This window comes from Halomonas sp. HG01 (assembly GCF_000968715.2).
Lineage (GTDB): Bacteria > Pseudomonadota > Gammaproteobacteria > Pseudomonadales > Halomonadaceae > Halomonas > Halomonas halophila.
Window position 1 is genome coordinate 1,964,765 of sequence record NZ_CP022134.1, and the last position, 54,714, is coordinate 2,019,478.

General features: G+C 67.3%; 60 protein-coding genes and 5 tRNA genes (1 of these 65 running past the window's edge). 41 read left to right on the forward strand and 24 right to left on the reverse strand.

The genetic code is table 11. The annotated features are described in order from the left end of the window. Window positions 1-24: 24 nt before the first annotated feature. From UN84_RS09270 to ltnD, 9 genes are all read right to left on the reverse strand, one after another. Window positions 25-1,485 (reverse strand): aldehyde dehydrogenase family protein, encoded by a 1,461-nt coding sequence (locus UN84_RS09270; RefSeq protein ID WP_046078046.1) that lies wholly within the window; start codon window positions 1,483-1,485, stop codon window positions 25-27. 20 nt (window positions 1,486-1,505) lie between these two features. After that, window positions 1,506-2,780, reverse strand: coding sequence for a TRAP transporter large permease (locus UN84_RS09275; RefSeq protein WP_046078045.1), 1,275 nt, complete (start codon window positions 2,778-2,780; stop codon window positions 1,506-1,508). Continuing rightward, on the reverse strand, window positions 2,777-3,430 hold the full coding sequence (locus UN84_RS09280; protein ID WP_046078044.1) for a TRAP transporter small permease: 654 nt from the start codon (window positions 3,428-3,430) through the stop codon (window positions 2,777-2,779). Before UN84_RS09280 ends, UN84_RS09275 begins: the two co-directional genes overlap by 4 nt. A gap of 60 nt (window positions 3,431-3,490) precedes the next feature. Then, on the reverse strand, window positions 3,491-4,492 hold the full coding sequence (locus UN84_RS09285; protein WP_046078043.1) for a TRAP transporter substrate-binding protein: 1,002 nt from the start codon (window positions 4,490-4,492) through the stop codon (window positions 3,491-3,493). A gap of 129 nt (window positions 4,493-4,621) precedes the next feature. Beyond that, on the reverse strand, window positions 4,622-5,611 hold the full coding sequence (denD, locus tag UN84_RS09290; protein ID WP_046078042.1) for a D-erythronate dehydrogenase: 990 nt from the start codon (window positions 5,609-5,611) through the stop codon (window positions 4,622-4,624). Between the two features lie 53 nt (window positions 5,612-5,664). Beyond that, window positions 5,665-6,471: a 2-oxo-tetronate isomerase gene (gene otnI / locus UN84_RS09295; protein WP_046078041.1), complete on the reverse strand. Its 807-nt coding sequence runs from the start codon at window positions 6,469-6,471 to the stop codon at window positions 5,665-5,667. A gap of 20 nt (window positions 6,472-6,491) precedes the next feature. Further along, window positions 6,492-7,139, reverse strand: a complete 648-nt coding sequence (gene otnC, locus UN84_RS09300; RefSeq protein ID WP_046078040.1) for a 3-oxo-tetronate 4-phosphate decarboxylase — start codon at window positions 7,137-7,139, stop codon at window positions 6,492-6,494. Continuing rightward, entirely contained in the window at window positions 7,136-8,416 is a 1,281-nt protein-coding gene (otnK, locus tag UN84_RS09305; RefSeq protein ID WP_046078039.1) for a 3-oxo-tetronate kinase, read from the reverse strand. The genes otnC and otnK overlap by 4 nt, the downstream gene beginning before the upstream one ends. A 2-nt stretch (window positions 8,417-8,418) precedes the next feature. Next, on the reverse strand, window positions 8,419-9,426 hold the full coding sequence (gene ltnD / locus UN84_RS09310) for an L-threonate dehydrogenase (protein ID WP_082090811.1): 1,008 nt from the start codon (window positions 9,424-9,426) through the stop codon (window positions 8,419-8,421). Between the two features lie 68 nt (window positions 9,427-9,494). On the opposite strand from ltnD, the gene UN84_RS09315 reads away from it, so the two are divergent. Further along, window positions 9,495-10,529 carry a LacI family DNA-binding transcriptional regulator gene (locus UN84_RS09315; RefSeq protein WP_046078038.1) on the forward strand — a complete coding sequence of 345 codons (1,035 nt, stop codon included), beginning with the start codon at window positions 9,495-9,497 and terminating at the stop codon, window positions 10,527-10,529. A gap of 24 nt (window positions 10,530-10,553) precedes the next feature. Here the strand turns inward: UN84_RS09315 and UN84_RS09320 are convergent, their stop codons facing one another. After that, on the reverse strand, window positions 10,554-11,447 hold the full coding sequence (locus UN84_RS09320) for a LysR family transcriptional regulator (protein WP_046078037.1): 894 nt from the start codon (window positions 11,445-11,447) through the stop codon (window positions 10,554-10,556). A 148-nt stretch (window positions 11,448-11,595) separates the two neighbouring features. Here UN84_RS09320 and UN84_RS09325 point away from each other — a divergent pair, with 148 nt between their 5' ends. The 4 genes from UN84_RS09325 (at window position 11,596) to UN84_RS09340 (ending at window position 14,707) form a co-directional block, all read left to right on the forward strand. Then, complete coding sequence (locus UN84_RS09325) at window positions 11,596-12,189, forward strand: NAD(P)H-dependent oxidoreductase (RefSeq protein WP_046078036.1); 594 nt, start codon at window positions 11,596-11,598, stop codon at window positions 12,187-12,189. A 20-nt stretch (window positions 12,190-12,209) separates the two neighbouring features. Next, complete coding sequence (gene dkgB / locus UN84_RS09330; RefSeq protein WP_046078035.1) at window positions 12,210-13,019, forward strand: 2,5-didehydrogluconate reductase DkgB; 810 nt, start codon at window positions 12,210-12,212, stop codon at window positions 13,017-13,019. 102 nt (window positions 13,020-13,121) lie between these two features. Next, on the forward strand, window positions 13,122-13,808 hold the full coding sequence (locus UN84_RS09335) for a type 1 glutamine amidotransferase domain-containing protein (RefSeq protein ID WP_046078034.1): 687 nt from the start codon (window positions 13,122-13,124) through the stop codon (window positions 13,806-13,808). A gap of 140 nt (window positions 13,809-13,948) precedes the next feature. Beyond that, entirely contained in the window at window positions 13,949-14,707 is a 759-nt protein-coding gene (locus tag UN84_RS09340; protein WP_046078033.1) for an SDR family NAD(P)-dependent oxidoreductase, read from the forward strand. Between the two features lie 190 nt (window positions 14,708-14,897). Here UN84_RS09340 and UN84_RS09345 read toward each other — a convergent pair. The 5 genes from UN84_RS09345 to UN84_RS09365 all read right to left on the reverse strand — a co-directional run bounded on the left by UN84_RS09345 (window position 14,898) and on the right by UN84_RS09365 (window position 19,360). Further along, window positions 14,898-14,973, reverse strand: a tRNA-Ala gene (locus UN84_RS09345). A gap of 302 nt (window positions 14,974-15,275) precedes the next feature. Further along, complete coding sequence (locus UN84_RS17405; RefSeq protein ID WP_046078032.1) at window positions 15,276-15,461, reverse strand: hypothetical protein; 186 nt, start codon at window positions 15,459-15,461, stop codon at window positions 15,276-15,278. 135 nt (window positions 15,462-15,596) lie between these two features. Then, entirely contained in the window at window positions 15,597-16,880 is a 1,284-nt protein-coding gene (locus UN84_RS09355) for an NAD(P)/FAD-dependent oxidoreductase (RefSeq protein ID WP_173834990.1), read from the reverse strand. Beyond that, complete coding sequence (gene nhaC, locus UN84_RS09360; RefSeq protein ID WP_046078030.1) at window positions 16,877-18,325, reverse strand: Na+/H+ antiporter NhaC; 1,449 nt, start codon at window positions 18,323-18,325, stop codon at window positions 16,877-16,879. Before nhaC ends, UN84_RS09355 begins: the two co-directional genes overlap by 4 nt. A 78-nt stretch (window positions 18,326-18,403) precedes the next feature. After that, window positions 18,404-19,360, reverse strand: coding sequence for an ornithine cyclodeaminase family protein (locus tag UN84_RS09365; RefSeq protein ID WP_046078029.1), 957 nt, complete (start codon window positions 19,358-19,360; stop codon window positions 18,404-18,406). Window positions 19,361-19,478: 118 nt separating this feature from the next. Here UN84_RS09365 and UN84_RS17465 point away from each other — a divergent pair, with 118 nt between their 5' ends. Next, window positions 19,479-20,288 carry a helix-turn-helix transcriptional regulator gene (locus UN84_RS17465; RefSeq protein ID WP_046078028.1) on the forward strand — a complete coding sequence of 270 codons (810 nt, stop codon included), beginning with the start codon at window positions 19,479-19,481 and terminating at the stop codon, window positions 20,286-20,288. A 370-nt stretch (window positions 20,289-20,658) separates the two neighbouring features. On the opposite strand, the gene UN84_RS09375 is transcribed toward UN84_RS17465, so the two are convergent. Further along, window positions 20,659-20,734, reverse strand: a tRNA-Ala gene (locus UN84_RS09375). Window positions 20,735-20,934: 200 nt separating this feature from the next. Between UN84_RS09375 and uvrY the strand changes: the two genes are divergently transcribed. The 8 genes from uvrY to nadB all read left to right on the forward strand — a co-directional run bounded on the left by uvrY (window position 20,935) and on the right by nadB (window position 27,505). Next, window positions 20,935-21,582, forward strand: a complete 648-nt coding sequence (uvrY, locus tag UN84_RS09380; RefSeq protein ID WP_035595545.1) for a UvrY/SirA/GacA family response regulator transcription factor — start codon at window positions 20,935-20,937, stop codon at window positions 21,580-21,582. A gap of 83 nt (window positions 21,583-21,665) precedes the next feature. Then, window positions 21,666-23,480, forward strand: coding sequence for an excinuclease ABC subunit UvrC (gene uvrC / locus UN84_RS09385; protein ID WP_046078027.1), 1,815 nt, complete (start codon window positions 21,666-21,668; stop codon window positions 23,478-23,480). 265 nt (window positions 23,481-23,745) lie between these two features. Continuing rightward, window positions 23,746-24,294 (forward strand): CDP-diacylglycerol--glycerol-3-phosphate 3-phosphatidyltransferase, encoded by a 549-nt coding sequence (pgsA, locus tag UN84_RS09390; protein WP_035595551.1) that lies wholly within the window; start codon window positions 23,746-23,748, stop codon window positions 24,292-24,294. Between the two features lie 62 nt (window positions 24,295-24,356). Then, window positions 24,357-24,431, forward strand: a tRNA-Gly gene (locus UN84_RS09395). Between the two features lie 94 nt (window positions 24,432-24,525). After that, window positions 24,526-24,599 (forward strand) — tRNA-Cys (locus tag UN84_RS09400). Between the two features lie 30 nt (window positions 24,600-24,629). After that, window positions 24,630-24,716: transfer RNA gene (locus UN84_RS09405), tRNA-Leu, on the forward strand. 50 nt (window positions 24,717-24,766) lie between these two features. Further along, window positions 24,767-25,894 (forward strand): FUSC family protein, encoded by a 1,128-nt coding sequence (locus UN84_RS09410; RefSeq protein WP_046078026.1) that lies wholly within the window; start codon window positions 24,767-24,769, stop codon window positions 25,892-25,894. 24 nt (window positions 25,895-25,918) lie between these two features. Beyond that, the gene (gene nadB, locus UN84_RS09415) at window positions 25,919-27,505 is read left to right on the forward strand and encodes an L-aspartate oxidase (protein WP_046078025.1); all 1,587 of its coding nucleotides are present in this window, start codon (window positions 25,919-25,921) and stop codon (window positions 27,503-27,505) included. 126 nt (window positions 27,506-27,631) lie between these two features. Here the strand turns inward: nadB and UN84_RS09420 are convergent, their stop codons facing one another. After that, on the reverse strand, window positions 27,632-27,982 hold the full coding sequence (locus UN84_RS09420; protein WP_052719258.1) for a hypothetical protein: 351 nt from the start codon (window positions 27,980-27,982) through the stop codon (window positions 27,632-27,634). A gap of 7 nt (window positions 27,983-27,989) precedes the next feature. Further along, window positions 27,990-28,283: an FAD assembly factor SdhE gene (locus UN84_RS09425; protein ID WP_035595558.1), complete on the reverse strand. Its 294-nt coding sequence runs from the start codon at window positions 28,281-28,283 to the stop codon at window positions 27,990-27,992. A gap of 224 nt (window positions 28,284-28,507) precedes the next feature. Between UN84_RS09425 and UN84_RS09430 the strand changes: the two genes are divergently transcribed. From UN84_RS09430 to lapB, 3 genes are read left to right on the forward strand one after another with little or no spacing between them, the layout of a single operon-like run. Then, window positions 28,508-28,828, forward strand: a complete 321-nt coding sequence (locus UN84_RS09430) for an integration host factor subunit beta (protein ID WP_258393819.1) — start codon at window positions 28,508-28,510, stop codon at window positions 28,826-28,828. Between the two features lie 55 nt (window positions 28,829-28,883). Continuing rightward, window positions 28,884-29,189 (forward strand): lipopolysaccharide assembly protein LapA domain-containing protein, encoded by a 306-nt coding sequence (locus tag UN84_RS09435; protein ID WP_035595562.1) that lies wholly within the window; start codon window positions 28,884-28,886, stop codon window positions 29,187-29,189. A 2-nt stretch (window positions 29,190-29,191) separates the two neighbouring features. Then, complete coding sequence (gene lapB / locus UN84_RS09440; RefSeq protein WP_046078024.1) at window positions 29,192-30,376, forward strand: lipopolysaccharide assembly protein LapB; 1,185 nt, start codon at window positions 29,192-29,194, stop codon at window positions 30,374-30,376. Window positions 30,377-30,383: 7 nt separating this feature from the next. Here the strand turns inward: lapB and pyrF are convergent, their stop codons facing one another. After that, window positions 30,384-31,085: an orotidine-5'-phosphate decarboxylase gene (pyrF, locus tag UN84_RS09445; protein WP_046078023.1), complete on the reverse strand. Its 702-nt coding sequence runs from the start codon at window positions 31,083-31,085 to the stop codon at window positions 30,384-30,386. Window positions 31,086-31,304: 219 nt separating this feature from the next. On the opposite strand from pyrF, the gene UN84_RS09450 reads away from it, so the two are divergent. Then, window positions 31,305-31,583, forward strand: a complete 279-nt coding sequence (locus tag UN84_RS09450; protein WP_046078022.1) for a ComEA family DNA-binding protein — start codon at window positions 31,305-31,307, stop codon at window positions 31,581-31,583. Between the two features lie 209 nt (window positions 31,584-31,792). Here UN84_RS09450 and UN84_RS09455 read toward each other — a convergent pair whose 3' ends face one another. Beyond that, entirely contained in the window at window positions 31,793-32,554 is a 762-nt protein-coding gene (locus UN84_RS09455; protein ID WP_046078021.1) for an SDR family NAD(P)-dependent oxidoreductase, read from the reverse strand. 180 nt (window positions 32,555-32,734) lie between these two features. Between UN84_RS09455 and UN84_RS09460 the strand changes: the two genes are divergently transcribed. The 6 genes from UN84_RS09460 to UN84_RS09485 all read left to right on the forward strand — a co-directional run bounded on the left by UN84_RS09460 (window position 32,735) and on the right by UN84_RS09485 (window position 38,381). Then, a complete protein-coding gene (locus tag UN84_RS09460; protein ID WP_046078020.1) occupies window positions 32,735-33,253 on the forward strand; it encodes an FxsA family protein in 519 nt (172 codons plus the stop codon). Window positions 33,254-33,457: 204 nt separating this feature from the next. Further along, window positions 33,458-33,751 carry a co-chaperone GroES gene (locus UN84_RS09465; protein WP_035595572.1) on the forward strand — a complete coding sequence of 98 codons (294 nt, stop codon included), beginning with the start codon at window positions 33,458-33,460 and terminating at the stop codon, window positions 33,749-33,751. Between the two features lie 58 nt (window positions 33,752-33,809). Next, window positions 33,810-35,459 carry a chaperonin GroEL gene (gene groL, locus UN84_RS09470; RefSeq protein ID WP_046078019.1) on the forward strand — a complete coding sequence of 550 codons (1,650 nt, stop codon included), beginning with the start codon at window positions 33,810-33,812 and terminating at the stop codon, window positions 35,457-35,459. Between the two features lie 156 nt (window positions 35,460-35,615). After that, entirely contained in the window at window positions 35,616-36,347 is a 732-nt protein-coding gene (locus tag UN84_RS09475) for an RNA methyltransferase (RefSeq protein WP_046078018.1), read from the forward strand. Between the two features lie 302 nt (window positions 36,348-36,649). Then, the gene (locus UN84_RS09480) at window positions 36,650-37,138 is read left to right on the forward strand and encodes a phosphate-starvation-inducible PsiE family protein (protein ID WP_046078017.1); all 489 of its coding nucleotides are present in this window, start codon (window positions 36,650-36,652) and stop codon (window positions 37,136-37,138) included. A gap of 127 nt (window positions 37,139-37,265) precedes the next feature. Further along, a complete protein-coding gene (locus UN84_RS09485) occupies window positions 37,266-38,381 on the forward strand; it encodes a pyridoxal phosphate-dependent aminotransferase (protein ID WP_046078016.1) in 1,116 nt (371 codons plus the stop codon). 17 nt (window positions 38,382-38,398) lie between these two features. On the opposite strand, the gene UN84_RS09490 is transcribed toward UN84_RS09485, so the two are convergent. Further along, a complete protein-coding gene (locus UN84_RS09490) occupies window positions 38,399-38,689 on the reverse strand; it encodes a hypothetical protein (RefSeq protein ID WP_052719257.1) in 291 nt (96 codons plus the stop codon). Window position 38,690: 1 nt separating this feature from the next. Then, entirely contained in the window at window positions 38,691-38,879 is a 189-nt protein-coding gene (locus UN84_RS09495) for a hypothetical protein (protein WP_046078015.1), read from the reverse strand. A 231-nt stretch (window positions 38,880-39,110) separates the two neighbouring features. Between UN84_RS09495 and UN84_RS09500 the strand changes: the two genes are divergently transcribed. The 10 genes from UN84_RS09500 to UN84_RS09545 all read left to right on the forward strand — a co-directional run bounded on the left by UN84_RS09500 (window position 39,111) and on the right by UN84_RS09545 (window position 47,750). Beyond that, complete coding sequence (locus tag UN84_RS09500) at window positions 39,111-39,362, forward strand: hypothetical protein (protein WP_046078014.1); 252 nt, start codon at window positions 39,111-39,113, stop codon at window positions 39,360-39,362. A 58-nt stretch (window positions 39,363-39,420) separates the two neighbouring features. Next, a complete protein-coding gene (locus UN84_RS09505) occupies window positions 39,421-40,086 on the forward strand; it encodes a YoaK family protein (RefSeq protein WP_046078013.1) in 666 nt (221 codons plus the stop codon). A 128-nt stretch (window positions 40,087-40,214) separates the two neighbouring features. Further along, a complete protein-coding gene (locus UN84_RS09510; protein ID WP_046078012.1) occupies window positions 40,215-41,390 on the forward strand; it encodes a zinc-binding dehydrogenase in 1,176 nt (391 codons plus the stop codon). Next, window positions 41,387-42,439 carry a proline racemase family protein gene (locus UN84_RS09515; RefSeq protein ID WP_046078011.1) on the forward strand — a complete coding sequence of 351 codons (1,053 nt, stop codon included), beginning with the start codon at window positions 41,387-41,389 and terminating at the stop codon, window positions 42,437-42,439. Before UN84_RS09510 ends, UN84_RS09515 begins: the two co-directional genes overlap by 4 nt. Window positions 42,440-42,499: 60 nt before the next feature. Beyond that, a complete protein-coding gene (locus UN84_RS09520) occupies window positions 42,500-42,988 on the forward strand; it encodes a LabA-like NYN domain-containing protein (protein WP_046078010.1) in 489 nt (162 codons plus the stop codon). Between the two features lie 119 nt (window positions 42,989-43,107). Then, window positions 43,108-44,850 (forward strand): sodium:solute symporter family protein, encoded by a 1,743-nt coding sequence (locus tag UN84_RS09525; protein WP_046078009.1) that lies wholly within the window; start codon window positions 43,108-43,110, stop codon window positions 44,848-44,850. A gap of 192 nt (window positions 44,851-45,042) precedes the next feature. Further along, entirely contained in the window at window positions 45,043-46,179 is a 1,137-nt protein-coding gene (locus UN84_RS09530) for a patatin-like phospholipase family protein (protein WP_082090809.1), read from the forward strand. A gap of 103 nt (window positions 46,180-46,282) precedes the next feature. Then, on the forward strand, window positions 46,283-46,621 hold the full coding sequence (locus UN84_RS09535; protein WP_046078008.1) for a hypothetical protein: 339 nt from the start codon (window positions 46,283-46,285) through the stop codon (window positions 46,619-46,621). A gap of 35 nt (window positions 46,622-46,656) precedes the next feature. Then, on the forward strand, window positions 46,657-47,115 hold the full coding sequence (locus UN84_RS09540; RefSeq protein WP_046078007.1) for a copper chaperone PCu(A)C: 459 nt from the start codon (window positions 46,657-46,659) through the stop codon (window positions 47,113-47,115). Window positions 47,116-47,144: 29 nt separating this feature from the next. After that, window positions 47,145-47,750, forward strand: coding sequence for an SCO family protein (locus UN84_RS09545; RefSeq protein WP_046078006.1), 606 nt, complete (start codon window positions 47,145-47,147; stop codon window positions 47,748-47,750). A 65-nt stretch (window positions 47,751-47,815) separates the two neighbouring features. On the opposite strand, the gene UN84_RS09550 is transcribed toward UN84_RS09545, so the two are convergent. Next, the gene (locus UN84_RS09550) at window positions 47,816-48,142 is read right to left on the reverse strand and encodes a TfoX/Sxy family protein (protein WP_046078005.1); all 327 of its coding nucleotides are present in this window, start codon (window positions 48,140-48,142) and stop codon (window positions 47,816-47,818) included. A gap of 399 nt (window positions 48,143-48,541) precedes the next feature. Here UN84_RS09550 and UN84_RS09555 point away from each other — a divergent pair, with 399 nt between their 5' ends. Together UN84_RS09555 and UN84_RS09560 are read left to right on the forward strand one after the other, a co-directional pair. Continuing rightward, window positions 48,542-49,111: a nucleotidyltransferase family protein gene (locus UN84_RS09555; protein ID WP_082090808.1), complete on the forward strand. Its 570-nt coding sequence runs from the start codon at window positions 48,542-48,544 to the stop codon at window positions 49,109-49,111. A gap of 88 nt (window positions 49,112-49,199) precedes the next feature. Continuing rightward, on the forward strand, window positions 49,200-49,529 hold the full coding sequence (locus UN84_RS09560) for a hypothetical protein (protein ID WP_035595600.1): 330 nt from the start codon (window positions 49,200-49,202) through the stop codon (window positions 49,527-49,529). 147 nt (window positions 49,530-49,676) lie between these two features. Here the strand turns inward: UN84_RS09560 and UN84_RS09565 are convergent, their stop codons facing one another. Further along, complete coding sequence (locus UN84_RS09565) at window positions 49,677-50,561, reverse strand: AraC family transcriptional regulator (RefSeq protein WP_046078004.1); 885 nt, start codon at window positions 50,559-50,561, stop codon at window positions 49,677-49,679. 210 nt (window positions 50,562-50,771) lie between these two features. Here UN84_RS09565 and UN84_RS09570 point away from each other — a divergent pair, with 210 nt between their 5' ends. From UN84_RS09570 to UN84_RS09590, 5 genes are all read left to right on the forward strand, one after another. Next, window positions 50,772-51,824, forward strand: a complete 1,053-nt coding sequence (locus UN84_RS09570; protein ID WP_046078003.1) for an NAD(P)-dependent alcohol dehydrogenase — start codon at window positions 50,772-50,774, stop codon at window positions 51,822-51,824. A 140-nt stretch (window positions 51,825-51,964) separates the two neighbouring features. Beyond that, the gene (locus UN84_RS09575) at window positions 51,965-52,963 is read left to right on the forward strand and encodes an NADP-dependent oxidoreductase (protein WP_046078002.1); all 999 of its coding nucleotides are present in this window, start codon (window positions 51,965-51,967) and stop codon (window positions 52,961-52,963) included. Next, window positions 52,960-53,568 carry a nucleotidyltransferase family protein gene (locus UN84_RS09580; RefSeq protein ID WP_046078001.1) on the forward strand — a complete coding sequence of 203 codons (609 nt, stop codon included), beginning with the start codon at window positions 52,960-52,962 and terminating at the stop codon, window positions 53,566-53,568. Before UN84_RS09575 ends, UN84_RS09580 begins: the two co-directional genes overlap by 4 nt. 51 nt (window positions 53,569-53,619) lie before the next feature. Continuing rightward, on the forward strand, window positions 53,620-54,090 hold the full coding sequence (locus tag UN84_RS09585; protein ID WP_035595611.1) for a (2Fe-2S)-binding protein: 471 nt from the start codon (window positions 53,620-53,622) through the stop codon (window positions 54,088-54,090). After that, window positions 54,090-54,714, forward strand: partial view of a xanthine dehydrogenase family protein molybdopterin-binding subunit gene (locus UN84_RS09590; protein ID WP_046078000.1) — the beginning only. The gene runs 1,640 nt beyond the window's last position; 625 of the gene's 2,265 nt are visible here — the first part of the coding sequence; the start codon lies at window positions 54,090-54,092; the stop codon falls past the right edge of the window. Before UN84_RS09585 ends, UN84_RS09590 begins: the two co-directional genes overlap by 1 nt.

Here is a 54,714-nt window from a genome sequence, read left to right on the forward strand (position 1 = left end):
GGTCGATCTGGATGCAGGCGAGGCTCAACCGTGGCGGATCGCCACCGTCTTGAGCTGGGTGTAGCTCTTCAGCCCCTCGAAGCCCTTCTCGCGGCCGTGGCCGGAGCGGCCCATGCCGCCGAACGGCAGCTCGATGCCACCGGCGGCACCGTAGTTGTTGACGAAGACCTGGCCGCTGCGGATGCGCTTGGCCAGGCGCAGCTGACGCCCGCCGTCGCGGGTCCAGACGCCGGCACACAGGCCGAAGTCGGTGGCATTGGCCAGGCGCACAGCGTCCTCCTCGTCCTCGAAGCGCTGCACCGCCAGCACCGGGCCGAACAGCTCCTCGCGGGTCACCTCATGGCCCTCGGGGATGTCGACCAGCAGCTGCGGCACCACGAAATGCCCCTCGGCGGGCGCCCCCTCGGCCAGCTGACCGGCCGCCGCGACGCGAATGCCGTCCTCTTGTGCCGCCGCCAGCCGGGCCTCGAGCTTCTCGCGCTGGCGGGCGTTGATCAGCGGGCCGCAGTCGGCATCGCGCTCGCCGGCATCGCAGCGCAGGTCGCCGAAACGTGCGGCGAGTCGCGAGACCACCTCGTCGTAGCAGGATGCCTCGACCAGCAGTCGACTCCCCGCCGAGCAGGTCTGGCCGGCATTCTGAATGATGCCCCGCACCACCGCCGTCAGGGCGGCCTCGAGGTCGGCATCGGCGAACACGATCTGCGGCGACTTGCCGCCGAGCTCCATGGTCACCGGCACGTGATTGACCGCCGCGGCCTGAGTGACCAGGGTCCCGGTCTCCGGCGAGCCGGTGAACGACAGGTGATCGATGCCCGGATGTGCGGCCAGCGCCGAGCCCGACTCGCGCCCCAGGCCCGGCACCACGTTGAGGCCCCCGGCCGGCAGCCCGGCTTCGACGGCCAGCTCGGCCAGGCGCAGCACGCTCAGGCAGGCATCCTCGGCGGGCTTGAGCACCACACTGTTGCCGGCCGCCAGCGCCGCCGCTACGCAGCGGCCGAAGATCTGCGAGGGGTAGTTCCAGGGAATGATCTGGCCGCAGACGCCATAGGGCTCGCGCAGCGTGAACACGGCGAAGTCGTTGTCGAAGGGGATGGTCTCGCCATGGAGCTTGTCCGCCGCGCCGGCGTAGAAGCGGAAGTAACGGGCGCACACGGCGATGTCGCCCCGGGCCTGAGTCATCGGCTTGCCGGTATCGGCGCACTCCAGGGCGGACAGGGTCTCGGCGTCGGCATCGATGGCGTCGGCAAAGGCGTACAGCCATTCGCCGCGCCGGCGGGCCGACCACTGGTGCCAGTCGCCGAGCTCGCCGTCGAAGGCACGCCGTGCCGCCGCGACCGCAGCGTCGACCTGCTCTGCCTCGCAGCGGGCGATCTCGGCCAGCGGCGTGGCCGTGGCCGGTGCCTCGACGCTCAGGGAACTGGGCGTGGGCACCCACTCCCCGCCGATCAGTGCCGCGCAGCGCGGCGTTACGGGTAACGCACTCATCGATGTCTCCTTGATTGTTATCAGTACAGCAGGTCGACCAGCCCCAGCGAGATCCAGGGCAGATAGGTGATCGCCATCAGACAGGCCAGCACCACCAGCACGAAACGCAGCAGCCAGGGAATGAGTTGATCGATGGACAGCTTGGCCACCGCGCAGGCGGCAAACAGGTTGACGCCGAGCGGCGGGGTGAACATGCCCAGCGCCAGGTTGACCACGATGATCAGCCCGAAATGCACCGGATCGATGCCGTACTGCACGGCGATCGGAGTGAAGATCGGTGCCAGCACCAGGATCGCCGCCGAGGTCTCGACGAACATGCCGATCACCAGCAGCATGACGTTGACCGCCAGCAGGAAGCTGATCGGGCTGTCGAACACCTGGGTGACCCAGTCCGCCACCTCGCCGGGCAGCCCGGAGCGGCTGATCAGGAAGCTGAACAGCGCCGCCGCCGAGATGATCAGCATCACCGTCGCGGTGGCGATCACGCTTTGCCTCAGGATCGGCCACAGCTGCGCCAGGCTGAGCTCCCGGTAGATCAGTCCGCCGACGATCAGCGCATAGACCACCGCCACCGCCGACGCCTCGGTAGGCGTGAACACGCCGCCGTAGATGCCGCCGATCACCACCACCGGCATCAGCAGCGCGGCCCAGGCCCGCTTGAAGGACGTCCCGAAATCCTGGCGGTCTTCCCGATCCCTGAGCCCATAGCCACGCACCTTGCAGAACAGGTACAGGAACAGCAGCAAGGCACTGCCGATCAGCAAGCCCGGGCCGATGCCGGCAATGAACAGGCGTCCGATGGAAGTATCGGTGCTGACGCCGTAGAGGATCAGGGGGATCGACGGCGGAATCAGCACCCCGAGCTCCGCCGACGACGCCTGGATCGAGGCGGCCAGCGGCCGCGGATAACCGTGGCGCGCCATGGCCGGAATCAGGATCGAGCCGATGGCGAAGGTGGTGGCCACGCTCGAGCCCGACACCGCGGCGAACAGCATGCAGGTCAGCACGCAGGTCATCGCCAGGCCGCCCTGCAGGCCGCCGACGATAGACTTGGCCAGATCCACCAGGCGCTGCGAGATGCCCCCGGCGGCCATCAGATTGCCGGCCAGGATGAAGAACGGAATGGCCATCAGCGGGAAGTTGTCGATGCCCACGAACATCTGCTGCGGCACCATCAGCAGCGGGAATCGTGTGAAGAACTCGATGCCGATGATCGACGCCAGCAGGATGGAGATGGCGATGGGCACGCCGATCGCAAAGAAGAGAACCAGAGACAGGCCAATCGCGAGATTCATGAGCGGGCCCTCCGAGTCGTTGAGCCGGCGGGTGACGCCACACCGCTCAATGATGTCCGTGATTGCCGGTCCCGAGGTGGCGTGGAAGATCCCGGCGGGGGCTCGGACGTTGCCGATTCCGCTTCGTCATGACGCAGCGGTTCGGGCTCGTCATTCTCCTCCATGCCGACGGTCTCGCGTCCGCTGGCCTGGGCCAGCAGTCGCGCCACGACCGCCAGCAGTGCGAAACCGGCGCCAACGGGAATCGCTGCGTAGACCCACGCAATCGTCACCCCCAGCCCGGACAGCATCTGTGACCTGACCCGCAGCGTCATCGCCGTGCCGTAATAGACCAGTATCACCAGGGCGATCACACAGCCCACGGCGATCAGGGTCTCAATCAGGATCAGGCTCTTGCGTGGAACCAGCTTGTAGATGACCTCGACGGACATCATGTCGCCGCCGCGGAAGCCCGATGCAGCGGCAAGAAAAACGCACCAGATCATGGAAGAACGCGCCACGACTTCCGACCAGGTGGACGGGGCATCGAAGACAAACCGCGTCAGGACCTGATAGAAGCCGGTGGTCACTGAAATGATGAGCATCAATACCGCCACCACGAGCGAGAACCGAGTCATCACACGTTCGAAACGCAGGAAGAATTCCAGCATGACATACCCCTTGAAGCGGCCTGCCTCGACACGAGTGTCGAGGCAGGCATCGGGTGACGATCAGCAGTCGCTATTGCGGATCCGGTCAAGCATCTCGCTGCCATACTGGTCGGTGTAGACCTTGTAGGAAGGCTCGACGGCCTCCTGGAACGGCGCCTTGCCGATATCCTCGACCACGGTCATGCCCTTCTCCTGGAGCTCGGCCACCCCCTCGGTCTCGAGCCGCGACACCATCGCCCGGGTGGCCTCTGCGCCGGCTTGGGACGCCTCGCGGAACCAACCCTTTTCCTCGTCGCTGAGGCTGTCCCAGAGCACCGGAGAGGCCAGCATGATGGCCGGCGAATAGACATGGCCGGTGAGGGACAGACGATCCTGCACCTCCCAGAGATTGCCGGTGAGAATCACCGAAATCGGGTTCTCCTGGCCATCCACCGTGCCCTGCTGCAGGGCGGTGAACAGTTCCGGAAACGCCATGGGCGTGGGATGCACGTCGAGCTCGCGGAACGCGGCCATGTGCATCTCGTTTTCCATGGTGCGGATCTTCAATCCGGCGGCGTCCTCGGGAGTCTCCACGTCACGCTGGCTGTTGGTCAGGTGACGAAAGCCGTTTTCGGTCCAGGCAAGGCCCACGAGGTTGTTCTCGCCGATCTTGTCCAGCAGTGACTGGCCGACGTCACCGTCCAGCACGCAGCGCGCCTGGTCGTAGTCCTTGAACAGGAACGGCAGGTCGAGCACGTAGGTCTCGGGCACGAAGTTGCCCAGCGGCCCGGTGGACGACACCACCATGTCGATGGTGCCGATCTGCAGGCCCTCGATCATGGCGCGCTCGCCGCCCAGGGCGCCGGACGGATGCTCGGCCACTTCGAACTCACCGTCGCTGAGCTCATCGAGCTTGGCCGCGAAGGCGTCGACACCGGCCGAGTAGTGGGAGCTGTCGGAAGTGGTATGCCCCACGGTGATGGTCTGGGCGGCCGAGACACCGAGGCTGGTGGCGGCCAGGGCCAGGGCGGAAACGCCGGCGATGGCGGCGGGCAAGGCGTGACGTGCAAAACGGGTAGTCATTGTTATATCCCCTTGGGTTTGCGGCTGGGTAGAGACCGACGGCCGGGGCCGACAGGGTACGGCAAACTGGTATAATGACATGACAATCACTCCACCATGTCAAATACGACAATGGTCGGAAGATCGTCCTCACGCAGGCGGCAAGGGGCCTCCCTGGCCCGCCTGCTCGGCCATGAAGGCCTGGACGATATCGCGGAAATTCCGGTCGCCCTCGAAGCCCAGCTGCCGGGCTCGGTCGTTGCGGAAGCGCGCCGGCCAGCTGCCGACGATGGCCTCGATGGCGGGGTCCGGTTCGTGACGGACGAGGGCCAGCGCCGGCTCGCCGGCGACCTCGCCCAGGGTCTCGAGCATCTCGGCGACGCTCACCGTGATGCCCGGCAGCATGAAGGCCCGGAAGTCGCCGAGCGCGTCTCCCGGCACCGCAGCGCCGTGGATCAGGGCCTCGATAACGCTGGCCGGCGACATCACGAACAGCTCAAGCTCAGTGGGCACCGAACAGATGGCTTCCTCGCCGTTGAGCGGCTCGCGCAGGATGCTGGAGGCGAAGCTCGAGGCCGCGGCGTTGGGCCGCCCGGGGCGAATCACGATGGTCGGCAGGCGCAGCACCAGGCCGTCGATCAGGCCACGGCGGCTGTAGTCGTTGACCAGCAGCTCGCACATGGCCTTCTGGGCGCCGTAGGAATTCTGCGGATGCAGCGCGGTCATGTCGTCGAGGACCTCGGGCAGCTCCCCCCCGTAGGCCGCCACGGAGCTGGCCATTACCAGGCGGGTCGCGGACAGCCCATGGGCCCGACAGCCCTCCAGGAGCGCGCGGGTGGCATCGAAGTTGACCCTCATGCCCAGATCCAGATCCGCCTCGGCGGCCGAACTGACCACCGCGGCCAGGTGGTAGATGACGTCCGGCCGCGCTGCCAGCACCGTGTCCAGCCCCCCCGGGGCACTGATGTCCAGCGCCAGGGCCTCCAGTTCGACGCTCGCGCCCTCTATGGCGGGCGGCTCGGCCTGGTCGATCAACGTCAGCCGGCGGATCGGCCGGCCGTCGAGCTCACCGAGTTCCAGCAGCCGCTGCACGAGGCGCTGGCCAAGAAAACCGGCGGCGCCGGTAATGACGATATGCATGGCGTCACTTCCTGATCGTGAGAATGGTGTTGTGGCTCAAGGAGAGGCAGCCCTCAGGGCCGCAGCCCGTAGGCCTGCCCCCAGCCCAGGCCATCCCGGGTGGCGGCGGCCGGCCGATACTCGCAGCCGATCCAGCCGCCATAGCCCAGCGCCTCGAGGCGCGCGAGAATCGCCGGATAATGCACCTCGCCGACATCCGGCTCGTGTCGCTCCGGCACCCCGGCGATCTGCACGTGGCCGATATGGGGCAGCAGGTGTTCCAGGTGGCGAATCAGGTCGCCCTCCATGATCTGGCAGTGGTAGAGATCGAACTGCAGGCGCAGGTTGTCCGCGCCCACGGCCTCGAGAACCGCCACGGCCTGGTCCTGGCGGGAGAGAAAATAGCCCGGCATGTCGCGGGTGTTGATCGGCTCGATCAGCAGCTCCCGGCCGGCCTTCGCCGCCTCGCCGGCGGCGAAACGCAGGTTCTGCAGATAGGTGGCGTGATGGGCCTCGCGGGCCTCGTCCAGCGCGCGGTCATCCAGGCCCTCGGGCAGCAGCCCGGCCATGGCATGCACGCGGGAGCAGTTAAGCTGCGCGGCATAGCGCAGGCCCTCGATCACGGCGTCGCGAAACTCCGCCTCGCGCCCCGGCAGGCTGGCGAGGCCACGCTCGCCGGCCTCCCAGTCACCGGGCGGCAGGTTGAAAAGCACCTGCTCGACGCCCGCCTCGTGCAGCGCCTCGGCGATGCGCTCCGGCGCATGGGCATAGGGAAACAGGTACTCGACGCCGCGAAAGCCGGCATCGGCGGCGGCCTGGAAGCGGTCGAGGAAATCGTGCTCGGTGAACAGCATGCTGAGGTTGGCGGCCAGTCGGGTCATTGTCGCTCCTTGCGGTCGGGTCAGTCGCGCGGAAAGCGCGCTTCGAGTTCGGCCACCTGCTCGGGCGTCAGGCCGCGCGGGTCCTGCCCGCGCAGCAGGAGGAACAGTTTGGCGGTTTCCTCGAGCTCCTCGGTGGCGTAGACCGCGGCCTCCAGCGACTTGCCGGCCACCACCGGGCCGTGATTGGCCAGCAGCACCGCGCTGTGGCGGCCGGCCAGGCCGCGCACGGCGTCTCCCAGGCTCGGGTCACCGGGCATGTGATAGGGCACCAGCGGCAGCTTCCCGACCCGCATCACGTAGTAGGCCGTGAGCGGCGGAATGCAGTCGCAGGGATTCACGTCGGGCAGGCAAGAGACGGCCACCGAGTGGGTCGAATGCAAGTGGACGATGGCGCCGGACTGGGGACGCTCCTGGTACATCGCCGTATGCAGGAACTGCTCCTTGGTCGGCCTGTCGCCGTCGAGCAGTCGGCCGTCCCGGTCCAGGCGCGCGATGCGCGCCGGATCGAGCCGCCCCAGGCAGGCATTGGTCGGCGTCATCAGCCAGCCGCCGTCTTCCAGGCGCACGCTGATGTTGCCGCTGGAGCCCATGGTCAGCCCGCGATCGAACAGCGACTTCCCCATGACGGCGATCTGCTCGCGCTGGGCATTGATGGCATGCGCGCTCATGTCAGCACCTCGAAGGCTCGGGTAAAGAAATCGGGGCCGCCGAAGTTGCCCGACTTGAGCGCCAGGGACAGCGGCGCCTCGCGGCCGGCAAGCGGAGCCTGGGTCCAGGGCACGCCGGGATCAATCTGCTCGCCGATGCGCAGGGTGCGAACCCCCAGCGCCGAGACCACCGCGCCGGAGGTCTCGCCGCCGGCGACCACCAGCCGGCCCACGCCCTCCTCGACCAGCGTGCGGGCCAGGCGCCCCAGCGCGTCTTCGACCAGTTGACCGGCGCGTTCGGCACCCAGCGTCGCCTGGGCAGCCTTGACCCGCTCCGGGTCGGCGGAGGCATAGACCAGCACCGGACCGCCGTCCGCCAGCCGCTCCCGGGCGAAGGTCAGCGCGTCCTGGAGGTGGTCCTCGCCCTCGGCCAGCGCCAGCGGGTCCAGCGCCATACCAGGGTGATGCTCGAGGAAGCGCGCCACCTGCGCCAGGGTCGCCCGAGAGCAGCTGCCCGACAGCACCAGGGCCGTGCCGGCCGACGGTGCCAGGCGGCCGGGCTCGGCCACCTCGGCCAGCCAGCCGCAGCGCCGGTACTCGACCGGCAGCGCCTGACCCAGCCCGGAGCCGCCGGTCACCAGCGGCAGGTCGACCACCGCCGCGGCGATCGCCGCGAGGTCACGATCGTCGAGGGTGTCGCAGACCACATGGCCGACGCCCTGCTCATGCAGCGCCTCCAGATGACGGCGAGTCGCCTCCCCGCCCCGGGCCAGCACCGAGTGCGATGCCAGCCCCACCGGGCGCGCGACCTGACGGGACAGCACCCGCACCAGGTCGGCATCGGTCATGGGATTGAGCGGGTGGTGCTGCATGCCGCTCTCGTTGAGCAGCCGGTCACCGACGAACAGGTGCCCCTGATAGACCGTACGGCCGTTGACCGGGAATGCCGGCACCATCACCGTCTGGGTCGCGCCGAGCCGCGTCATCAGCGCCTCGGTGACCGGGCCGATATTGCCGGCGTCGGTGGAATCGAAGGTCGAGCAGTACTTGAAGAAGATCTGGCGCGCGCCCTGCGCCTGCAGCCAGTCGAGGGCGGCGAGGGAATCCTCGACGGCGCACTCCACGGCGCAGGAGCGCGACTTCAGCGCCACCACCACGGCGTCGACGTCGTCCAGCGCCAGTGCGGCGTGCGGCACGCCGATCACCTGCACGCAGCGCATGCCGCTGCGCACCAGGTTGTTGGCCAGGTCGGTGGCGCCGGTGAAGTCGTCGGCGATGGCGCCCAGTACGATAGCCATGATCAGGCCTCCTGCGGGTCGTTGGCCGCCTCGGGCAGCGTGATCCCCGACAGCCGCTCGTAGACCTTGATCACGGCCGAGTCGTCCTCGCGACCCAGGCCGGCACCCTTGGCGGCGGTGAACTGCTGGAGGGCAGAGGCGGTCACCGGGGTCGGCATGGCCAGCTCGCGTCCGGTGTCATGGACGATGTTGAGGTCCTTGACGAAGATGTCGACGGCCGACAGCGGCGTGTAGTCTCCCTTGAGGATGTGCGGCACCCGGTTCTCGAACATCCAGGAATTGCCCGCCGAATGGGTGATCACCTCGTAGACGGTGTCCGGGTCGAGCCCCAGGCGGATGCCCAGTGCCATGGCCTCGGCCGCAGTGGCGATATGCACCCCGGCCAGCAGCTGGTTCACGAGCTTCATGCTCGAGCCGACGCCGGGCCCATCGCCCAGCCGGTAGACGGTGGCCGCCATGGCCTCGAGCGCCGGGGCCGCCTTGTCGAACGCCGAGTGCGCCCCGGAAGCCATGACCGACAGCTCGCCGCTGCGCGCCTTGGCGGCCCCGCCGCTGATCGGTGCATCGAGCATCTCGAGGCCGGCCTCGACCAGCCGCTCACCCAGCCGGCGGGCGATGCTGGGCGCCACCGTGGCGCACTGCACCACCACGCTGCCCGGTGCCAGCCGCGCGGCCAGCCCCTGCTCGCCGAACAGCACCTGCTCCACCTGATCGGCATTGACGACCACCAGCAGCACGATATCGCAGCACTCGGCGAGTGCCGCTGGACTGTCGACCCAGCGCCCGCCTTGTGCCTCGAAGGCCTGCCGCGCCGCCGCGGAAACGTCGCAGCCCGTGACCGGCAGCCCTTCCTCGAGCAGCGCCATGGCCGTTCCCAGGCCCATGGCCCCGAGGCCGACGACCCCGATGCGGGGCTTGCTTGCGGAAATGTCGCTCACCTTTGGTTCTCCCGATGTCGTGTGCTGGCCGTCTCGGTGGAGGATGTCACCGGCGCGTGTTAGCGCTATCATGTTAGCGCTAACACCTTTCTAGACGGACGCCTCTGACGGGGCAAGCGCAGAGCGCAGGGACGAGACCAATGTCTAACCGGGACACCCAACGAACCCGGCGCCGCCGGGGCGCGTCGCAACCGACACTCAAGGAGGTCGCCGAGGCCGCCGGCGTGTCCGCCATCACCGCCTCGCGCGCGCTGAACACGCCCGAGCGGGTCAACGAGGCCACCCGGGCGCGGATCCTGGAGGCCATGGAGCGGGTCGGCTACGTGCCCAACCTGATCGCCGGCAGCCTGGCCTCGGCGCGCTCGCGCTTCATCGCGGTGATCGTTCCCTCATTGGAGAACAGTGTCTTCATCGAGGTGATCCGCGGCCTGCAGGTCACCTTCGAGGCCCGGGGCTACCAGATCCTGCTGGGCAACACCGACTACGACCTCGAGCGCGAGCACCAGCTGGTCAGGACCTTCCTGGGCTGGTCCTGCTCCGCCCTGGTCACGGCGGGCCTGCGCCACTCGCCGGCCTGCCGCACCCTGCTCGCGCATTGCGACAAGCCGGTCATGGAAGTCATGGAGCTCGGCGACGGGCTGGACCTGAACGTCGGCCTCGACCATCGCGAATCCGGCCGCTGCATGGCCAGCCACCTTCTGGAACGGGGCCATCGCCGCAGTGTTTTCGTTGGCGCATGTCTGGATCGGGACTACCGCGCTCAGATGCGCTATGAGGGGCATCGAGAGGTGTTCGAGTCCGCCGGCCACGAAGCACCGCTGCTCGAGCTCGACCAGCTGGGCAGTCTGGACGCCGGCGCCGGCGGGCTGGATCGCGTGCTGGCCGAGTACCGCGATGCCGATGCCATCCATTTCGCCAACGACGACCTGGCGGCCGGCGCCCTGCTGCACAGCGTGCGGCTCGGGCTGACAGTGCCGGACGACATCGCCATCGCCGGCTTTAACGGCCTGCCGCTGGGTCAGCATCTGACGCCGCGCCTGACGACCATCCGCTCCCCCCGGGAGGCCATGGGGCGGCAGGCCGCCGAACAGGTGCTGCGGCGCCTGGACGACCGGCGCGTCAGCCGTCGACGGCTGGATGTGGGCTTCGAGCTGCTGATCGGCCAGAGCACCTGAGGCTCCGCCGCACGCCGATCCCCCTCATAGCGTCAGCCGCGGGGCGATGAAGTCAAGAAAGGCGCCGATCCGCGGCGACAGCGCGGTGTTGCGGTAGTAGACCGCCTGCACCCGCTCGCGCGGGTTGGGGCTGACGATATACGCGTCCAGCAGGCCGACCAGATCGCCCCGCGCCAGATCCTCTCGAATCATGAAGCGTGACAGGCAGGCAATGCCGTGGCCCGCCAGGCACAGTTCGCGCATCACCTCGCCGCTGGAGGTCGTGAGCGAGGGACGGATATTGGGCCCCTGCGATGACAGGCCCGCCACCGGCCAGTAGTTCAGCGCCTCGGCGTTGATGAAGCCCAGCAGTCGATGCCCATGCAGGGCCTGCGGCACGTCGGGCGCGCCGTGCCGCTCGAGATACGATGGGCTCGCCACCAGCCGCAGCGGCGACTGACCCAGGCTGCGGGCATGCAGGGTGGAATCCTCGAGGCCGCCGATGCGGATCGCCACATCGGCACGCTGCTCGAGCAGGTTGATGATGTCGTCGGAAGCGCAGAGCTCCAGTTCGATGCCGGGATACGCCGCCTGGAACTCCCCGATCAGCGGCACCAGCTGATGCAGGATGAAGGGCGTGGCCGCGTCCACGCGCAGCGGGCCGCTGGGGCGCTCTCGGCCGATCCTCACCGCCTCTTCGGCTTCTTCCAGCACGCCGAGCCCCTCACGCACGCGTTCGGCGAAGCGCCGCCCCTCGCTGGTCAGGATGATGCTGCGGGTGGTGCGGTTGAGCAGCGGTGCATCGAGCCGCCGCTCCAGACGCTGGACGGCTCGGGACACCCGGGACACCGGCACGCCCAGTTGACGCGCCGCGGCACTGAAGCTTCCGCTGTCCACCACCGCCAGCAACAGGCTGAGTTCGTCCGTGCGGCTGTCCATGCGTGTCTCCTTAGGGCCATTCGTTCGCCGTCAGGATCCCAGCCTTTGCATCAAACGCAAAGGTGTTTTGCACCTTGTCGCGATTGAAGCCCGCCCATGACGTCCCCACTCTTGAGCGCACGACTGATTAGGAGATTAACGAAAGCCCATGAATATCCTGCTGCTCAACGGTGCCAAGGCCTACGCTCATTCCGGTGGCCGCTACAACGACACCCTGCACGAGACGGCGCGTGGCACACTGGCCGAACGGGGCCACACCCTGCAGGAAACGCGTATCGACGATGGCTACTCGGCAGACGCCGAGGTCGAGAAATGGCGCTGGGCCGACGTCATCATCCTGCAGATGCCGGGCTGGTGGATGGGGGCGCCATGGACCGTCAAGCGCTATCTGGACGAAGTGCTGACCACCGGCCATGGCACGCTCTACGCCAGCGACGGGCGCTCGCGCCACGATCCGACCCGGCAGTACGGCAGCGGCGGCCTGCTGCAGGGCAAGCGCTACCTGCTGTCGCTGACCTGGAACGCGCCGCAGGAGGCCTTCGACGCGCCCGGCGACTTCTTCGAGGGCCGCGGCGTCGACGCCGTCTACTTTCCGCTGCACAAGGCGCTGGAATTCCTCGGCATGAGCGCCCTGCCAACCTTCCTGGCCAACGACGTGATCAAGTCACCGGCCATCGACGCCCATCGGGATGCGTACCAGGCCCACCTGATACGCGTCCTCGACGAAACCGCTGACGCCTGAACCCGACCCAAGGAGCTTTCATGACGACCCATACGCTGCCCACCCCAGGTTTCGGCACCTTCCGCCTCGAGGGCGACACCCTCAAGCAAAGCGTGCTGACCGCGCTCGAACTCGGCTATCGCCACATCGACACCGCGCAGTTCTATGGCAACGAGGCCGAGGTCGGCCAGGCCATCGCCGAGAGCGGCATTCCCCGCGAGGAGATCTTCCTGACCACCAAGGTCTGGCATGATCGCCTTTCGCCCGCCGACCTGGAGGCCAGCGCCGAGGAGAGCCTGAACAAGCTCGGCACCGACCACGTCGACCTGCTGCTGATCCACTGGCCCTCGCCCAACGACGAAGTGCCCATGGCCGACTACCTGACGGCGCTCAAGAAGGTGCAAGAGGCCGGCAAGACCCGCCATATCGGGGTCTCGAACTTCACCCGCGCCCAGCTCGACCGGGCCGTCGAGATCCTCGGCAAGGGCGCCCTGCTGACCAACCAGATCGAGGTGCATCCCTTCCTGCAGAACCGGGCGCTGATCGAGCACTGCGAACGCCACGGCATCGCAGTGACCGCCTTCATGCCGCTGGCCGTGGGCAAGGTGATGGACGACGAGACCCTGGCGCGCATCGCCGAGGCTCACGATGCCAGCCCGGCGCAGATCGCCCTGGCCTGGCTGAACCAGCAGGGCATCGCGATCATTCCCTCGTCGACCAAGGCGAAGAACATCGAAAGCAACCTGGCCGCTCTCGAGATCACGCTGAGCGACGAGGAGATGCAGGCCATCGCCGCCCTCGATCGTGGCGAACGCATCGCCAACCCGGATTTCGCGCCGGCCTGGGACTGACGCCAGGCTTTACCAACGGCGACATCCGATCCACGCTGACATTCCCGACACATTCCGAAACGGGCCCGACATGCCGGGCCCGACACCCCAGGAGACGCTTCGATGACACCGCGCATTCTGATCGTGCTGACCTCTCACGACCGCCTCGGCGACAACGGCGAGAAGACCGGTTTCTGGCTCGAGGAACTGGCCGCCCCCTACTATGTGTTCCAGGACGCCGGCGCCGAACTCACCCTGGCCTCGCCCAAGGGCGGCCAGCCGCCCCTGGATCCCAAGAGCGATGCCGAGGAGAGCCAGACAGAGGCGACCCGCCGCTTCCAGCAGGACGCCGAGGCCAAGGCCCGGCTCGCCGCCACGCAGCGCCTGGCCGACGTCAAGGCCGACGACTATGACGCCATCTTCTATCCGGGCGGCCACGGCCCGCTATGGGACCTGGTCGACGACGCCGACTCGGTCCGCCTGATCGAGGCCTTCTGGGCCCAGGGCAAGCCGGTGTCCACGGTCTGCCACGCGCCCATCGTGCTGCTCAACGCCAAGGACGAGCACGGCAAGCCGCTGGTCGAGGGACGCGCGGTCACCGGCTTCACCAACGGCGAAGAGGACGCCGTGGGCCTGACCGAGATCGTGCCGCAGCTGGTCGAGGATGCCCTGATCGCCAAGGGCGGCCGGTATACCAAGGCCGACGACTTCGCGCCCTACACCCGCCAGGACGGCAACCTGATCACCGGTCAGAACCCGCCTTCCTCCGAGCCTGTCGCCCGCTGCCTGATGGACGCCCTGAAGGGCTGAGTCCGGCTCACGGGAGCCGCCACCACGGGCGGGGTCGGCCATGCCGGCCCCGCCCGTTGTCCATCAGCACCATCGATCCCCGCCGCCTCGACGCGCTATGCTGAGGCTCCTACCGATCTCATGACGCAAAGGAGCCTGCCATGAACCGTATCGCCTTCATCACCGGTGCCACCTCCGGATTCGGACGCGCCTGTGCCCACCGCTTCGCCGAGGCGGGCTGGTCGCTGGTGCTCTCCGGCCGCCGCGAGGAACGCCTCGCGGAGCTTCGCGAGGCGCTCGAGGACAAGGTCCCGGTCCACACGGCGGTACTCGACGTGCGCGACGACGCCGCAGTGAAGGCCATGGTCGAAGCCCTGCCCGACGAGTTCGCCGGGGTGACCTGCCTGATCAACAACGCCGGCCTGGCCCTGGCGCCCCAGCCGGCGCAGCAGGTCGACCTCGCCGACTGGCACACCATGATCGATACCAACGTCCGCGGGCTGGCCAACGTCACTCATGCGCTGCTGTCGACGCTGATCGAACAGGGTGCCGGCACCAGCATCATCAATCTCGGCTCGGTGGCCGGCGATACACCCTACCCCGGCAGCCATGTCTATGGCGCCACCAAGGCCTTCGTCAAGCAGTTCAGCTACAACCTGCGCTGCGACCTGCTGGGCACCGGCGTACGCGTGACCGACGTGGCCCCCGGCCTGTCCGAGACCGAGTTCACCCTGGTGCGCACCGGCGGCAACCAGGACGCCCACGACGCTCTCTACCAGGGCACCACGCCGCTGTCCGCCGAGGACATCGCCGAACAGATCTTCTACGTCGCAACCCTCCCGGCGCACATCAACATCAACCGGATGGACGTGATGCCCGTGCGTCAGGCCTGGGCGCCTTTCGCCATCGACCGCGACTGAGCCGCGAAGACGACGAACGCCATCACTCGCCGGGCCAAGGCCCGGCGAGACGCCAGACACACAGGCAGCGCAAAATATGAAGTGCCAGGAAAGGAGGAAAGCCAGATAGCGAACAGGACGGGAAAAGCAGACACACAGACAAAAAGAAGCGGCCCGATGCATGGCATCGGGCCGCTTCTCGATATTCGATTGGTGGAGCCTAGCGGGATCGAACCGCTGACCTCAACACTGCCAGTGTTGCGCTCTCCCAGCTGAGCTAAGGCCCCACTGTTGCTCGCCGCTTCTGCCTTGCGAGAACGAGGCGAATACTACGCCGTCATGTCGGAGACGTCAAGCCCGGAACCCTCTTTTCAACACTGCACCGAGCATGGCCATGGCCGCAAACAGAGCCCATCGCAGACGGGCATGAAGCGATGATGTCGCGCGAGCCATGCTTGGACGCCGGCTTTTTGCCATTTAGCAAGCCTGGGCACCCTTGCCCACAAGAGAAGGCAAACGAGGGCCGAAGCCCCTCGGCGTTCGAGAGCCCATACTCGGCCAGGAACGCCTCCATCATGCTGGGCGAGGTCTACTCGCGCACCCGCGACACGTAGTCGGCGCCGACCTCGGCCACCTGGCGGCGCTGGTGCTGCGACAGCTCGATGCGCTCGACCAGCCCGCGCAGCACCTCCGCCTCGTCGACGCCGTAGTGGGCACGGATGCGCGCGCGCGGCTCGCTCACGGCATCGTGTGGATGACGGTTGGCTTCGTCCATGGTCGATCTCCTAGCGACGTCCAGCGCGTCGCCGATATTCAGGCTCGGATGGCGCCGTCGTTGTCGAAAGTTACACACATAGCGTAGGCCCCCTGCCATAGGGGCCCGAAGAGGCATGCGGCCGCGGCGGTGCCCTCAGGCTTTCCCGCAGCAGACTTCGCGCGGCGCGCTCCTGCGCCCCGTGAAGCGGGTCACCCGAAAGGGCGCGAGGTCGAGGGCCGGAGGCTCGCCGGCCAGTCGGGCCACGAGCAGCTCGGCGGTGATCGCCGCCTGGGTCAGCCCCAGGTGCTGGTGGCCGAAGGCGAAGGCTAACGAAGGGTGGTCCGGGTGGACGTCGATCACCGGCAGCGAGTCCGGCAGCGTCGGGCGAAATCCCATCCACTCCTCGGCGCCGTCGTCGAGCCCGGCGGGATCGTGCAGCAGCGCCTCGGCATGCCGGCGAAGCGAGGCATAGCGGCGCGCCCGGGGCGGTAGCGCCAGCCCGCCAAGCTCGGTGAAGCCGACGATGCGCAGCCCGCCGCTCATGGGGGTCATCACGCAGCGGCGCTCCGCCGAGCCCACTGGCCGGCGCAGGGCCTGGCCGCGCCCGGGCAGCGTCAGGTGGTAGCCGCGCTCGGTCTCCAGCGGGATGCTCAGGCCAAGCCCGGCCGCCAGGCGATGGCTCCAGGCACCGGCGGCGACCACCGCGCGCTCGACGTCCCGCGTGCCATCGTCGGTGTGCAGCCGCACGCCCTCGCCCCGCGGTTCGAGGCGCGTCACGCCGGCCCGGTGCAGCTCGCCACCGCGGGCCTCGAAGGCCTCGGCCAGCCGGCGCACCAGGGCGTGGGGATCGCGCACCTGGTGCGCATCGCGGAAGTGGAGGCCGTGGCTGAGCGCGCCCGAGAGCCCCGGTTCCAGGGCGCGTAGCTCGTTCGCCTCGCACCACTCCACCGCGTGCCCCCAACGGCGAAGCTCGTCCATCCGCTTCCTCGCGGCGGCCCGTCCGCGCGGGGAGGCCCACACCTGCAGGTAGCCCGAGGCCACTAGCTCATGCTCGGCGCCGATGTCGGCCAGGCAGCGCTGCCAGGCGTCCACCGCGGCGCCGTTCAGGGCCGCCAGGGCCCGGCGCCCGCGTTCCACCTGGCCCGGCCGGGCGGCGGCCAGGAAGCGTGCCAGCCATGGGGTCAGCCGCGGCAGGTAGCGGGCCGGCAGCGCCAGGGCGCCGTGGGGATCGAACCACAGCCGCGGTGCCTGGCGCAGGCTCGCCGGGCTGGCCAGCGGGTCGATCAGCTCGGTGGCCAGGAAGCCGGCGTTGCCGTAGGAGGCGCCCTCCCCCGGCCCCTTGGGATCGAACACGCTCACCGCATGCCCCCGGCGCTGCAGGGCCAGGGCGGCGGTCATGCCGACCACCCCAGCACCGATTACCGCGATACGGCTCATGCCCGCTCCCCTGCCGCCGCAGCGTCGTCCTCGGCGCGCCTGGAGAACCAGCCGAGCTGGGCATAGAGAATGCCGAACAGCGGCGACAGCCAGCAGGCGAAGGCCAGCGGGATGTACAGCAAGGCGCTGAAGTCGCCGGCGCTCACGGTCAGCCCCAGGGCACCGATCACGAAGGCGCCGCCCGCGTTCCAGGGCACCAGCGGCGAGACCAGGGTGCCGCCCTCCTCGATGGCCCGGGACAGGTTGAGGCGCGAATAGCCCAGCTCATCGTAGGCCGGCTTGTACATGCGTCCCGGCAGGGCGATCGACAGGTAGACGTCGCCGGACACCACGTTGGTGGCGATGGAGGTCAGGATGGCGCTGGTCTGCAGCCCGCGAAAGCCCTTGAGGCGCTTCATGATGGCACCGACGATGGCCTCCAGGCAGCGGGTGCGCTCGAGCGCGCCGCCATAGGCCAGGGCGAACATCATCAGCGTCACCACCCAGGTCATCGAGGTCACGCCGCCGCGGTTGAGCAGACTGTCCAGGGTCTCGCTGCCGGTGACAACGCTGTAGCCGCTGTGGGCGAAGGTCAGGGCATCGTGCACGCTCGCGCCCTGGGTGAAGATGGCCACGCCGCCGCCCAGCATCACCCCGGTGAACAGCGCCGGAATCGGCGCCACCTTGAAGAACGCCAGGCCGATGACCACCACCAGCGGCAGCAGCTGCCAGGGGCCCATCACGAAGTTGTCGGCCAGGCCCTGCTTGATGGCGTCGATGCGCGTCAGGGTATCGGTCCCGCCGCCGTCGTCGGCCCCGCCGACCACGGCATATACTGCCAGCGCGATCAACATCGCCGGCACGGTGGTGGGCATCATGTTGCGGATATGGTCGAAGATGTTGGTCTCGGTGACCGCCGGCGACAGATTGGTGGTGTCGGAGAGCGGCGAGATCTTGTCGCCGAAGAAGGCGCCGGAGACCACCGCCCCGGCGGTCCAGTAGAGCGGCACGCCGAAAGCGTCGCCGATGCCCATCAGCGCCAGGCCCACGGTGCCGACGGTGGTCCAGGAGGAGCCGATCGACAGCGAGACCATCGAACACATCAGCATGGCCGCGGCCAGGAACCAGCTCGGGTCGATCAACTCCAGCCCCAGATAGATCAGCATCGGTACGGTGCCGCTGGCGATCCAGGTGCCCACCAGCATGCCGACGATGATCAGGGTGGCGATGGAGGGCATTGCCACGTGCAGCACCTGGAAGGCGCCGGACTCGATGTCCTTCCAGCGATAGCCCTGCAGCCAGCCGACCAGGGCGGTAATGCCGAAGCCGATGGCCAGCGGGATGTGCGGGGTGAAGTCGTCGTAGTAGAAGATCTGCACGCCCAGCAGAGCGATGGTCAACACCACCGGGATCAGCGCCAGCGGCAGGCGCGGCACCGGGATGGCCGGGGTCGAATAGTCTTGCATCTTGAAGGCTCCCCGGGCGGGACGGGCCCGCCCTTCTTTGTCGTTGTCATCGTGTCGCAGGAGGCGAAGCTTGTCGGGTCAGTCGCGGCAGCGCTCGTAGGCCAGGATGGCGGCGGCCAGGTCCTCCACCGAGGCGCCCACCGACTTGAAGACGGTGATCGCACGATCGGGGTCGGCCAGCGCCGCGCGGCCCGGATGTTTCCCGCCGCACAGGTCGGGGAAGTCGGCAAGGATGTCGGTCTCGCCGATCACGCCGCTGGCGATCGGGTCGATCAAGTCGCCGGTCTCGCTCAGCGCGCCCTCGCGGGTGTCGACGAACACCGCGCCGCGGCGCATCACCTCGTCGTCCGCCTCGCGCATGAAGGGCGTGAAGCTGCCCACCAGGTCCAGATGGGTGCCCGGCGTCAGCCACTCGCCGTGGATCAACGGCTCGGGGCTCAGGGTGGCGCAGCTGATGATGTCGGCCCGCCCGGCGGCCTCGGCCAGGCCATCAGCCGGCACCGCCTGGGCGTCCAGGCCCTCGTCGCGCAGCTCCGCGGCCAGGGCCTGGGCGCCGGTCTCGTGGATGTCCCAGATCCGCACCCGCTCGATGGGACGCACGGCGCGGTGCGCCGGGATCAGCCGGCGGCCCATGCGCCCCGCCCCTACCATCAGCAGCTCGCGGCTGTCTTCGCGGGCCAGGTAGCGGGCGGCCAGGGCGGATGCCGCCGCGGTGCGCCGGGCGGTCAGTTCGTTGGCCTCGAACTGGGCCAGGTGGTGTCCGGTGCGAGCGCAGCTCAGCAGGTAGTGGCCGGAGAGGCCCGGCTGGCCGCGGCCGCTGTTGCCGGGAAAGACATTGACCTGCTTGACGCCGAGGTACTGGCCTTCGATCCAGGCCGGCATCAGCAGCAGGGTGGCGTCCGGGTCGCCCGGCACGTGCAGGTGATGATGATGGCGCACCGGCGAATGCACGGTGCGAGTGAAGATATCGTCCAGCGCTTCCACCAGCGCGCCCCAGGGCAAACTGATGGTGACTTGTTCGGCGTCGAGATACATGTCAGCCTCTTTTCAACGGTGCCCGAGCCAGTCTATGCCCCCCCGCCGACGGGCACTTTGCCCTGCCTCCGCAAGCGTTGATCCAGGCTCCGCAATCGCCGGTCCCGAGGAGGACGAGATGTCACAGACCCAGGCTCGCTGTAACCGCATCGCCCGTAGCGCCGGCGAGCACTGCCACGACTATCCCCAGTTGATGCTGGGCTGGCGCGGGGCGATGGACTACGAGTTCAGCCGCGGCAGCCAGCGCCTGGCGCTGGGCCAGGCGGCGATCCTCCCGGTGGGCGAGACGCACCATTACATGGGACGTGGCGACGACAGCGAAGTGTTGGTGATCGACCTCGACCGCGACGACCCCTGCCTGACCTCCCTGGAACAGAGTTGCGAGCTGGCGCTGCGGGAATCGCTGTTCGCCGAGCCCCGAGCGCTCACCCTGCCGCCGACGCTGATGCCGATGGTCGACTACGCCACCGGCCAGCTTCGCGGCCGGCACACGCCGCAACAGGCGGCGCTGATCAACCACCAGCTGGCGCTGCTGTTCGTCAGCCAGTTCAGCCAGCTGCTCGGCGAGGAGGGCCCGGGCGCCCGGCGGCGCGAGCGCCTGCCCGCCGCGGCCCTGGACGCCTTCATCGACGAACGCCTGGACCTGCCGCCGGACAACCAGGCGCTGGCCGAGGCCATGAACCTCGGCCAGAGCCAGCTTCACCTGCTCTGCCAGCGCCAGTTCGGCGTGACACCCCAGCAATACGTGCTGCAGCGCCGCCTGCAGTGGGCACGCTACTGGCTATGCCAGACTACGCGCCCGGTCGGCGAGATCGCTCTCGACCTAGGTTTCGCCGACGTATCGACCTTCTCGCGAGCGTTCCGCCGCCGCACCGGCCGCTCGCCCAGTGAGGAACGACGCCAGGGCAGCACCGCCCGCATGTCCTGAACACAGGTGAAGCAACCTCCAGCATTGCGCCGTGTGAGGCGGACTCTATTCGGTAGATAAGATCTGTGGTCACAGCCGCAGCAGAGACAAGGAGTACGGTTATCAGGTTTTAGCTTTAAGCACAGTATCTGAGGATCTAGGCATACGTGGTGGCCTCGATAAAGCCTTTCTAGGAAAGGCTTGGGGCACCTGCAGGGTGGTGGCAATGTCCGCCGCCTGATATGTCACCGAAAAATGCCCAATCGGACATCTTGCCGTTTCTCTATCCCGGCGTTATCTCACGACACTTGGACGGTCCATGTTAACGACGAAAAAAACAAAAAAAGCCGCCCGATGCATTGATTGCATCGGGCGGCTTCTCGAAATTCGTTGGTGGAGCCTAGCGGGATCGAACCGCTGACCTCAACACTGCCAGTGTTGCGCTCTCCCAGCTGAGCTAAGGCCCCACTGTTGCTCGCCGCTGTTGCCTTGCGAGAACGAGGCGAATATTACGGACATTCCCCACGCTCGTCAACACCTTGGCGGGAAAAATCAGACCTAGGGCTGACACCAATTCCCCTTAGGGAGATGTTGTGCCACGCTAGGGACTATCATGGCTGCTCTATATGCGCCCGACACACTTAACATCATCTCAGGAGCACCTGCCTTGATCAGGGTTCTCGTTGCCGACGACCACCACCTGGTAAGGACCAGTATCGCCCACCTGCTCGGTGCCGAGCAGGACATCACCATCGTGGGCGAGGCCGCAGATGGCGAAGATGCCATTCGCCTGGCCCGCGAACTCAAGCCCGATATCGTGCTGATGGATATCCGCATGCCGGGCATCGGCGGTCTGGAAGCCACGCGCAAGATCCATCGTTTTACCCAGGACATCCGTATCCTGGTGCTGACCGCCTTCATCGAGGACACCTTCGCCCAGCGCCTGCTCGATGCCGGTGCCCATGGCTTTATCAGCAAGGGCTCGCAGCACGACGAGATGGTGACCGCGGTGCGCAGCGTCTTCGCCGGGCAGCGCTACGTCAGCCCGGAGATCGCCCAGCGCCTGGTCCTGTCGCGCATCGACGCCAGCGACAACCCCTTCGACCAGCTGTCCCAGCGCGAACTGCAGGTGGCGATGATGATCGTCAACTGCCAGAAGGTGGCCGATATCGCTGACCGCATGTTCCTGAGCCCCAAGACCGTCAACACCTACCGCTACCGCATCTTCGAGAAGCTCGACGTGCATTCCGACGTCGAGCTGACCCACCTCGGGCTGCGTCACGGCCTGGTCGACGGCTTCAGCGAGGCGGAATGACTCGACCGGGAGACTGCCCGTAATCCCCGCCCCGGCGGCGCGTCTGATAGGATGAGCCTCCATCCACGCCAGACCGCCGCCCGATGAGTTTCGATTCGCGCCACTTCCTCGCCACCGTCACCGAAGCCCCCGGCGTCTACCGCATGCTCGACGAGAGCGGCGAGACGCTCTACGTCGGCAAGGCCCGCCGCCTCAAGCCGCGCCTGGCCAGCTACTTTCGCGGCGCCCTGAACACCAAGACCCAGGCGCTGGTCGCGCGCATCGCCGATATCCAGGTCACGGTCACCAACAGCGAGACCGAGGCGCTGCTGCTCGAGCAGACGCTGATCAAGGAACAGCGCCCGCCGTACAACATCCTGCTGCGCGACGACAAGTCCTATCCCTTCGTGTTCGTCACCGACCGCCATCCCTTTCCGGCGCTCGAGTACAAGCGGGCGCGCACCCGCCACGACGACGGTCGCTATCTGGGCCCCTATCCCAGCAGCACCGCGGTGCGCGAGAGCCTGTCGCTGATGCAGAAGATCTTCCGCATCCGCAACTGCGAGGACAGCGTCTTCGCCCATCGCACCCGGCCCTGCCTGCAGTATCAGATCGATCGCTGCACGGCCCCCTGCGTGGATTACATCTCGGAGGCGGACTATCGGCGCGACCTGGAGCACGCCATTCAGTGCCTGGAAGGCAAGAGCGAGGCCGTGACCCGGGAGCTGACTCGCGACATGGAAGCGGCCAGCCAGGCCCTCGAGTTCGAGGAGGCCGCCCGACTGCGCGACCAGATCCAGCAGCTGCGTCAGCTGCAGCAACGCCAGTTCGTCGACACCGGCAGCGGCGACGCGGACGTCTTCGCCCTGGCCTCCCGCCCGGGGGCGCTGTGCATATCGGTGCTCGCCATCCGGCAGGGTCGACTGCTGGGCGCCCGCCATCATCAGCCGACCAACGGCCTGGACCTGGGCCCGGAAGCCCTGCTTGGCGAGTTCGTCAGCCAGTTCTACCTCGGCCAGGCCCGCGAGATCCCCGCCGAGGTGATCACCAGCCATGCGCTGCCCGATGCCGAGCTGCTGGCACAGGCACTGAGCGAGCATGCCGGCAAGCGGGTTCGCGTCACCGATCAGGTGCGCAGCCACCGCGCCCAGTGGCAGGAGCTGGCCCGCACCAACGCCGAACAGCAGCTGGCCGGGCAGCTGGCCAACCAGACCCAGCTCGCGAAGCGCTTCGAGGCGCTGCGCGAGGCACTCGGCCTCGAGCAGGCGCCGGAACGCCTGGAATGCTTCGACATCAGCCATAGCCAGGGCGAGGCCACCGTAGCCTCCTGCGTGGTGTTCGATGCCGACGGCCCGCGCAAGTCCGACTATCGCCGCTTCAACATCGAGGGCATCGAGCCCGGCGACGACTACGCCGCCATGCGCCAGGCCCTGTCTCGCCGTTTCAAGCGGCTCGCCCAAGGCGAGGGCGAGCGGCCGGACATCCTGGTGGTCGACGGCGGCAAGGGCCAGCTCAACATGGCCCGCGAAGTGTTCGCCGAGCTCGGCGTGACCGGCGTGATGCTGCTGGGTGTCGCCAAGGGCAGCACCCGCAAGGCGGGACTGGAGATCCTCTACCTGGAGACCGTCGACCGCACCCTCGACCTCGATGCCACCTCCCCGGCCCTGCATCTCCTGCAGCATATCCGCGACGAATCGCACCGCTTCGCCATCACCGGCCACCGCACCCGGCGCGACAAGGCGAGGCGGACCTCGACCCTGGAAGACATTCCCGGCGTCGGCCCACGCCGCCGACGCGAACTGCTGCGTTTCTTCGGCGGCCTGCAGGGCGTCCGCCAGGCCAACCGTGACGAACTCGCCCGGGTCCCAGGCATCAGCGCCACCCTCGCCGACACCATCCATCGCGCCCTGCATGGATGAATGCCGCCGGGCGAGAGCACGAAGACCCGCCACCGAGACCCGGCATCAGCCGCTCTCCATCCTGGCCGCCGACACCATCCATCGGGCCCTGCATGGATAAACACCGCAGGGCGGGATCACGAAGACCCGCCACCGATACCCGGCATCAGCCGTTCTCCCCCTAACGTCCGGCTTGATTCGGCGTGCCTACATGGATGAGCGTCGCCGAGCGGGATAGAATGACCCGATATCCCGTGTTCCCCCTCAGGCAAGGACCGCAGCTTCGATGAACATCCCCAACCTCCTGACCCTGGCCAGAATCGTCTTCATCCCGCTGCTGGTCGTACTGTTCTATCTGCCCTTCTCATGGAGCATGCTGGCCACCGGCGCCCTGTTCGGCCTGGCCTCGATCACCGACTGGCTGGACGGCTACCTGGCTCGGCGCTGGAACCAGTCGACGCCCTTCGGCGCCTTCCTCGACCCGGTCGCCGACAAGCTGATGGTCGCCGTGGCCCTGGCGCTGCTGATAGAACGCTACGACGCCAGCTGGCTGACCCTGCCGGCACTGGTGATCATCGGTCGCGAGATCGTGATCTCGGCGCTGCGCGAGTGGATGGCCGAGATGGGCAAGCGCGGCACGGTGGCCGTCTCCTCGATCGGCAAGTTGAAGACCACCCTGCAGATGATCGCCCTGCTGCTGCTGCTGGGCTTCGCCCCGGGCACTTCCATCGCCACGCTCGGTGTCGTGACCCTCTATGCCGCGGCCCTGCTGACCCTGTGGTCGATGATCCAGTACCTGCGGGCCGCCTGGCCGCACCTCAGCGACTCGATGTAACGACAGCCGAGAAAAGCGTTTGACAGTCACCGACTTATCCGTATAATACGTCCTCGAGTCAGGCGGGAATAGCTCAGTGGTAGAGCATCGCCTTGCCAAGGCGAGGGTCGCGAGTTCGAATCTCGTTTCCCGCTCCACTCTCTTCGACAGAAGAGATCTGACTCGAACGGATCAATGCGCAAGACGGGCCATCGTCTTCGCTCCATCCCCCACGGGTGGCACGATCCTTGAGGCTGGATGGCAGAGTGGTTATGCAGCGGACTGCAACTCCGTGTACGCCGGTTCGATTCCGACTCCAGCCTCCATCATTCCTATAGCTGTGCGCTCGAACCCCCGCCCGGATGGCGAAATTGGTAGACGCAAGGGACTTAAAATCCCTCGGTGGCAACACCGTGCCGGTTCGAGCCCGGCTCCGGGCACCATGACTTCCCGACCCGCCATGGGCTGACCTGTCGACGGTACTCCTTTCCCCATGAAGCTGGTACGCCCGCTACGCGACCCCTACTTCACGAATCAGCATCGTCGCATTCTGCACGTGCTGCGCGTGGCGCTGGCTCTGACCGTCGCCTATGCCATCACCGAACCCTTCGATCTCCCGCATCGCGGCTGGGCGCTGGTCAGCACCGTGATGGTGATGGGCAACCTGCCCCACATCGGCGGCGTGCTCGACAAGGGGCGCCAGCGCCTGCTCGGATCGCTGCTGGGCGCCCTCTGGGGGCTGCTGCTGATCGTCATCACCCCCTTCTGGCCCCCGGTGCTGCATCTCGGCGCCCTGGCCGGCATCGCCGCGGTCACCTGGTACACCTTCAGCAAGCGTTTCGGCTACGGCGGCCTGATGTTCGCCATCAGCCTGCTGCTGGTCATCGGCGGCAGCACCCCCGAACTGGAAGCTGCCCTGTGGCGCAGTTTCAACGTGCTGCTGGGCACGCTGATCGGCATCGGCGTCACCGTGCTGGTGCTGCCCCACAAGGCTACCGACCTGCTGCGCTTCGCCCTCGCCGATCACCTGGATCACATGGCCCGGCTCTATCATGCTCATACGTCGGCCAGCGCGCCGCCCGACCTCGACACCCACGAGCTGCTCAAGGGCTGCAGCAAGCTGTTGGTCAAGCAGCGCGGGCTGGTGGATGCCATTCATCGCGAGAACCGGCTGACCCGCGTCGAGCTGGACGAGCTCATCTCCCTCCAGCGCCGCATGTTCTCGACCATCGAGCTGCTGCTCGAAACCCACTGGAACACCCGCGCCGGCCACGAGCGCATCGATGCCATGCACGGCCTTCGCGGCCAGCAGCACACCCTGGCCCGCGCCATCGGCACCCTGGCGTTCCAGGTACGCACCGGCCACCCCATCGACGTCGAACTCGCCCCCTTCGACCTGCAGCGCCATGCCGAGCTCGCGGGCGATGCCTACGCCGAAGACGGCCGCCGCCTGTTCAGCCCCAGCGGCTACCTGTGGCTCAATCGCGAGCTGGCCCGTCTGACCGGCGAACTGGTCGAACGGTTGGGCAGCCTGGAGCGCCTGCCCAGCCGCCGTCTGCGCAAGGGCGCGTCGCGCCACGGTCTGCTCGAGCCGGACGACACCGGCCAGGCACCGCAGTAACGCCGCCATGAAAGGAACCGTCCGATGCCCGACAGCCCCCACGAGACCCTGATCATCGGCGGCGGTATCGCCGGCCTGGTCCTGGCCCTGGAGATCGCCGAACGCCGCCCCGTGACGCTGCTGCAACCGTCCCGCGAGGCCCTGGGCGCCAGCCGCTGGGCCCAGGGCGGCATCGCCGCCGTGCTGTCGCCGGACGACGAGGTCGAGGCGCACGTCGCCGACACCCTGGTGGCCGGCGACGGCCTGTGCGACGAGGCCGCGGTGCGCTTCACCGTGGAGCAGGGGCCGGCCGCCATCGAGTGGCTGCTGTCGCTGGGCGTCCCCTTCACGCCGGATCCCGACCCCGAGGCCCGCTACCCGTATCACCTGACCCGGGAGGGCGGTCACGGGGCACGCCGCATCATCCACGCCGACGATGCCACCGGGCGCGCCGTGGTGGAGACCCTGCGACAGCACGTTGAACGCCACCCGGCCATCCGCCTGCGCACCGACCTGACCGCCATCGGTCTGATCGCTGACGTCGCCGGTCACTGCCGGGGCGCCCGCTGCCTCGACGAAAACGGCGGTCTGGTGGAACTGATGGCGGCGGACACCGTACTCGCCACCGGCGGTGCCAGTGGCCTGTTCCGCCACACCACCAGCCCCGACCCGGCCTGCGGCGAAGGCATGCTGATGGCGGCCGAGCTTGGTGCCGAGCTGATGAACCTGGAATTCCAGCAGTTCCACCCCACCTGCCTGTTCGACCCGGACGGCCCACCTTTTCTGATCAGCGAAGCGGTACGCGGCGAGGGCGGCCTCCTGCTCGACGCCGACGGACGCCGCTTCATGCCCGAGATCGACCCTCGCGCCGAACTGGCCCCGCGCGACGTGGTCGCCCGCGCCATCGACGCCGAAATGCAGCGCAGCGGCCGCGACCATGTCTGGCTCGACGTGCGCCATCTGGGGGAAGATGCCATTCGCCACCACTTCCCCACCATCCACGCTTACTGCGCCTCACGCGGCATCGACATCGCCCGGGAGCCGATCCCGGTGGTTCCGGCCGCCCACTACAGCTGCGGCGGCGTGAGCACCGATCTCGAGGGCGCCACCACGGTGCCCCGCCTCCATGCCGTGGGGGAGGTGGCCGGCACCGGACTGCACGGCGCCAATCGCATGGCCAGCAACTCATTGCTGGAGTGCCTGGCCTTTGCCCGCAGCTGCGCGCGTCGCCTGCGTGATGCCAGCACGCCCGGCGATGCCCCGCTGACGTCCTGGCAGCCCGGCACCACGCCAGTGCCGGATGCAGAATGCCAGGCGTTGCTGACCGAGGTGCGCACGATCATGAGCGAGAGCGTGGCCATCGTGCGCCATGATGCCGGGCTCGCGGCGGCCGAGGAACGCCTCGCCGAGCTCGCCGAGCGCCTGGCACCATGCATCGCCGAGGCGCGTCCCAGCGTTCCCCTCGCCCGGCTATGGCATGCCCTGCGCCTGGCACGACTCACCGTGGCCAGCGCCCGGGCGCGCCGCGAATCCCGCGGCCTGCACTTCAACCCCGACTGCCCGCTGCATGGCGATCCCGCACCACAGCCATCACGCCTCCACCTCAGCGACCTGACACCCGCCAACCACTGAGGGATGCGGCCGCCCCGAGGCGCTCGTATAAAAGAGCGGAACAACACGGGCAGCCACCATGGAAGAGGCGCCCGGAGCGACACTTCATCGTCCGGCATCGGGGAAGGCGGAAAAGAGAAGCCGGCATCAAGGAAGAGAGAGCAGCGCCTTGCGCAGCCGACGCAGCGATTCGGCGTTGCCGCTATCGGGCCAGAGCCAGAGGCGCCTGCCGGGCAGGCGCAGCCCGATCAGCCAGGGTCCCAGGTAGTCGCACCGCAGCGGCACTTGCTGCCAGACCTCACTCCCCGCAGGACGCCAGGCCAGCAGTGGCGCCGCACCCTCTCGCGGCTGCAGGCGCAGCGCACCCCGCAGCCGCTGCCGGGCGACATCGATCAGCACGGCAGCCATCAGCGCCGCCGCTGGCAGGGCCGCCCACCAGGTCACGAACGTTCCCAGCCACCCCACCACGCCCAGGGCCATCAGGCCCTGGGCGAGCAACGACAGCCTAGAGGTTGCGATAGTGATCGTTATCGGTGCTCTCGGCATGCTCGACGATCATCTTGACGATGCGGCGACGCTCGGGCTCCTCGGGCCACTCACGGCGCATCAACCAGGCGAAGAGATCCTGATCCTCCTCGTCGATCAGGGTGCGATAGGCGGCCTGGTCGCGCTCGTCGAGGGTATCGTAGCGTTGCTCCAGGAAGGGAATCAGCAGCAGGTCGAGTTCCCACATGCCACGACGGGAATGCCAGTAGAGGCGCTTGCGAAGGGCGGCTGCCGCGGACGAATCGTCGTTCAAGATCGGCCTCGTTGATCCGATGAATGTGTCGACAGTATACCCGAGCCGTCCACCCCCGGCAGCCCGCCCCGATCCACCGTGCCCGCGGCCAAGGCGACTGGCCGAGCAGCGTCGAGCGCGGGTCCGGCAGCGGCACGCAACTTGCGTGTGAAGGCTAGTGCGTTGTTTTATCAAAAGTTGCGCAGTATGCTTTGAGGAACGATCGCCCTGTGCCCCACGGCCGGATCAGGACAGCACGGAGAGAGCCGATGACCAAGTCCGAACTGATCGAACAGATTGCCATGCGACAGCCCGAGCTGTCCGTCAAGGACGTCGAGGCCGCCGTGCGGCTGATCCTGGATGACATCACCGACACCCTCGCGGACGGCGGGCGGGTCGAGATCCGCGGCTTCGGCAGCTTCTCGCTGCACTATCGCGAACCGCGCGTCGGCCGCAACCCCAAGACCGGCGAGCCCGTCGATCTCGACGGCAAGTTCGTACCGCACTTCAAGCCCGGCAAGGAGCTGCGCGAGCAGGTGGACGCCAGTCGCGCCCTCGGTTACTGACGGGCGCGCCCGACCGCCCTTCCCACTCTCTTTCACACGACACGGGAATTCACACATGCGTTGGCTCAAAGGCCTGATCCTGGCCGTCATCCTGCTGGTGGTACTGCTGGTCGGCATTCTTTTCGCCGTCAACAACCAGCAAGCCCTGCCCCTCAACCTGATCTGGTTCGAGCTGCCGGCGGCGTCGCTCTCGGTGTGGCTGCTGGCCAGCCTGGTCGTCGGTGTACTGCTTGGCATGCTCGCCATGGGTGGCGTCTACCTGCGCCTGCGCACCCTGCTGACCCGGGCCCAGCGCCACAATCAGCAGCAGCGCAAGGAGCTGGACCAGCTGCGCGTCCAGGAGATGAAGGAACTGCCCTGAGCATGACCGATGTTCTGCTGCTGGCCCTGTTGTTGGCAGCGGTCGCCATCGGCTGGTGGCTCGGCCGCCGCGAACGCCGGAACACCGCCCCCGCGCCTCAGTCGCCGACGCTGGCCCGCGATTACTTCGTGGGCCTCAACTATCTGCTCAACGACCAGCAGGACCGCGCCATCGAGACCTTCATCGGCGCCCTGGAGGTCAACAGCGATACCATCGAGACGCACATCGCCCTGGGCAACCTGTTCCGCACCCGCGGCGAGGCCGACCGGGCGGTCAAGGTCCACCAGAACCTGCTGGCACGTCCGACGCTCAGCGCCCAACAGGGCGACCGCGTTCAGCTGGAGCTGTCACGCGACTTCCTGCAACTCGGCCTGCTGGACCGCGCCGAGCGACTGCTCTACTCGCTGATCAAGGACAGCCATAACGGCGAGCATCGCCATGCCGCCAGGCAACTGCTGGTCGACCTGCTGGAACGGGAAGGCGAGTACCAGCAGGCACTGGACGTGGCCCAGCCGGCGCTGATCAAGGAAAGCAACGACGTGCGGCGCGCCGCCGCCCACTGGCTGTGCGAGATCGCCGACCAGGAGCGCCAGTCGGCGAGCCCGGTGTTGGCGCGTCGCCATCTCAAGCAGGCGCTTTCCACCGATCGCCAGTGCGTTCGCGCCAATCTGATGCTGGCCGACATGGCACTGGAGACAGGCCAATACCGCCAGGCGATCCGGCTGCTGCAGCGAATTCCCGACCAGGACAAGCACTTCATTCCGACCCTGCTAGAACCGCTGGGACGCGCCTATCGGCTGCTCGACGATGAAGAGGGACTGATTCGTCACCTCGAGTCGCTGCTCGAGACCGCGCCCTATACCAGCGTGATCATCATGCTGGCCGAGACCCTGCGCCGCCAGCATGGTGATACGGAGGCCGCCCAGGCGCTGCTGACCCGAGAGCTGGAGCGCTCGCCGAGCCTCGGCGCCGTCGACTACCTGATTCGGCTCTACCACCAGCAGGAAGGTGGCACGGGCAACCCGCGCATCGAACTGCTGCAGCGCCACACCCACACGCTGCTCCAGGCCCGCCCCCGCCATCGCTGCCAGCGCTGCGGCTTCAGCGGCGAACCGCTGCTGTGGCAGTGCCCCCGCTGTCGCAGCTGGGGCACCACCAAACCGATCACCGGGATCGAGGGCGAATAGCCAACCCTCAGCCCGTCGCCAGCTCCGCCTCGATGGCGGCCAGCGCCGCCATGGGATCCCCTGCCTGGGTGACCGGACGCCCCACCACCAGATGGGTACTGCCCGCCGCCATGGCCGTTGTCGGCGTCATCACGCGCCGCTGATCGCCGGCGTCCGCCGTGGCCGGACGAATGCCCGGCGTCACCTTGAGGAAGTCGTCGCCGCACAGGGTGCGCAGCCGCCCGGCTTCCTGGGCCGAACACACCACCCCGTCCATGCCGCTATCGCGCGCCAGGGTCGCCAACCGCTCGACCTGCTCCGCGGGCGTGGCCGTCACCCCCACCTCCGCCAGGTCCTCGGCCGCCATGCTGGTCAGCACCGTCACCGCGATCAGGTGAGTGGACAGGTCATGCTGGACCAGACGCTGCTTGGCCGCCTCCATCATCCGCCCGCCGCCACCGGCGTGCACGTTGACCATCCACACACCCTGTTCGGCGGCGGCCTGCACGGCACCGGCCACGGTATTGGGGATGTCGTGGAACTTGAGGTCCAGGAACACCTCGAAGCCGCGCCCATGCAGGGCCTCGAGCACGTCGGGGCCGCTTCGCGTGAACAGCTCCTTGCCCACCTTGACCCGGCAACGGGCCGGATCGAGCCGGTCGGCCATGCACAGGGCGGCGTCCAGAGAGGCGTAATCGAGGGCGATGATCAGGGGAGACGCGGTGGGCACGGGCAGGGCTCCTGGTAGCTGATTGAACCTGCGCAGTATATCAGCCAACGCCCCAATCGCATGGGGAGATCACGACTCGCAGGCGTCGTCCATCGACGACAAAACACCGAGGCGATGGCTCGCACCCGAGTGCCTCCGATGCCACTAGCTTGAGACAGGTGCCGCCACGGCACCCGGGCTCACCCGTTCGCCCGCCCCCCATCGAGAGAGGTCCCTGCCATGAAAACACGCTACACCACCGGTATCGCCGCCCTGGGCCTGACGCTGATGCTCGGCCTGGTATCACCGGCCATCGCACAGGACATGGCGCCGATCGACGTCAACACCGCCGATGTCACCCTGCTCGCCGAGCTGCCGGGCATCGGCGAGACTCGGGCCGCCGCCATCGTCGAAGACCGCGAGGCCAACGGCCCCTTCGAGAGCGCCGACGACCTTTCCCGGGTCAGCGGTATCGGTGAGATGACCGTACAGGGCCTCTCCGATCAAGTCACCTTCTGACCGCATCGACGGCGGACCCAGGCGGCACCGGCGCCCCGATGCAGGATGGCACCTTGCCGACCGCGCCTAGGTTTCGTGCGAAAAGTCGGCGAGCGATGGCCAGAAAAGGCAAAAATCGGTGAAAAGACGGAGTTTACGTGGTGTAAATGAGGACTTTTAGCCGATTTTTAACGCCGTAAGGGCGAGCGCAGACAGTTTTCGTACAGAACCTAGATCCTGAGCCCGCCGTCACACTCCAGCACCCGCCCGGTGAAATAGTCGTTGGCGAAGATGAAGGCCACGCTCTCGGCGATATCACCGGGCTGGCCCATGTGGCGCAACGGGATCTGCGACGCGATACGATCGCGGATGTCCTCGCGCAGCTCGGCCGTCATTTCGGTCTCGATGAAGCCCGGCGCCACCGCCCCCACCCGAATGCCGTACCGGGACAGCTCCTGAGCCCAGGTCACCGTCAGCGAGGCCACCCCGGCCTTGGCCGCCGCGTAGTTGCTCTGGCCGACATTGCCACCGCGCACCACGCTGGAGATATTGACGATCACGCCCTGGCGACCGGCCTCGATCATGCGGGTGGCCGCCTCACGCCCGCACAGGAAGACGCCGGTCAGGTTGACGTCGATCACCCGCTGCCAGTCGGACAGCGACAGACGCGTCGACACCTCGCCGTCACGTGCCTTGACCAGCAGGCCGTCGCGCACGATGCCGGCGTTGTTGACCAGCCCATCGAGAGGCCCCAGAGATTCGCCGACGGCCGTGAAGGCCTCCGCCACGGAGGCCTCGTCGGCCACGTCGACGACAAAGCCCCGCGCCATGATATTGGCCTCCGCCAGCCGACTCACGGCGGCATCCAGGCTGTCGCCGTCTCGGTCGAGCAGCGCCACGGTCGCGCCCTCCCGGCCGAGGCGCTCGGCCATCGCCAGCCCCAGGCCTCGGGCGCCACCGGTGATGGCGATGATGCGATCCTGCAGTGTCATGTCGAATCTCCCCACGCTGATGATCGTGCGTCGCTGCCGGAGCGCAGAAAGGCCGGCACCGACATCCGTCGTGCTTAGCCTATCCTGAATGTTGCGATGCAACACTCCGCCCTTCGAACGAGGCTTGATTTCCCACCACGACGCCCCCATTAAACCGGCATTCGTCAACGCGGAGTCATCATGCCCTTTCTCGCTTTCTTTACCGTCTTCGCCCTGCTCGACTTCGTCCTGCTGTTCACGGTCGGCAGCCACATCGGGCTGCTGACCACCCTGGCCCTGGTGCTGGGCACCGGCTTCCTGGGCCTGCACCTGATCCGTCGGGAAGGCGTCGCCACCTTCGCCCGCGCCCAGGAGCGCATGAACCGTGGCGAGCTGCCCTCCGGCGAGCTGCTGACCGGCGCCGCCCTGATCTTCGGTGGCGCCCTGCTGATGGCCCCGGGCTTCCTGTCCGATGCCCTGGGTTTCATGTGCCTGATTCCGGACGCGCGTCGCCTGCTCGGCCGACTGCTGGGCCGGGCAGGCATGCGCTTCCAGGGCGTCCACATGCAGGCCGGTGCCTATCAGGCCCGCCAGGGGCGCGACGCCGACTGGCAGCAGGCCGGCGAATCGCACGAGCCAGGCCAGCGCACCTCCTCTCGTGATGCTGACGGCGAGCCGCTGGAAGGCGACTTCATCGCCCACGACGAGCGGCGCGGCTGAACGGCAAAAAATTTTCGGACGGGGGCTTGAAAGCCCACTGGCCAGCCCCACCTATCCGACAGCAACGAGTTTCGATTCCGGCCCGCCGGAATCATCCCCACGGAAGGCAGGCGCCTTCACCCCGCAGCGAGACCTGCGGGTTGATGATGAAAACGCCGGGGCAGCGACGCTCCGGCACAGCAAACCATCAGGAGAACGTGAGCAATGAACATCCGTCCCTTGCACGATCGCGTCGTCATCCGTCGCGTCGAAGAAGAACAGAAAACCGCTGGCGGCATCGTGCTCCCGGGCAGCGCCCAGGAAAAGCCGACGCGTGGCGAAGTCCTCGCCGTCGGTAACGGCCGGATCCTGGACAGCGGCGACGTTCGCCCGCTCGACGTCAAGGTCGGCGACACCGTGATCTTCAAGGATGGCTTCGGCGTCGAGAAGCAGAAGATCGACGGTGAAGAAGTGCTGATCATGAGCGAGTCCGACATCCTGGCCGTCGTCGAAGGCTGAGCCTAGACCGCCACCCGCTCGAAACCGACGTTCACGAACTCACAGGAAACCTACGAAAATGGCAGCGAAACAAGTCAAGTTCTCCAGCGATGCCCGCACTCGCATGGCCAAGGGTGTCGACACCCTGGCCAACGCCGTCAAGGCCACCCTGGGCCCGAAGGGCCGCAACGTGGTCCTGGAAAAGTCCTTCGGCGCACCGACCGTGACCAAGGACGGCGTTTCCGTGGCCAAGGAAATCGAGCTCAAGGACAAGTTCGAGAACATGGGCGCGCAGATGGTCAAGGAAGTCGCTTCCAAGACCTCCGACGTCGCCGGTGACGGCACCACCACCGCCACCGTGCTGGCCCAGTCCATCGTCAACGAAGGCCTGAAGGGCGTCATCGCTGGCATGAACCCGATGGACCTGAAGCGTGGCATCGACCAGGCCATCCAGGCCGCGGTCAAGGAAGTCGGCGAGCTGGCCGTGCCGTGCACCGACTCCAACGCCATCGCCCAGGTCGGCACCATCTCCGCCAACGGCGACACCAACATCGGCCGCATCATCGCCGAGGCCATGGAGAAGGTCGGCAAGGAGGGCGTCATCACCGTCGACGAAGGCCGTGGCTTCGAAGACGAGCTGGACGTCGTGGAAGGCATGCAGTTCGATCGCGGCTACCTGTCGCCGTACTTCGTGACCAACCAGGACACCATGGCCGTGGAACTGGAAGATCCGTTCATCCTGCTGGTGGACAAGAAGATCTCCAACATCCGCGAGCTGCTGCCGACCCTCGAGGCCGTGGCCAAGGCCGGCAAGCCGCTGGTGATCATCGCCGAGGACATCGAAGGCGAAGCCCTGGCCACCCTGGTGGTCAACACCATGCGCGGCATCGTCAAGGTCGCGGCCGCCAAGGCGCCGGGCTTCGGCGACCGTCGCAAGGCCATGCTGCAGGACATCGCCATCCTGACCGGCGGTACCGTGATCTCCGAGGAAGTGGGTCTGGACCTCGAGCAGGCCAACCTGGACCACCTGGGCACCGCCAAGCGCGTGACCATGTCCAAGGAAAACACCACCATCATCGATGGTGCCGGCCAGGACGCTGACATCGAGGCTCGCGTCAACCAGATCCGCGCCCAGATCGAAGAGACGTCCTCCGACTACGATCGCGAGAAGCTCCAGGAGCGCGTCGCCAAGCTGGCCGGCGGTGTCGCCGTGATCCGCGTCGGTGCCGCGACCGAAGTGGAGATGAAGGAGAAGAAGGCTCGCGTCGAGGACGCCCTGCACTCCACTCGCGCCGCTGTCGAGGAAGGCGTGGTGCCTGGCGGTGGTACCGCCCTGATCCGCGTGCTGACCAAGGTCGCCGGCCTCAAGGGCGAGAACGAGGACCAGACCCACGGCATCGCCATCGCCGTGCGCGCCATGGAAGCTCCGCTGCGCCAGATCGTCACCAACGCCGGCCAGGAGGCTTCCGTCATCCTGAACCGCGTCAAGGACGGTGAAGGCAACTTCGGCTACAACGCCCAGACCGGCGAGTTCGGCGACCTGTTCGACATGGGCGTGCTGGACCCGGCCAAGGTGACCCGTAGCGCCCTGCAGTCCGCAGGTTCCGTCGCCGGCCTGATGATCACCACCGAGTGCATGATCGCCGACGACCCGGACGAGCAGGACGCTGCCGGTGGCGGCGACATGGGTGGCATGGGCGGCATGGGAGGCATGGGCGGCATGATGTAAGCCGGTCCCTTCTTCCAGGCGACGCCTGAGACAGACCCCCGCCGGGCAACCAGCGGGGGTCTTCTCGTTAAGGGGACTGGCGGCTTGGCGGCCTGGCGGCCTGGCGCGGTAAGATACTCGCTCCAAGTCTCCCATCTTCTGGCTGCCCTACTGTCCATGCTCTCCCATATCCGCATCGTCCTCGTCCAGACCTACCACCCCGGCAATATCGGCGCCTCGGCGCGGGCCATGAAGACCATGGGGCTCACCGACCTGGTGCTGGTCAACCCGCGCGACTTCCCTCACCCCGAGGCCAGCCGACTGGCCGCCGGCGCCGAGGACCTCGTCGACGCAGCCCGAGTGGTCGGCTCGCTGGAAGAGGCCGTGAGCGACTGCGTCCAGGTGATCGGCGCCAGCGCCCGACTGCGCAGCATGCCCCTGCCCCACTTCGACGAGCCCGCCGAGATGGCCGAGTCGCTGGTGGCGCATGCCGCGAGCGATCCCGTCGCTCTGGTGTTCGGCCGCGAGCGCTTCGGGCTGACCAACGACGAGATCCGCTGCTGCAGTCACCAGGTCAGCATTCCCGCCAACCCGGACTACGGCGTGCTCAACCTCTCCCAGGCCGTTCAGGTACTCGCCTACGAGACTTTCCGCGCCTGGCGACAGCGACCGGACAGCGGCTTCCAGGCCGCTCGGCCGGCCCAGGATCGCCAGCCGACCCGGGAACAGCTGGGCCACTTCCACGACCATTTGTCTCGCCTGATGCAGGCCAGCGGTTTTATCACTCAGCCCCATGCCCGCACCGAAGAACAGCTGCAGGCGCTGTTCGCTCGTGCCCAGCCCTCGCGCAAGGAGCTCTCGCTGTTGCGCGGGCTGTTGAGTTCGCTGGAGCCTGACGCGGAAGGCTGACACCCGAAGAGAGATACGGAAGCCAAAGCACGACCGACATCGAATCGTCATCGTCGATTCACTCCACCGTCATGCGCCTGACCGAGACTACAACGGCTCAAGACAGGAATCGGCAACGGACACTGCCACTCGCTTCGCCAGGGACGCACGGGGCAGGACGCCCCCAAGGGACGCCGATCTCGGCATCGGGACGATGCCCAGGGAGGAATGCAAGATCGCCACGACGCTCGCGTCGTGGCGTTTTTCTTGGTGGAAAGGATATTCCGGTGGCACAGTGAAGGTCTGGCGACCAGGAGGTCATGATGAGCGACGAACGTGACGAGCCACGGGTACCCCGCGACGATCCACCTCGGCTGCTCCACGACGAGCTCCCCGAGGAACACGAGGATCCGCTGATCGGCTGGCTTCACCGCATCATTCGCGTCGGTGTGAAGGCACTGGCCGTGCTGATGGTGTTCGTGATCCTGTGGGGCATCTTCGATGTCGTCTACGTGCTTTACCAGGAGCTCGCCTCACCTCCCTTCCTGCTGCTCGAGGTCGGCGACATCTTCCGGCTGTTCGGCGCCTTCATGGTGGTCCTGATCGCCATCGAGATCTTCATCAACATCCGCCTCTACCTGGGTACCAACGTTCTCCCCATCCAACTGGTCGTCGCCACGGCGCTGATGGCCATCGCCCGTAAGGTCATCGTGCTGGACATCTCGACCGTCTCCGCCGAATACGTGCTGTCCATCGCGGCCGTGGTACTGGCGCTGGGCGTGACCCACTGGCTGGTGGCCAGGAAACACTGAAGAGCACGCGCCTCGGTCTGGCCACGCCCTACTGGCAGGGCGACCCAAAGGGCCGGTAACCTCATACGATGAGCGAGCCCGCCTCCCAGGACAGGGCCCACATCCACCGTGCATCGAGAGAGGCCCCATGCCCCGCTTCGCCGACCACCTCTATTCGCCCGGTCCCGACAACCCCTTTCCCGGCCTCGCGGCGCTGCAGCGGCGTCTGGGCCACGCCATTCCGCACCGGCTGGGCTCCAACGAGGGGCTCGACATGCCCCATGCCGCGCTGCGTGAGCACTTCGGCGAGGCCATGGCCAAGCACGTCACCTGCTACGGCGACGCCGAAGCCATGGCCCTGCGTGAGCGCCTGGCGCGTCGCCACGGTTTCGACGTCGACAGCCTGCTGGTGGATGCCGGCTGCGACAGCCTGTTGGCCCTGGCCCTTCGCACCGTGGCACCGACCGGCACCACCGTGATCGCCTCCGCCGGCACCTACCCGACCTTCGGCTACTTCGCCCGTGGCCAGGGCTGCCGCCTGGTGGAAGTCGACTATCGAGAGAATGAGGAAGGCCTGGCGCCGAACCTCGACGCCCTGGCCGAGGCCGCCCAACGGGAAAACGCCCGCCTGGTGTACCTGGCCAATCCGGATAACCCCACCGGCCACCGCCATGAGGTCGACGACGTCGCCCGGCTACGCGAGGCGCTTCCCGAGGACTGCTGGCTGCTGCTGGACGAGGCCTATCATGACTTCCGCGACGATGCCGACGCGCCCGGATTCACCCGCGCCCTGCCCGGCGTGATTCGCTGCCGCACGCTGTCGAAGGCCATGGGGCTGGCCGGGTTGCGCGTCGGCTACGCGATCGTCGAGCCCGAGACCCGCGCGATGATGCAGAAGGTGCGCATCCACTATGCGGTGTCGTCGCTCAGCCTGGCGGCCGCCGAGGTGGTGCTGGATCACCCTGCCGAGATAGACCGTCATCTGCGCGACGTCATCGCGCGGCGCGAGCGGCTGACGGCACATTTCCGTGCCCTGGGTGCCGACGTGCTGCCGAGCGCCACCAACTTCATCGCCCTTCGCCTGCCCAGCCCCGAGCTGGCCGCACGCGTGCACGCCAGGTTGCTGGACGAGGGCAAGCTGACCGCCCGCGCGGCTCATCCGGCACTCGGCCACCTGCTGCGGATCACCGCCGTGGAGGATGCCCTGGTGCCGGGCCGGCTGGCGACGCTGGAAGCGGCACTCGTGGAAGGAAACGAAGGCTAGTAGGCAGGCGGCGCCGCTCAGCAGCGCCCCTGCATGGCCAGCCCGGGCGGGCAGAAGCCACCGCGACGACGATGATCGCCGTAGTCACGATGGTGCCTGTGGTGGCGACGCTCACGGTAGTGATCGTCATGACGACGATAGTGGCGATACTCGCGCCGCTCGTGATGACGATGGCCATCGTGATAGCCACCGATCTCCACCAGAGGGCCGGTGTCGATGCGCGCCGGCGTGTAGCTGCACCCCGTCATCAGCAGAACGGCCGCCACTGCCAGGCCTCCCATGACGCCGTGGCGACGTGAGACGGTCATCTCAGCAGCGCCCTTTCTTCGCCTGGCCCGGTGGGCAGAAGCCACCACCATGGCGGTGATAGTCGCGATCGTGGTGCCCACCGATCTCGAGCAGCGGTTCGGGATCGATACGGGCGGGCGTGTAGCTGCAGCCGGCCAGAAACAGGGCAGCAAGCAACAGGGTCGCAAGGGTCAACGGGCGAAATGACATGATGCCTCCTGGGCCTGATGAATGGCAGCCATTCTAGCGAAGCCCCGAGGCCTTACCCATGTGGCGCCGCGACGACACACCCTGTCTCAAGAAGGCAACATATTTAATGTGTTATCGTCATCAAGCCGCATCGTTGCGCGCCTTTTGCCCATTCATTTCGCGCCATTCCTGGCCAGATTCGAGCCGTTTATCCCCGAAATTTGCACACTGCAAGGAGGCGAAAAAGTCGCCATGAAATATCTGGAAGTGAGCGTCAGGACGGCGCACATCGTCCACGGATTCGATGAGGACAACCGCGAAATCCGAGAGCAAGGCCAGGACGACTTCACCACCAAGCTGGTGGCCATCGAGCGCATTCAGTCGATCAGCGAGCAGTACCTGCTGGTGACGGGATCGCACGGGCGCGTGATGTACTGGGAATACGAAGGCGGCCTGGCGCAGCTGCGCGACCGGCTGGACGCGTCGGGGCTGATGCTGCCCTGAACCGACGGGCATGATGAAATAACGACAACGCCTTTATCCACCCTCACAAGGACGCATCGTGATCTCCAGGCTGCCTCGCTGGGTCGAATACGGCGCCTTCGTGCTGGCCTTCATCGCCGGCTGCGTCAATGCGGTCGGGCTGCTGGGCTTCGAGCACAAGGCCATCTCTCATCTCTCGGGTACGGCTACCCTGATGGGCACGGGGCTCGCCAATGGCGAGATCACATCGGCCCTGCACCTGGCCGGTATCCTGGGCAGCTTCCTGATCGGCGCGGCACTGTCGGGCTTGGTGCTGCCCGACAGTTCACTCAGGCTCGGGCGCCACTACGAGACGCTGCTGATTCTCGAGGGGGTGCTGCTGCTGGCCGCCATCCACTTCCTCGACGACGGCGCCCGCCTGGGCCACTACCTGGCCTCCATGGCCTGCGGGCTGCAGAACGCCATGGCCACCACCTACAGCGGCTCGGTGGTCCGCACTACCCATCTCACCGGCACCATCACCGATATCGGGCTGATCCTCGGCAACGCCCTGCGCGGCAAGCCCCTCGACCGGCGGCGCGCCCAGCTGCTGACCATTCTCGTGGTCGGCTTCGTGGCCGGCGGCGGCACCGGCGCCTGGCTGTTCGCCTCCCTGCATTTCCTGGCACTGGCAATCCCCGCCACGCTCTGCTTCCTGCTGGCATTGGGCTATCGCCTGTTCAGCCATCGGCACGGAGATGGGTGAAGGCGAGCGCCGAACACAACCAAAAAATCCCCCATCGCGTCGCCCGAAATCGAAAAAAACCGTGGATGGAGCGGCCTGGCGACTTTGCTATCGTCACGGGACACCCACCCGACACGAGGAGCGAGCCGATGGGCGCAGCGCCCCTGCCCGACACCGTCCCCGCCACCATGGCCGCCATGCGACTGGTCGGCCACGGCGACGTGGACCAGCTGGTCTATGACGAGACCGTGCCCACGCCACGCCCCGGCCCCGGCGAGGTGCTGGTCAAGGTCACCGCCACGGCCAAGAACAACACCGACCGCAAGGCCCGCGAGGGTCTCTACCCGACCAAGGACCAGGGCGACGTGACCTCGTTCGCCATGGGGGGCTCCCCGACCCTGACCTTCCCGCGCATCCAGGGCGCCGACGTCGTGGGCCGGGTGGTCGCCACTGGCGACGGCGTCGATGCCTCGCGGCTGGGCGAGCGTGGCCTGCTCGACTTCAACCTCTACGCCGACGCCCGCCGTGACATCAACCTGACGCCGGACTACTACGGCCACGGCGCCGACGGCGGCTTCGCCGAGTACGTCGCCGTACCCTCGGACCAGTTCCATCATGTGCCCAACGCCGAGCTTGCCGACGCCGAGCTTGCGGCCATGGGCATGTGCTCCTATCAGACCGCCTATCACATGATGACGGCGGCCGGCGTGACGTCGGGCGAGCGCGTGCTCGTCACCGGCGCCAGCGGCGGCGTGGGCACCGCCCTGATCCAGCTGTGCCGCGTCGTCGGCGCCATTCCCTACGCCCTGAGCCAGCCGGACAAGGCCGACGCCCTGGTCGAACTCGGGGCCGAAGCGGTGCTCGACCGCTCCGACATGAGCGACTTCGAGGCGCAGGTGAAGGCGGTGACCGGCGGCGCGCCGCTCGATGCGGTGATGGACCTGGTGGGCGGCGAGATGACCGACCGCTTCATCGACGCCATGATCTTCGACATGTCGGCCCGCTCGACCTACCCGCGGCTGTCCATCGCCGGCGCCAGCGGCGGCAACGTCAGCGAGATCATGTGGACCCGCATCTATCTTTACCAGGTGCAGATCTTCGGCGTCTCCCACGGCACCCGGGAGGAAGCCGAGCAGCTGATGGAATGGATTCGTGGCGGCCAGCTCAGGCCGGTGCTGCACGCGGCCTTCAGGCTCTCCGAACTGCATGCGGCGGAGCGCTACTTCGTCCATCGCGGCAGCCACTATCTCGGCAAGATCGTGATCGTCCCCGACGCAGAATGGGACGAGCACGGCGCGCCCTTCGCCCTCGAGGGAAAGCAATGAGCAAGCCCGAACTGACACTGCGGCTGATGGACACCCACGCCGGCGGCGACGTCAGCCGCATCGTGCTCGGCGGCGTCACGCCGCTGCCGGGCGCCACGGTGCGCGACCAGATGCACTATCTGCGCGACAGCGCCGACGGCCTGCGCACGCTGCTGCTCGACGAACCCTACGGCATCCCCGAGATGTCGGTCGATCTGATCGTGCCGCCCAGCGACCCGGAGGCCGCGGCCGGGTACATCATCATGGAAGTGATGGGCTACCCGATCTATTCCGGCTCCAACACCATCTGCACCGCCACCGCGGTGCTCGAGGCCGGGCTGGTGCCCAAGCGCGAGGGGCGCCAGCACTTCCTGCTGGAATCGCCCGCCGGGCGCGTGCAGATCGAGGCGCTGGTCGAGAACGACGTGGTCGAGGCCATCACCTGCGAGGGACTGCCGAGCTACATCGACACCTACCGCGAGACGATTCACGTCCCGGGCATCGGCGAGGTCGCCTACAGCGTGGCCTACAGCGGCGGCTTCTACGCCCTGGTGGATGCCACCGAGCTCGGCTTCTCGCTGGTCCGCGAGGAGGAACGCGCGCTGTCCGACTGCGCCTACAAGATCGTCGAGGCGCTGCAGGCCGAGCGCGGCTTCACCCACTACACCCTGGGCGACGTGGGCCCGCTGCCCTTCCTGCACTTCATGGGCCCGGTGACGGAAGTGGCCGACGGCTTCTACCGCTCGCGCTCCACCACCTACGTGCATCCCGGCGTGATCTGTCGCAGCACCACCGGCACCGGCACCTCGGCGCGTCTGGCGCTGATGCATCACGAGGGCCGCATCCGGCCGGGCGACCGGCTCGAGACCGTGTCGCTGCGCGAGACCGGCTTCATCGGCCAGTTCACCGGCACCCGCCAGGAGGGCGGCCAGACGGTGGTGGAGAACACCATCACCGGCAAGGCCTTCGTGCTGGCGCACTCCGATATCGTCGTCAATCCCGATGATCCCATGGTGCGCGACGGCAGCGTGTACCATATCCTCGGCTCGCGGCCAGACGCCGCGGACTGAAAGCCGGCGCGCCGTTCTGCGGCGCGCCGGCTCTTCCCACCTCGCCCACCGAGACCCCGCATGCCCACGGCACTGATCCTGCTCGACGTCCAGAACCTCTACTACACCAGCCGCCAGGCCCACGGGCGCAACGTCGACTACAACGCCCTCTGGGCCCGCGCCACCGAGGGCCGGCGGGTTAGCCGCGCCATCGCCTACGCCATCGACCGCGGCGACGAAAAACAGCGCCAGTTCCAGAACATCCTTCGCGCCATCGGCTTCGAGGTGAAGCTCAAGCCCTTCATCCGACGCGCCGACGGCTCGGCCAAGGGCGACTGGGACGTGGGCATCACCCTGGACGCCATCGACCATGCGGTTGATGCCGACGTGGTGGTGCTGATCTCCGGCGACGGCGACTTCGCGCCGCTGGTCGACAGGCTGCGCGAACGGTTCGGGGTCGAGGTGGAGGTGTTCGGCGTGCCCGCCTATACCGCCGACGCCCTGATCCGCGCCGCCGACCGCTTCGTGCCCGTCGAGGGCGCGCTGCTGATGGGGTGCGCCAACCGCTAGCCGGCCCTGTGGCGGGGCCCATGTCGTATTGGCCTTGTATCATGACGCTGCGAGAACGCCCTGCCCCGGGCGTAACCGCATCATGAGGCAGCACAATTCGACAACACACGGTTCCCACCATGGTTTATACCAGCGCCATCCTGCTGAGCCTGATCGGCTACTTCGTCATCGGCCATCTGGCCGGACGACGGGTCAAGCACCTCGACGACTATCTGGTCGCCGGACGCAACGCCCCGACCTTCCTCATCCTCGGCACCCTGGTCGCCAGCTACCTGAGCACCAGCGCCTTTCTCGGCGAAACCGGCTTCGCCTATCAGGGCTATCCCTTCGTGATGCTCATCTTCGCCGCCATCAGCACCTCCGGCTGCCTGCTGGGCGCGCTGGCCTTCGGCCGCTATCTGCGCCGCAGCGGTGCCCTGACCGTGCCGGAGTTCTTCGGCAAGCGCTTCGCCTCCAAGCGCGTGCAGCGGATCGCCGGCCTGACCACGGTGCTCGGCCTGGGCGCCTACCTGCTGGGTGTGATGCAGGGCGCCGGCATCATGTTCCAGGAACTCACCGGCCTGCCCTACTGGGTCGGCCTGGTGCTGGTGTGGCTGACCTACACCGGCTTCATCCTCTACTCCGGCTCGCCGGGCGTGATGCTGACCGACACCATCATGTTCGTGATCTTCTCGGTGGCCGCCCTCGGCGGCTCGCTCTACATCATCCAGGACCTGGGCGGCTGGCACGGCGTGGTCGAGGGCCTGCTGACCCAGAGCGACAAGCCCGGCATCGCGCTCTGGCATGGCGTACTGCAGGGCGACGACGCGACCTTCGCCACGCCGGGCGAAGCGCTGACCTGGGGCCTGACCCTGGGCCTGGTGTGGGCCGCCGTACTGGCGGCGAGCCCCTGGCAGTCCAGCCGTTACCTGATGGCGCGCAACGAACACGTGGTCATGCGCTCGGCCATGCTCACCGCGGTATCGCTGGCAGTCTTCTATGCCCTGATGATGATGACCGGCGCGGCCATCAACCTCTACGACCCGACCCTGAACGGCGAACGCGCCATGGTCTGGGCCGCCCTCAACGTGCTGCCGACCTGGCTCGGCGTGGTGATCCTCACCGGCGTCTTCGCCGCCGGCCTGTCGTCCTGCTCCACCTTCCTGTCGATCATCGGCTTCAGCATCTCCAACGACATCATGCCGGCCAACAGCAGCGAGGCCGCGGCCATGCGTACCAGCCGGTTCGCGGTGCTGGGTGCCGGCCTGATCGCCTTGATCCTGGCGCTGTTCCAGCCGCCGGCGGTGATGGCCGTGGTGTGGTTCGCCGCGACCCTGTTCGCCTCGTCCTGGGGCCCGGTGGCGCTGATGAGCATCTGGAGCCGTCGCATCACCGCTGCCGGCGCCGGCTGGGGCCTGACGGTCGGCTTCATCGGCAACCTCATCCTGTCGCTGATGGTGCAGGCCGAATGGATCGCGCTGCCGACCTACCTGCACCCGGTGCTGCTCAGCACCCTGATGGCGCTGGTGGCAATCGCCGTGGCCTCGTCGATGACCCGGGTCAGCCAGGCCGAGAGCGACTATCGGGCCTTCCTGCATCGCGACGACGAGCACGAGCCCGCCGGCTGGGCCGCCGGCTCCCGCGGCGTCGCCGTGTTCACCATGCTGGCGGGCGTCGGCGTCGGCGCCTTCCTGTGGCGTCAGTACGCCGACACCCTGGCCGAGCTGGCCGGCCGCTTCGGCATCGCCGAGTCCGCGGTCACCGGCGCCTACGCCCTGGCCATCGGCTGCGGCGGCATGCTGGTGATCGCCGGTGCCGTGGGCTATCGCGTGGTACGCAGTCGCCACGCAGCGGCCCGTCAGGCCAGCACCGCCAACACCTGACCTTTCCGCCTTTCCGGCGCCGGGCCCCCTGCGGGGAGCGGCGCCGGCCCCTCCGTTCGAGCCCATCGCGCCCAAGGCCGATGGGCTCGCGTCATTATCGAGCACGGCCCTGTCGCTTGCGTCGACGGCAATCAACGCCATGGGGGACTACACTGCAGCGCAGCATGGCGACCGAGAACGGAGACGAGCCACATGACGAACGGCACCCCGACGGCAGCGCGCAAGCGCATCGACCTGGCGCTGCAGGGCGGCGGCTCCCACGGCGCCTTGACCTGGGGCGTGCTCGACCGCCTGCTGGAAGACGACCGGCTGGAAATCGATGCCATCAGCGGCACCAGCGCGGGGGCCATGAACGCCGTGATACTCGCCGACGGCCTGCACCGCAACGGCCGCGACGGTGCCCGCGAGGCACTGCGCGATTTCTGGCAGGCGGTGAGCCGGCTGTCGCGCTTCTCACCGCTACGCCGCACCTTCTGGGACCGGCTGGTAGGCAACGACAGCCTCGATCACTCACCGGGCTACCTGTTCATGGAGGGGCTGACCCGACTGGTCGACCCGGCACGCCTCAACCCGCTGGGCATCAACCCGCTGCGCGACCTGGTCAAGGAGCAGGTGGACTTCGAACGCGTCAACGCCTGCGGGCAGGTCAAGGTGTTCGTCAATGCCACCAACGTGCGCACCGGCCGCGCGACGATCTTCCGCCAACCCCACCTGTCGCTGGACACCCTGATGGCCTCGGCCTGCCTGCCCACCCTGTTCCCGGCCGTGGAGATCGACGGCGAGGCCTACTGGGACGGCGGCTACAGCGGCAATCCGGCGCTCTACCCGCTGGTCGACAACCGCGGCTGCAGCGACCTGGTGGTGGTGCAGGTCAATCCGCTGATGCGCCGCCAGCTGCCCGGCAGCGCCCGGGAGATCATCAACCGGGTCAACGAGATCACCTTCAACTCGAGCCTGATCAAGGAGCTGCGCAGCATCCAGCTGTTACAGCGGCTGATCGAGGTCGAGGGCCTGGAGCTCGAGCGTGTGCGCGCGATGCGCCTGCACCTGATCCATGCCGAGCAGGACGTCCAGGAGCTCAGTGCCTCAAGCAAGATGAACGCCGAGTGGGAATTCATCTCGCGGCTGCACGACCAGGGACGCGCCTGGGCCGAGCGCTGGCTCGACGCAAACTTCGATGCCCTCGGCCGGCACTCCTCCTTCGACCTCGATGCGGTCTTCGACGACACCTTCAGCCCGCTCACCTATCCCGGCGACGCTCCCGACGACCCCTGTCCCGACGCGTCGAAGCCCGATGGCGACGGGCGCGGCGACCGTCTCCAAGACTGATCCCACACCGCCACGCTGAGAGCCCAGCCCCGCGGCCAAATGCCGCGGGACACCGAGCGGCGCTCGCTTGCCCGTCTCCGGCCAGCGACATAGAATCGCCGGCATGACTCACAAGCGCCCTTTCATCTTCCTGCTGGCCATCCCGGTGGTTCTGATCCTGGCCCTCGCCGGCTTCATCTTCGGCGGCCAGGCGCTCTCCGACAGCGGCCTCGATCGCAAGATCCAGCAGGCCCTGGCCGACGAGCTCGGCACCAGCGGCGAGATCGAACTCAAGAACCTGCAGGAAGTCCAGTACGGCTACGGCATCTGCGGCCTGTATCGCACCGAGGACACGGAGCACGGCTACGCCTCCTTCTTCTACGATACCAACGCCGACCGCCTCACCCTGGACATCACCTCGCGCCGCTATCAGTCGCATTGCAGCCTGTCGGCCGTGTGCTGATTCCTCGGCCGCGTCCCGAACGGAGACACGACACCATGCCAAGCGCAAGACGCACCGCTCGCCAGTCCCGTCGAATGGCACTGGGCCTGCTGACGGCCCTGATGACGACCGCCACCGTGCAGGCAGCCGAGCTGGACGTCAGCGACGCCCGCCTGCGGCTGATGCCGGGCGACCTGCCCGCCGCCGGCTATTTCCGGCTGCATAACGCTGGCGACGAACGCGTCACCCTGACCGGCGCCGACAGCGACGCCTTCGAGCGCGTCATGCTGCACCGGACGGTGCAGGAAGACGGCATGTCGAGCATGCACGGCGTCTCCGAACTCGAGGTCGCGCCCGGCGACACCCTCGAGTTCGCGCCCAAGGGCTATCACCTGATGCTGATGCAGCGTAGCCAACCGCTGGCCGTAGGCGACGCACTCGAGGTCACGCTGGAGTTCGCCGACGCGCCGCCCCTGCCGGTGACCTTCGACGTGGTGTCTCCCGCCGCCCTGTAGTCGAGATACTGTCCGCCATGAGAGTGACCATGACCGCCATCCCGACCCGCCGGACGCTTGCTCGCTGGACTCTGCCGATGCTGGCAGCGCTGACGCTGGCCGGCTGCAGCGACCAGAACTGGCGCACCACCGACGTCTCCGAGATCATGCCGGCCCTCGACTTCACCCTGGTCGACGAGGACGGCGAGACGGTGCAGGCCGACGACTATCTCGGCAAGACCACGCTGCTGTACTTCGGCTACACCCACTGCCCGGACGTCTGCCCGACCACCCTGGCACGACTCTCGGCGGCTACCCACCAGCTCGACGAATCCCTCCGTGACGACGTTCAGGTGCTGTTCGTCTCGGTGGACCCGGCCCGCGACACCCCCGAGGTCATGGGCCGCTATGCCGATGCCTTCGGGCCCCAGTTCGTCGGCCTCACCGGCGAGACCGAGCAGATCGATGCGCTGACCAACCGCTATCGCATCACCTATTCCTACGACGAGCCGGACGCCGACGGCCGCTACGACGTCACCCATTCCAGCGCGGTCTTCGCCTTCGACCCGCAGGGCGATGCCCAGCTGCTGATGCGCGACAGCGACCCGCTGGACAACATCGTTGCCGATATCGAGCGCCTGGCCACCCAGAGCTGACGCCCAACGCCGGGCCATGGCAAGGTCTCTCGAAGAGTGTGACCCTCCCCGGGCCGCCACTCGCTTCAGGCGCCGCGACCTCGCCGTGCCGCCTGAAGCGAGCGGCAGGCCCATTCCTGCGCCAGCTCGGGATCCTCGAACAGCGCTTCCGGCGCCTGACGGTAGGAAAGCCTCACCACCTTGCCACGGCGCAGGTACTCGAAGGCCGGCAGCCCCTCGCGTTCGAAGTCCTCGACGTTCCCCGCATCCGTCTTGAGGTACAGCGTCTCATCGACCACCAGGGCAAACATCACCCCATCGTGATAGACCCCGTAACCGCCGAACATGCGCCGCAGATCGATCGGTCCCAGCCGTACGAACACATCGCGCAGATACTCCGTATACTCGCTCATGACAGCTCTCCATCAGGATAATGATCCATACGTCAGCTTGAATGCTTCCATTACCTGACGGTCACGTAACGTATCGCAGAGGACATTTACCTCGTCTCGCAGGTCACTTATGCTCAAAGTCATCTGATATCGTCGATCAGACATTCCGCTTCTCCATCGGGACACGCTGTACCGTGCCCCTTGGCCGAAAGGATTCGGTGCTGATGATCATTCGTCTTTTCCTTGATACGACCGACTGTCGGCGTTTCTCTCGCGATACCCACCAATCCGTCGAGGACGAATGTGCTATCACTGAGCCAGAAATACGAGCCCACCTTGAGGGCTTACCTGGAATGGCCGGAATAAGCACGCCTCCCGCATCAGAGTTAACAACCACTCGACAATACCGAAGGCTAGTGAATGGATAAGCATGGTGCAGGCATGATAGGCGCCGCAGACATGGTCAGGAAGTGGATAGAGAATGACCCTGAAAGACGGCAAGCGCTTGCCGCTGCCTCACGCCTTTCACTTCCAGACTGGTGCCTTGCCGCCGGCTTCGTGCGCAATCTTGTCTGGGACAAGCTTCATCAATTCACATCCATCACACCGCTGAACGATATCGACCTTGTCTACTTCGACCCATCGGATATATCCGCAAGCCGAGACCGGGACCTTGAACATCGCCTTTCCAGTATTCTCCATTTTCCTTGGTCAGTGAAGAATCAGGCCCGAATGCACACGAGAAACGGTGACAGCCCCTACACGTCAACTTCAGATGCCATGAGCCAATGGGTTGAGGTCGAAACGGCAGTTGGTGCCACCTTGAAAAATGGCCAAGACATTTCGCTCATTTCCCCCTTTGGACTCAAGGCGTTATTCGAACTCACGGTCACGCTGAACCCCAACAACCCGAAGCCACATGCACTCGACAAACGCTTGTGCGATAAGCGTTGGCTGGAAACCTGGCCCAAACTCTCGGTCAAAAAATGAAAGACAACACGCTCTTTTTCTGTCGCTGGCAAGCCACCCCGAATTTCGTAGTACACTACAGACTCGATAATCCACGAGAAGGAACCCGATGAGCACCGACGACCTGAAGGATTTCGAACGATCCATGCACGAGGAGATCGACGCCTTCCTCGAAGCCGAATCACAGCCCGCCAAACCGCAGAAGACGACCCGGCCCGCCGCCAAGAAGCCCCAGCCGCCCAGGGCCTCCGCCAGCGAGATGAAGACCGGCCATATCGTCAAGCTTGCCGTACGCACCAAGCAGCTGGAGATGGACACCGCCTTCGAGTACCACTCCACCAGCATCTCCAAGCTCGAGGCTCAGATGGAAGCCGAGAAGGCCGCCAACAAGGCCGGCTATCCGATCATCGGTTACGTGATCGATATCCAGCGGGTGTGATCGCGGCCACCACCGACGCGGCGCTCCTCGCCTCGATGCCCGGTCCTTTTGCGGCACCCATCTACTGCCCTACTTCCCGGGACGGTTCCGCTTCCTCGAGCGGGGCCATGAAGGAGGTTGCCGATCGAGGCCCACCACCCTGCCGGCTCACGACGTCTGCAGTGCCCGCTCTTCCTTGCGATGCTGCAGCGGCGAGGTGCCGAAACAGCGCTTATAGTCGCGGCTGAACTGCGACACGCTGCGATAGCCCACCGCCTCCGCGGCCTGATTGACGTTGCAGGCTTCCTGCACCAGCAGCTGCTGGGCCTTGATCAGCCGCAGTCGCTTCAGGTACTGCAGCGGCGACGCCTGGGTGACCTGCTTGAAGTGCTGATGGAAGGTCGTGGGACTCATGCTGGCCTGGCGCGCCAGATCCTCGACCGACACGTCATCCGCATAATGGGCATGCAGCCACGACAGCACCTGCACGATGCGCGAATAGTACCCCTGATGATGCACCAGCGCTCGCAGCGCCCCACCCTGTCGACCGCGAAGCGCCTCGAAGACCACGTCGCGCACCCGCTGTGGCCCCATGGCCGCGATCTCGTCCGGGTCGTGCAGCGTACGCAGCAATCGCTCCACCGCGCCTTCCATGCCGGCCGACATCGAGACCGAGTCCATGGGCACCGGCGACGCCTCTCCCCCTGTCATTTCGGCCATGGCCGCCACCAGCTCGCCGAGCAGCGCCGGATCCAGGCGAACCGATACGCCCAGCAGCGGCGCCTCCAGCGAGGCATGGGTCTCGCACTCGAAGGGCAGCGGCAGCGTCTGCACCAGGTACTGGCCGGGGCCATAATGAATCTCGCGGTCGCCGAGATATCCGATCTTGTACCCCTGGGCGACGATGATCAGGCTGGGATCATAGATCAGCGGCGTGCGTGGCACCGGTCGGCGTGAGGCCATCAGCGTGACGCCCGGCAGCCGCGTCGGGGTATAGCCGTCACGCTCGACCAGCGGCGAAATCAGCTCGATCAGAGGGCAGGTACGGGGCACGGACTGGCGTCTCCTGTGAAGGTGATGGCGAGATGATCGTGACAATTTTACCCACTATCGCATCCACCGGTCGCCCCATGCCGAAGGATTTGACAAAAATGACGGAGAAACGTCGACCCGATGCCGGCGCCTGGCATCCATAATGCTCGAGCGATTCGCCGAGGTGCCTTGGGCACCTCGAGCCCTCACTACCCGCCAGGAGGATGCTTCATGAGTCAGACCAACGCTTACGCGGCCTTCGCCGCCGACAAGCCGCTGGCCCCGTTCAGCGTCGAGCGTCGCCAGCCTCGCCCGGACGACGTCGCCATCGAGATCCTCTACTGCGGCGTCTGCCACAGCGACCTGCACTTCGCCCGCAATGACTGGGGCATGACCCGCTACCCGCTCGTGCCGGGTCACGAGATCGTCGGCCGCGTGACCGCCGTCGGCGACGAGGTCAGCCAACACCAGGTCGGCGATATCGTCGGCGTGGGCTGCATGGTCGATTCCTGCCGTCACTGTCAGCCCTGTGAGGACGGTAACGAGCAGTACTGCCTGAACGGTTTCACCATGACCTACGGCAGCGACGATCGCCACGACGGCAGCCTCACCCAGGGCGGTTACGCCGACCGGATCGTGGTCAGCGAGCACTTCGTGCTGCGCATGCCCGAGGGCATCGACCTGGCCTCCGCCGCACCGATCCTGTGCGCGGGCATCACCACCTACTCGCCGCTCAAGCACTACGGCGTCAAGCCGGGCCACAAGGTTGGCGTGATCGGCATGGGCGGCCTCGGGCACATGGGTGTCAAGCTCGCCAAGGCGCTGGGCGCCGAGGTCACGGTGTTCACCCGCTCCGAGGCCAAGGTCGAGGAGGCCCGCCGTCATGGCGCCCACCACGTGGTGGTCTCCACCGACGAGGAGCAGATGGCGGCGGTCGCCGAGACCTACGACTTCATGCTCGATACCGTACCGGTGCAGCACGACCTCAACCCTTACCTGGCGGCGCTGAAATACGACGGCACCCACATCCTGGTGGGCCTGCTCGACCCGATCGAGCCGGCGGTACAAGGCGCCAACCTGGTATTCAAGCGCCGCGTGCTGGCCGGCTCACTGATCGGTGGCATCGAGGAGACCCAGGAGCTGCTGGATTTCTGCGCCGAACACGACATCCGCTGCGATATCGAGACGGTGAACATCCAGGACATCAACACCGCCTTCGAGCGCATGGAGAAGGGCGACGTCCGCTACCGCTTCGTCATCGACATGGCCTCGCTCAAGGAATGAGGCACTGAGCGCTCACCCTCCGGCCGTCTCCCCGAGGCGGCCGGCGACGTCGTGGCCGCGGCTCGCTGGCCGATAATCGTCGCCATGGCGTAGGCTTTGAACCGCACCGATCTCGCCATCCCCCACCAGGAGAGCACGACATGCAGTCACGCTACTTCACCATCCACGCCCACCCCGAAGGCACGCCGGAACGCGATCTCTTCGAGCTGGAAACCGCCGAACTGCCGGCGCTGGCCGAGGGCGAGGTCCGGGTGCGAAACACCTGGCTCTCGGTGGATCCTTACATGCGAGGACGCATGACCGGCGTGACCACCTATATCGCGCCTTTCACGCTGGGGGCGCCGCTGGAAGGCGCCGCCATCGGCGAGGTGATCGAGTCACGCGCCGAAGCCTTTCCCACAGGCACCAAGGTCCGCCACATGGGCGGCTGGCGCGACGTCGCCCAGCTGCCCGCCGAGGGGCTCGAACGCCTACCCGCCTTCGACGTGCCGGAACAGGCCTACCTGGGCGTGCTGGGCATGCCCGGCATGACCGCCTGGGCCGGCCTGAACCGCATCGCCGAGATGAACGAAGGCGACAACGTGTTGGTCAGCGGCGCCGCCGGCGCGGTGGGCTCGCTGGCCGTGCAGCTGGCCAAGGCCAGGGGCGGCACCGTGGTCGGCATCGCCGGCTCCCAAGACAAGCTCGACTGGCTCGAGGCTCACGGTGTCAAGGCGGTCAGCTACAAGGGCCGCGACGCCGCCCAGCTCACCGCGGCGCTCAACGAGGCCTGCCCCGAGGGCTTCGACGTCTACTACGAGAACGTCGGCGGCGTATGCCTCGAGGCAGCGTTGAACACGCTGCGCGTCGGCGCGCGCATCGCGGTGTGCGGGCTGATCACCGGCTACAACGAGGCCACACCGAGCCCCGGCCCCAGCAACCTGGCGATGGTGCTGATTCGTCGTGCGCGCATGGAAGGCTTCATCGTCTTCGACCACTGGGCCCATTACCCGACGTTCCTCGAGGAAGTCGGCCCCCAGGTGGTCACCGGACGGCTCGACCACGAGGAAACCGTGGAAGACGGCCTGGAGCGCACCCCGGATGCCTTCCTCAAGCTGTTCGAGGGCGCCAACCGCGGCAAGATGCTGGTTAGGCTGTGAGACCTGAGCCGGTGGCGGTGATCCTGGCCGCCGGCGCTTCCCGGCGCTTCGGTGCCACGGACAAGCGTCTGGCCCGACTGCCCTCGGGCCGGACGCTGCTGGCCGCCACGCTCGCCACGGCGTCGGTGGTCTTTCCGCGTCTGTGGGTGGTGCTGCGCGAGGACGACGACCCCGTCGCCCTCGGCCTGGCGCCCGACACGCCGATCCTGCGCGCTCACCGTGCCGCGGACGGCCTCGGCGCCAGCCTGGCCGACGCCTTCGCCGCGCTGTGCTCCGACCCAAGCCTGTCCCGGGCGCCCGCCGCCGCGGTGCTGCTCGGCGACATGCCAAACATCGCCCCCGCGACGCTCGTGTCACTGAGCGATCGGGCCGCGACCGGGCACATCGTCCGCCCCCGGCACGCCGGCCGACCGGGCCATCCGGTGCTGTTCGGCCGCGACGTCTGGGCAGAGCTTGCCGCCCTCGACGGCGACGAGGGCGCACGGCGCGTCATCGCCCACCATCGCGACTGCAGCCATGAGATCGGGGTCGACGATCCCGGCATCCATCTCGATATCGACGCGCCCGACGATCTCACCGCCCTGTGGCGCGAGGACCGTGTCTAGACTGACCGGACGCAGACGCGCCAACCAAGAACGACAAGAGGAGAACGACCCGTGACGACCCTCACCATCAACGGGCAGACCCACGAGGTGGATGCCCCGGCCGACATGCCCCTGCTGTGGGCGATTCGCGATCTCGTCGGCTTCACCGGCACCAAGTACGGCTGCGGTCGCGGCCTGTGCGGCGCCTGCACCGTTCATCTGGACGGCCAGGCCACCCGCAGCTGCATCACCCCGATTGCCGCGGTGGGCGATCGCGAGATCACCACCATCGAGGCCATCGGCGACGACCCGGCCGGGGCCAGCGTGCAGCAGGCCTGGCGCGAGCTCGACGTGGTCCAGTGCGGCTACTGCCAGTCCGGCCAGATCATGTCGGCGACCGCCCTGCTGCAGGGCAACCCCGCGCCGGACGACAGTGCCATCGACGGCGCCATGAGTGGCAACATCTGCCGCTGCGCCACCTATGCCCGCATTCGTGCCGCCATCCACGAGGCCGCGGCCTCCCTCGGCCAGGAGGTGTCCTGATGCACGTCTTGAAGCAGCAAGCACAGTCCCGCGCCGCGGCCGCCCTGTCGACGGTCAACGTCAGCCGCCGCGGCTTCATGAAGGGCGCCTCCGGGCTCGCCCTGGGGCTCTACATCGCCCCGCTGCTGGGCCGTAACGGCCAGGCCCGGGCCGCCGGCCAAACGGGAGAGCAGGGCGAGTTCGCGCCCAACGCCTTCGTGCGCGTGACGCCGGAAGGCGAAGTGGTGGTGATCGCCAAGCACATCGAGATGGGTCAGGGCACCTACACCGGGCTCGCCACCCTGGTCGCCGAGGAGCTCGACGCCGACTGGGCTTCGGTGCGCGTCGAGGGCGCCCCGGCCGATACCCAGCGCTACCAGAACCTCGCCTTCGGCATCCAGGGCACCGGCGGCAGCACCTCCATCGCCAACTCCTTCGAGCAGATGCGACAGGCCGGCGCCAAGGCCCGGGCCATGCTGGTGGGCGCCGCCGCCGAGCAACTCGAGGTCTCGCCGGGCAGCCTCAGCGTCAACCAGAGCAAGGTCATCCACGAGGCCTCCAGGCGCGAGCTCGGCTTCGGCGAGCTGGCCGAGGCCGCCGCCGACCAGCCGGTGCCCGACGAGGTCACGCTGAAGTCGCCCGAGC

What these genes read in the sequence shown, in the direction of transcription:
- UN84_RS09270 (WP_046078046.1), bottom strand. Translation starts at nt 1,485, where the DNA reads ATGAGTGCGTTACCCGTAACGCCGCGCTGCGCGGCACTGATCGGCGGG.
- UN84_RS09275 (WP_046078045.1), bottom strand. Translation starts at nt 2,780, where the DNA reads ATGAATCTCGCGATTGGCCTGTCTCTGGTTCTCTTCTTTGCGATCGGC.
- UN84_RS09280 (WP_046078044.1), bottom strand. Translation starts at nt 3,430, where the DNA reads ATGCTGGAATTCTTCCTGCGTTTCGAACGTGTGATGACTCGGTTCTCG.
- UN84_RS09285 (WP_046078043.1), bottom strand. Translation starts at nt 4,492, where the DNA reads ATGACTACCCGTTTTGCACGTCACGCCTTGCCCGCCGCCATCGCCGGC.
- denD (WP_046078042.1), bottom strand. Translation starts at nt 5,611, where the DNA reads ATGCATATCGTCATTACCGGCGCCGCCGGTTTTCTTGGCCAGCGCCTC.
- otnI (WP_046078041.1), bottom strand. Translation starts at nt 6,471, where the DNA reads ATGACCCGACTGGCCGCCAACCTCAGCATGCTGTTCACCGAGCACGAT.
- otnC (WP_046078040.1), bottom strand. Translation starts at nt 7,139, where the DNA reads ATGAGCGCGCATGCCATCAATGCCCAGCGCGAGCAGATCGCCGTCATG.
- otnK (WP_046078039.1), bottom strand. Translation starts at nt 8,416, where the DNA reads ATGGCTATCGTACTGGGCGCCATCGCCGACGACTTCACCGGCGCCACC.
- ltnD (WP_082090811.1), bottom strand. Translation starts at nt 9,426, where the DNA reads ATGATAGCGCTAACACGCGCCGGTGACATCCTCCACCGAGACGGCCAG.
- UN84_RS09315 (WP_046078038.1), top strand. Translation starts at nt 9,495, where the DNA reads ATGTCTAACCGGGACACCCAACGAACCCGGCGCCGCCGGGGCGCGTCG.
- UN84_RS09320 (WP_046078037.1), bottom strand. Translation starts at nt 11,447, where the DNA reads ATGGACAGCCGCACGGACGAACTCAGCCTGTTGCTGGCGGTGGTGGAC.
- UN84_RS09325 (WP_046078036.1), top strand. Translation starts at nt 11,596, where the DNA reads ATGAATATCCTGCTGCTCAACGGTGCCAAGGCCTACGCTCATTCCGGT.
- dkgB (WP_046078035.1), top strand. Translation starts at nt 12,210, where the DNA reads ATGACGACCCATACGCTGCCCACCCCAGGTTTCGGCACCTTCCGCCTC.
- UN84_RS09335 (WP_046078034.1), top strand. Translation starts at nt 13,122, where the DNA reads ATGACACCGCGCATTCTGATCGTGCTGACCTCTCACGACCGCCTCGGC.
- UN84_RS09340 (WP_046078033.1), top strand. Translation starts at nt 13,949, where the DNA reads ATGAACCGTATCGCCTTCATCACCGGTGCCACCTCCGGATTCGGACGC.
- UN84_RS17405 (WP_046078032.1), bottom strand. Translation starts at nt 15,461, where the DNA reads ATGGACGAAGCCAACCGTCATCCACACGATGCCGTGAGCGAGCCGCGC.
- UN84_RS09355 (WP_173834990.1), bottom strand. Translation starts at nt 16,880, where the DNA reads ATGAGCCGTATCGCGGTAATCGGTGCTGGGGTGGTCGGCATGACCGCC.
- nhaC (WP_046078030.1), bottom strand. Translation starts at nt 18,325, where the DNA reads ATGCAAGACTATTCGACCCCGGCCATCCCGGTGCCGCGCCTGCCGCTG.
- UN84_RS09365 (WP_046078029.1), bottom strand. Translation starts at nt 19,360, where the DNA reads ATGTATCTCGACGCCGAACAAGTCACCATCAGTTTGCCCTGGGGCGCG.
- UN84_RS17465 (WP_046078028.1), top strand. Translation starts at nt 19,479, where the DNA reads ATGTCACAGACCCAGGCTCGCTGTAACCGCATCGCCCGTAGCGCCGGC.
- uvrC (WP_046078027.1), top strand. Translation starts at nt 21,666, where the DNA reads ATGAGTTTCGATTCGCGCCACTTCCTCGCCACCGTCACCGAAGCCCCC.
- pgsA (WP_035595551.1), top strand. Translation starts at nt 23,746, where the DNA reads ATGAACATCCCCAACCTCCTGACCCTGGCCAGAATCGTCTTCATCCCG.
- UN84_RS09410 (WP_046078026.1), top strand. Translation starts at nt 24,767, where the DNA reads ATGAAGCTGGTACGCCCGCTACGCGACCCCTACTTCACGAATCAGCAT.
- nadB (WP_046078025.1), top strand. Translation starts at nt 25,919, where the DNA reads ATGCCCGACAGCCCCCACGAGACCCTGATCATCGGCGGCGGTATCGCC.
- UN84_RS09435 (WP_035595562.1), top strand. Translation starts at nt 28,884, where the DNA reads ATGCGTTGGCTCAAAGGCCTGATCCTGGCCGTCATCCTGCTGGTGGTA.
- lapB (WP_046078024.1), top strand. Translation starts at nt 29,192, where the DNA reads ATGACCGATGTTCTGCTGCTGGCCCTGTTGTTGGCAGCGGTCGCCATC.
- UN84_RS09450 (WP_046078022.1), top strand. Translation starts at nt 31,305, where the DNA reads ATGAAAACACGCTACACCACCGGTATCGCCGCCCTGGGCCTGACGCTG.
- UN84_RS09455 (WP_046078021.1), bottom strand. Translation starts at nt 32,554, where the DNA reads ATGACACTGCAGGATCGCATCATCGCCATCACCGGTGGCGCCCGAGGC.
- UN84_RS09460 (WP_046078020.1), top strand. Translation starts at nt 32,735, where the DNA reads ATGCCCTTTCTCGCTTTCTTTACCGTCTTCGCCCTGCTCGACTTCGTC.
- UN84_RS09465 (WP_035595572.1), top strand. Translation starts at nt 33,458, where the DNA reads ATGAACATCCGTCCCTTGCACGATCGCGTCGTCATCCGTCGCGTCGAA.
- groL (WP_046078019.1), top strand. Translation starts at nt 33,810, where the DNA reads ATGGCAGCGAAACAAGTCAAGTTCTCCAGCGATGCCCGCACTCGCATG.
- UN84_RS09475 (WP_046078018.1), top strand. Translation starts at nt 35,616, where the DNA reads ATGCTCTCCCATATCCGCATCGTCCTCGTCCAGACCTACCACCCCGGC.
- UN84_RS09480 (WP_046078017.1), top strand. Translation starts at nt 36,650, where the DNA reads ATGAGCGACGAACGTGACGAGCCACGGGTACCCCGCGACGATCCACCT.
- UN84_RS09485 (WP_046078016.1), top strand. Translation starts at nt 37,266, where the DNA reads ATGCCCCGCTTCGCCGACCACCTCTATTCGCCCGGTCCCGACAACCCC.
- UN84_RS09490 (WP_052719257.1), bottom strand. Translation starts at nt 38,689, where the DNA reads ATGACCGTCTCACGTCGCCACGGCGTCATGGGAGGCCTGGCAGTGGCG.
- UN84_RS09495 (WP_046078015.1), bottom strand. Translation starts at nt 38,879, where the DNA reads ATGTCATTTCGCCCGTTGACCCTTGCGACCCTGTTGCTTGCTGCCCTG.
- UN84_RS09500 (WP_046078014.1), top strand. Translation starts at nt 39,111, where the DNA reads ATGAAATATCTGGAAGTGAGCGTCAGGACGGCGCACATCGTCCACGGA.
- UN84_RS09510 (WP_046078012.1), top strand. Translation starts at nt 40,215, where the DNA reads ATGGGCGCAGCGCCCCTGCCCGACACCGTCCCCGCCACCATGGCCGCC.
- UN84_RS09515 (WP_046078011.1), top strand. Translation starts at nt 41,387, where the DNA reads ATGAGCAAGCCCGAACTGACACTGCGGCTGATGGACACCCACGCCGGC.
- UN84_RS09520 (WP_046078010.1), top strand. Translation starts at nt 42,500, where the DNA reads ATGCCCACGGCACTGATCCTGCTCGACGTCCAGAACCTCTACTACACC.
- UN84_RS09525 (WP_046078009.1), top strand. Translation starts at nt 43,108, where the DNA reads ATGGTTTATACCAGCGCCATCCTGCTGAGCCTGATCGGCTACTTCGTC.
- UN84_RS09530 (WP_082090809.1), top strand. Translation starts at nt 45,043, where the DNA reads ATGACGAACGGCACCCCGACGGCAGCGCGCAAGCGCATCGACCTGGCG.
- UN84_RS09535 (WP_046078008.1), top strand. Translation starts at nt 46,283, where the DNA reads ATGACTCACAAGCGCCCTTTCATCTTCCTGCTGGCCATCCCGGTGGTT.
- UN84_RS09540 (WP_046078007.1), top strand. Translation starts at nt 46,657, where the DNA reads ATGCCAAGCGCAAGACGCACCGCTCGCCAGTCCCGTCGAATGGCACTG.
- UN84_RS09545 (WP_046078006.1), top strand. Translation starts at nt 47,145, where the DNA reads ATGACCGCCATCCCGACCCGCCGGACGCTTGCTCGCTGGACTCTGCCG.
- UN84_RS09550 (WP_046078005.1), bottom strand. Translation starts at nt 48,142, where the DNA reads ATGAGCGAGTATACGGAGTATCTGCGCGATGTGTTCGTACGGCTGGGA.
- UN84_RS09555 (WP_082090808.1), top strand. Translation starts at nt 48,542, where the DNA reads ATGGATAAGCATGGTGCAGGCATGATAGGCGCCGCAGACATGGTCAGG.
- UN84_RS09560 (WP_035595600.1), top strand. Translation starts at nt 49,200, where the DNA reads ATGAGCACCGACGACCTGAAGGATTTCGAACGATCCATGCACGAGGAG.
- UN84_RS09570 (WP_046078003.1), top strand. Translation starts at nt 50,772, where the DNA reads ATGAGTCAGACCAACGCTTACGCGGCCTTCGCCGCCGACAAGCCGCTG.
- UN84_RS09575 (WP_046078002.1), top strand. Translation starts at nt 51,965, where the DNA reads ATGCAGTCACGCTACTTCACCATCCACGCCCACCCCGAAGGCACGCCG.